Consider the following 57,107-nt stretch of genomic DNA (forward strand, 5'->3'; position numbering starts at 1 on the left):
TGGCCGATCTCGCCGCCCCAGCCGGCGCTCCCGCCGTACGGCTCGCCGTGCAGGATCGTGGCGCCCGCGATGCCCCGGCGGCGCCTGAGGCTTCCTACTCGCCGGTCTTCTCGGCGAGGGTCACGGTGACGGTGTTGGGCTGCCCGTCACGGACGTAGGCGATGGTCACCTGCTGGCCCGGCTTGAAGCCGCGGACGGCTCCGACCACGGTGGCGGCCTCGTCCACGGCCGTGTTGTTGATCTTGGTGATCAGGTCGCCCTGCTCGATGCCCGCCTTGGCCGCGGGGCTTCCCTCGGTGACCTGGCCGACCAGGGCGCCGCCCGCGTCCCCGGTGGCGTCGGTCACGCTCACGCCCAGGAAAGCGTGAGAGACCTTGCCGCTCTCGATGAGCTGCTGGGCGACCTGGTTGGCGGTGGTGATGGGGATGGCGAAGCCGACGCCGATGCTGCCCTCGCCGCCGTTGGTGGCGATGGCGGTGTTGATGCCCACCACCTGTCCGGCCGCGTTGACCAGCGCCCCTCCCGAGTTGCCGGGGTTGATCGCCGCGTCGGTCTGGATGGCGCCGCCGATGGTGGTGCTCCCGGTGCCGCCCTGCTGCTGCCTGCCCCAGCCGGGCGGGAGCTGCTGCTGTCCCTGCTCTCCGCCGACGGTCAGCGTACGGTTCAGCGCGCTGACGATCCCGGCGGTGACCGAGCCGGACAGGCCGAGCGGGCTGCCGATGGCGAGGACGGAGTCGCCCACCTTCAGCCGGTCGCTGTCTCCGAGCGAGGCCTTGGTGAGGCCGGAGACGCCCTCCGCCTTGATGACCGCGAGGTCGGTGGCCGGGTCGGTACCGATGATCTTCGCGGTGGCGGACTTCCCGTCGCTGAACTTGACGGTCACCTGGCTGCCCGGGCCCCCCTGGCCCCCGGCCTCCACCACGTGGTTGTTGGTCAGGATCAGGCCGTCGGCCGACAGCACCACCCCGGACCCCTCGCCCCCTCCGGCGGCGGTCCTGATCTCGATCGACACCACGGAGGGCTGGACGGCCTGGGCGATGTCGGCGACCGTGGTCGCGTTGCCGACCGGGCTGACCACCGGGCTGGACGACGAGACCTGGGCGGTGGCGCTGCCGTTGAAACTCGTCGCGACGAAGGCCCCCGCGACCCCGCCACCGACGGCCATGGCCGCCAGCGCGAGACCGGTGCCTATCCTCTGCCCGGCGGTGAGCCGCCCCCGCTGCGGGGGGACCGCCCCCGGTCCCCCCGCTCCCCCGGGCCCCCCGGCCCCTCCGGCTCCCCCGGGCGCCTCGGCGGCCAGGTGTTCCGGCACCGGGTGGATCAGCGTCGGCTGCGGTCCGGTGTCGGCGTCGGCGCGGTAGGCCCCGGCGCGCGGCGGCACCTTGCCGAACTGGGTCCAGCCGTCGTTCCCGGGGGTCGCCTCGGCCGGTGTGCCCTGCTGCTCATTCCTGTTCGGGTCCATGTCTTCCCCCAAGTCCTACGTCCCCCCGATCGAACGGGGCGGAAGCCGGTACTCACCGGTTGATGAAAACAATGCCCGATCCCGCATAAGACCTGGTTAAGGCCCTGATCGCGACGATCAGGATCCCCTGACAACGGCTTTATCCGGCGTGCTCAGCAGGGGTCGCGGTCGCCTGGAATCACCGGGAAAAAACTTCGCGGCCCCCTCCGCGGGGCGCCGTTCCCCGTACGGCTCAGCGGTATTCGTCGCGCAGGAGGCGCTTGTAGAGCTTTCCCGTGGGGTGCCTGGGCAGTTCCTCGCGGAAGTCGACCGACCGGGGACACTTGTAGGGCGCGAGCACCGAGCGGCAGTACTCGATCAGCTCGGCCTCCAGCCCCGGGCCCGCCAGGTCCATGGAGACCGGCTGGACGACGGCCTTGACCTGCTCGCCCATCTCCTCGTCGGGGACGCCGAAGACGGCCACGTCCGCCACCTTCGGGTGGACGGAGAGGACGTTCTCGGCCTCCTGCGGGTAGACGTTGACCCCGCCAGAAATGATCATGTACGAGCGGCGGTCGGTGAGGTAGAGGAAACCCTCCTCGTCGAGGTAGCCGATGTCCCCGAGCGTGGTCCAGCCCCGTCCCCGGGGGTCGCGTGAGGCCCGCGTCTTGTCCTCGTCGCCGTGGTAGACGAACTGGGGGCCGTCGGAGAAGTAGACCGTGCCGTGCTCGCGCGGCGGCAGCTCGTTGCCGTCCTCGTCACACACGTGGGTGACGCCGAGCAGCGGGCGGCCGACCGTCCCCCTGTGGCCGAGCCAGTCCTGGGAGCCGACGTACAGGAAGCAGTTGCCCTCGGTGCCCGCGTAGTACTCGTGGACGATCGGGCCCCACCAGTCGATCATCTGCTCCTTGACGGGGACGGGGCAGGGGGCGGCGGCGTGGATCGCGCAGGTCAGCGACGACAGGTCGTAGCGCGTACGAGTCTCGTCCGGCAGTTTGAGCATCTTGATGAACATGGTCGGCACCCACTGCGAGTGGGTGACGCGGTGTCTCTCGATGAGCGCGAGCGCCTGCTCGGGGTCGAATCTCTCCATGACGACGAGCGTGGCGCCCACGCGCTGGAAGGTCATGCAGTAGCGCAGCGGGGCGGCGTGGTAGAGCGGCGCCGGGGAGAGGTAGACGCTGTCGGCGGAGGGCGCGAACAGGAACCGGACGAGCTGCAGCAGCGGCCCCGGGGTGTCCAGCGGAGCCATGGAGAGGGCGGACTTGACGCCCTTGGGCCGTCCGGTGGTGCCCGAGGAGTAGAGCATGTCCGCGCCCTGGCACTCGTCCTCAACCGGGGTGGCGGGGTGGGCCGCGACGGCCTTCTCGTACGCGTCGAAGCCGGGGGCCACGCCGTCCAGCATGAGCCTCAGCTCGACGCCCGGGGTGCGGTCCGCGATGGAGACGGCCACGTCCGCGAGGGCGGCCGAGGAGATGAAGACCCGGGCCTCGCAGTTGTCGACGATGTAGGCGAGCTCGTCGGCCTTCAGGCGCGAGCTGATCGCGGTGTAGTACAGGCCGGAGCGGTGCGCGGCCCACGCGACCACCAGGAACAGCGGGTGGTTCTCCAGCATGAAGGCGATGTGGTCACCCGGCCGCAGCCCGGCGGCCCGGAAGAGGTGTGCGAGGCGGTTGGACTCCTCGTCCAGCTCACGGTAGGTGACGACCCGCCCGGAGTCCGCCATGATCACAGCGGGTTTGTCCGGCGAGACTGCTGCGATCGCTCCCGGGTGCATGAAACCGAACATTACTCGGTGAGAAGTTCGGTGAGAAGCGCCCACGCGGCTGGGCCACCCGGCGCTCCTCGCCGCGGGGAGGTGCCCGCACACGCGACTGGGCCGCGACCTCGGACGAGGTCGCGGCCCAGCCGGTCACACAGATCAGGCGTGGCTGTAGATGTGCTCCCAGCCGCTCTGGTAGCCGTTGGGGTGGCCGTGGTTGCCCCGGCTCACCTTGACGTAGATGTGCTCGGCGTCCTTACCGGAGAAGGAGTAGAAGCCGGGCTTCTTGGAGCAGTTCTTGAAGCTCTTGAAGGTGGTCGAGCCGTCGAAGCCCACGACCTTGAAGGTCTCCCACGCGCAGAACTGCTTGGGCTTGCTCCACCACTTGTGGTTGGTGAGCTGGCTGGCGACGGTGTAGTGGTATTCGTGCTCCCACTTCCACTCACGCTTCTTGAACCACTGCTTCACCCACTTGCACTTCTTTTCACCCTTGTACCAGGTGCACTTCTTGACGAACTTCGAGTACTTCTTCCAGTACCAGTGCTTCTGTGACTTCTTCTCGACGACGACCTTGCCTTCGGCCTCCGCCTTCTCGTCACCGGAGTAGTACGGTCCCCAGCTGTCGGCGAAGAAGGGGGCCGCGGAGGTGGTCGTGGCGACGGTCTGGACGGGGGTCACGGTCTCGGCGTTGGCCATCGCCGGGGTAGCCGTGGCAAGCAGGGCGGCGACACCGGCGCCCAGGAGGATTCGGCTGGCGAATCGCATTTCGAGGGGTTCCTCTCGGGAGTGAGGATTTTGACACCCCAAGTTGTACGATGCGCCGATTGCCCGTCACTTTCACTTCACTTAAAACCCGAGGCCAACCCAATGATCAAATCAGATTGCTTACCGGATAAATCACGAAATAAGAGTAAATGATCAGTTATGCGCGAGACGGCGGGCGATGACGTCCCCCAGGGTCTGCACGAGCTGCACGATGACGACCAGCACGACAACGGTGACGATCATGAGCGTGGTCTCGAAGCGCTGGTAGCCGTAGCGGATGGCCAGGTCCCCGAGCCCTCCCCCGCCGATCGCCCCGGCCATCGCCGAGTACGAGATCAGCGCGACCACGGTCACCGTGAGCCCCGCGACCAGGCCGGGCATCGCCTCGGGCAGCAAGACCTTGCCGACGATGGTCACGCGTCCCGCTCCCATGGCCTGGGCGGCCTGCACCTTGTCCCTGCCGACCTCGCGCAGCGCGGTCTCCACCAGCCGGGCGAAGAACGGCGCCGCGCCAAGTGTGAGCGGGACCACCGAGGCGATGGTGCCGATGGTCGTGCCGACGATCAGCCTGGTCAGCGGGAGAATCGCGATCATCAGCACGATGAAGGGCAGCGAGCGGCCGATGTTGACGACCAGCCCGAGCACCCGGTTGAGCGCGGGCGAGGGGAACAGCCCGCCCCGGTCGGTGGCGACCAGCGCCACCCCGAGCGGGAGGCCGAGGATCACCGTGAACAGGGTCGACCACAAAACCATCTGGACGGTCTGGCCGGTCGACTCCAGCAGCAGCGGGAGCATCTCTTCCCAGGTCATCGGGCCTCCTCGACGAGCAGGCCGCGTTCGGCCAGGTAGGTGAGCGCGGCGGCGCGGCCTTCACCGGTGACGAGCAGGCGCAGCCGTCCCGTCGAGACGCCCGCCACCTCCTCCAGCGCCCCGCCGAGGATGTTGACGTCCACGTCGAACGTACGGACCACCTGCGACACCACCGGCTCCCCGGCCTGCCCGGTGAAGGTGATCGTGACGTGGCCCGGTTCCGGATCCGGGAGCGGGAACAGCTCGGCGGCGAGCCGGGAGCCGGGCTTGGAGATCAGCTCGGGGATGGTCCCCGACTCCTCGACCACGCCGTCCCGCATGATGGCGACCGAGTCGCAGATCGACTTGACGACGTGCATCTCGTGGGTGATCAGCAGGATCGTCAGGCCGAGCTCGCGGTTGAGGCGCTTGAGCAGGGCCAGGATCGACTGCGTCGTACCGGGGTCGAGCGCCGAGGTGGCCTCGTCCGACAGCAGGACCGGGGGGCTTCCCGCCAGCGCGCGGGCGATGCCGACCCGCTGCTTCTGCCCTCCCGACAGCTGCGCGGGGTGCGCCCCCGCCTTGTCGGCCAGCCCGACCAGCTCCAGCAGCTCGGCCGTACGCCTGGCGCGCTCGGCCTTGGCCATCCCCATGACCTCCAGCGGGAACGCGACGTTCCCGGCGACCGTACGGGAGGAGAGCAGGGCGAAGTGCTGGTGGATCATCCCGATCCTCTGCCGGGCCCTGCGCAGGTCCCCCTCCCGCAGGCCGGTCAGTTCCTGCCCCGCCACCGAGACGGTGCCGGAGGTGGGCCGCTCCAGGAGGTTCACGCAGCGCAGCAGGGTGCTCTTCCCCGCGCCGCTCTGCCCGAGCACGCCGAATATCTCACCCTCGCGGACGTGGAGATCCACACCGTCGACGGCGACCACCTCGCGGCCCCGATCCTGATAGACCTTCCGCAGGCCCGACACATCGATCACAGCTGGTTCCCAACGCGCCCGCTATTTACCCTCATTCCCGATATGTTATGTGAAATCGATCACTCCCCAAGAACACCGATCATCGTCGGTACGGGTCCCGCAGGGGAACGACCCGCTGGGCGAAGTCCTCCTTGATCGCCCGCATCCTCTCTCCTGGCGCGTAGAAACGCCCCTTGGTCTCCCCGTACGGCGTCAGCCAGCCCTTGGCCGCCAGATCCCGCAGATCCCTCGCCGCCTGCCCCTGGCTGAGCGACTCGTCCAGCTGGTATCTGCTCCGGCGCAGCCGCCGGTTGACGAACACCTCGTAGAGCGCGGAGACGGTCCGGGCGTTGAGCCCGTCGGCGTCGACCCGCTCCTCCAGGAGCGTCCACACCTCCCCCGCCTCGGAGAGCCTGCGCCCGACCCGCTGGGCCTGGAGGTGGTGAGCACGCAGGCAGAAGCGCACCCACTGCAGCGTGTCCCCGTGCGGCTCCCAGCTCCGCCTCTGCTCCCCGGCCAGGGCGTCGTAGTAGTCGTAGGTGTTCCTGTCCTGCCCCAGCCACTCCTCGATGGAGGAGAACTCCGGGGTGGTGATCCGGTCCCTGCCGAGCACGAGCGTCTGGAGCGCCCGCGACATGCGGCCGTTGCCGTCGCGCCAGGGGTGGATGCTCACCAGGTTGAAGTGGGCCATCGCCGCCCGCACGTAGCTCGGCGTCTCCAGGTCGCCCTCGTTGAGCCAGGCGACCAGCTCGGCCATGAGCTCGGGCACCCGTTCGGCGTCGGGCCCCTCGTAGACGACCTCTCCGGTGGCGGAGTTGCGGACGTAGATGCCGCCTGGCCGTACCGTGCCCGGCGTCTTGTCGAGATGGTGGCCGATCATCATGAAGTTGAGCGCGTGGAGCAGCCCGGCGTCGAACGCGAACACCGGCGCCCGGGAGAGCAACTGGATGTAGGTCAGCGCCCGCTGGTAGCCGGAGATCTCCCTGGCGACCGCGGCGGAGGTGTCCAGGGGCTCCTCACCGGCCATGATCGACTCGATGTCCTCGACGCTGGCCCGGTAGCCCTCGATCGAGTTGGACCCCTGGATGGCCCGCGCCTGGAGCTGGCGCCGGAGCTGGCCGTCCCAGCGATGGGTCTCCGCGAGACGGTATTTCAGGTCGCGGCGCATCTCCTCGATCTCGCCGAGAACCGCTTGGTCGACGGCCTCCAAGGGAGGCGTTCCGTAGAGCATGGAGCCCATATCACCACGGCCAAATCATTCGGTCAATCAACTTGATGATTCGTCCATTTATCTCCGATAGGCCTGTTCCGTACGGAAACGACGTCGGCCCGCCCTCTTCAGAGAGGGCGGGCCGATATGGGAGGCGCGGGTCAGGCGGCGGCGTGCTCGGCCACCTTGGCCGAGGTGAGCGCGATCTCCAGGACCTCGCGCACGTCGCTCACCGTGTGCACGGTGAGCTCGTCGCGGACGGCCTGCGGGACGTCGTCCAGGTCGGGCTCGTTGCGCGCCGGGATCAGCACGGTCGTGATGCCCGCCCGGTGGGCGGCGAGCAGCTTCTGCTTGACCCCGCCGATCGGGAGCACCCGGCCGGTGAGGGAGACCTCGCCGGTCATGGCCACGTCACCGCGGACCTGGCGGCCGGAGAGCAGCGAGGCCAGGGCCGTGATCAGGGTGACGCCCGCGGACGGGCCGTCCTTGGGAACGGCTCCGGCCGGGAAGTGGACGTGCACCGAACGGTCCTTGAGGGAACCGACCGGCAACTCCAGCTCCGCGCCCCGCGAGCGCAGGTAGGAGAGCGCGATCTTGGCCGACTCCTTCATGACGTCGCCGAGCTGGCCGGTCAGGGTCAGGCCGGTGTCACCGGTCTCGGGGTCGGCCAGGGACGCCTCCACGTAGAGGACGTCGCCGCCCGCCCCGGTGACCGCCAGGCCGGTGGCCACCCCGGGCACCGCCGTACGCTGGCTGGACTCGGGAAGCGAGGACTCCGGCACGTTGCGCGGGCGGCCCAGGTAGGGGACCAGGTCCTCCACCGTCACGGGCAGCTCGCTCTCGCCGAGCGCGACGTTGGCCGTCACCTTGCGCAGGATCCTGGCGATCGAGCGCTCCAGGGACCGGACCCCGGCCTCCCTGGTGTACTCACCGGCGAGCCTGCGCAGCGCGCCCTCGCCGACGGTGACGTCCTCCGCGGTGAGACCGGCCTTGTCGAGCTGGCGCGGGAGCAGGTGGTCGCGGGCGATGGCGACCTTCTCGTCCTCGGTGTAGCCGTCGAGCGTCACGATCTCCATGCGGTCGAGCAGCGGGCCGGGGATGGCCTCCAGCACGTTGGCGGTCGCCAGGAAGAGCACGTCGCTGAGGTCGAGCTCCACCTCCAGGTAGTGGTCGCGGAAGGTGTGGTTCTGTGCCGGGTCGAGCACTTCGAGCAGCGCGGCCGTCGGGTCGCCCCGGTAGTCGGAGCCGACCTTGTCGACCTCGTCGAGCAGCACCACCGGGTTCATCGAACCGGCCTCGCGGATGGCCCGGACGATCCGGCCGGACTGGGCGCCGACGTAGGTGCGCCGGTGGCCGCGGATCTCGGCCTCGTCGCGCACGCCGCCGAGGGCGACGCGGACGAACTTGCGGCCCATGGCGCGGGCCACGGACTCGCCGAGGGAGGTCTTGCCGACCCCGGGGGGACCGGCCAGCGCCAGCACGGCGCCGCTGCGGCGCCCGCCGACCACGCCGAGGCCCTTCTCGGCCCTGCGCCCGCGGACGGCCAGGTACTCGATGATGCGGTCCTTCACGTCGTCGAGGCCGGTGTGGTCGGCGTCGAGGACGGCGCGGGCCGCGGCGATGTCGTACGAGTCCTCGGTCCGGTCGTTCCACGGGATGTCGAGGACGGTGTCGAGCCAGGTGCGGATCCAGCCGGTCTCGGGGGACTGGTCGGAGGTCCGCTCCAGCTTGTCGACCTCCTTGAGCGCGGCGACGCGCACCTTCTCGGGAAGGTCGGCGGCCTCGACGCGGGCGCGGTAGTCCTCCTCCTCGGAGGCGGAGGTGTCGCCGTTCAGCTCGGCGAGCTCCTTGCGGACCGCGGCGAGCTGCTGGCGGAGCAGGAACTCGCGCTGCTGCTTCTCCATGCCCTCCTGGACGTCCTTGCGGATCGTCTCGGCCACGTCGAGCTCGGCCAGGTGCTCGCGCGACCACTCGACCAGCTTCTCCAGACGGTCGGCGGGGTCGGCGGTCTCCAGGAGCTCGGCCTTGCGCGGGGTGCTCAGCCAGGGGGCGTAGCCGGAGTTGTCGGCGAGGACCGAGGGGTCGTCCATCTGGTTGACCGCGTCGACGACCTGCCACGCGCCCCGCTTCTGCAGGATCGTGGTGGACAGCGCCTTGTACTCCTTGGCGAGCTCGTGGGCGCGCTCGCCCGCCGCGACGACGGGAATGCGGGTGGCCTGCACCCACAGGGCCGCGCCGGGGCCGGTCGTGCCGGTGCCCACCCGGACCCGGTCGACACCGCGCACCACGGCCGCGGGCTCTCCTCCGGGGAGCCTGCCCACCTGCTCGACGATCGCCCGCACGCCCACCGAGCCGTACCTGCCGTCGATCCGGGGAACGAGAAGGACTTCCGGCTTGTTGTCAGCGAGAGCCTGCGCCGCGTCGATCGCGGCCCGGACTTCGGTCTCCGACAGGTCAAGCGGGACCACCATGCCCGGCAGCACGACCTCGTCGTCGAGCGGCAGGACCGGAAGGATCAAGCTCTCACTCATGCGAACTCCAAGGGTTGAGTTATACACACTCAATTAATGGGAGCCGGAGAATGTTCCCGGAGTTGAGCGAGTTCGCTGTGAGCGATCGTAATTGTGTAATCGTCACTCCCGGATCTCGTTCGGTCGCTCTCTGTCGGCGGGCCGGGTGGCTCCCTGGGGTGACGCCGGGCCGTCACCCCACGGTGGGACGCGGGGGTGGTCCACGCTGCCTAGGCTGTTCCGGTGACCTCCAGTCCCGTGAGGCAGTCCCTCGAACGGCGTACGCGGCGGGCACGGGAAACCGCCGTACGGCTGACCCGCCCGCTCACCGAGGCGCTGGTGACCGGGACGCCCGACCCCGCCCGGCCCCGGTCACGCCGCCTCATCCTCCGCGTGCCGCCCTCGCTGGGGCTGCTGCCGTTCCAGCGGATCGACCTGGTCCTGCTGGGCGACCTGGCGCTCACCCTGGTCCTGTTCGGCGGCGGCCTGTCCTACCTCCAGACCGAGGCGGCCGCGGTTCACTCCCCCCTCGACCAGGAAGGGCTGATGTTCGCGGCCCTGGCCTTCTCCCTGCCGCTCGCGCTGCGCGACCGGTGGCCGCTGGCCGCCTGGCGGTCGGCCTTCCTGCTCATGCCCCTGGGGATGGTCGTCTCGCAGCAGTTCCTCAGCGGCATCCCCTACACCGGGTCCGCCTCGGTCATGTACGCACTCGTCGTCTACACGGTCGCGGTCCGCTGCGAGCGGCACATCACCGTGGGCGTGTGGATCGTCTCGGTCCTCGGCGCCTGGATGATCCATCCCGACTCGATGGCCGTCGTCACCAGTGTGGTCACGGCGAGCGTCCTGTTCGGCTACAACGTGCGCGCCCGGCGGCTGGCCGCCGGGCTGCTGGCCCAGGAGGAACGGCGCAGCGAGCGGGCACTGGCGGCCCAGGCCGCTCTGGAGGAACGAGCCAGGATCGCCAGGGAGCTGCACGACGTCGTCGCCCACCACATGTCGGTGATCGCCATCCAGGCCGAGGCCGTCCCGATGCAGGCGGCCGGGGACGCGCGGCAGCTGGAGGAGGGGCTGAGGGAGATCCGCGTACTCTCCCTCTCGGCGATGACCGAGATGCGCCGCGTGCTGGGCGTCCTCAGGGAGGGCGACGGGCACACCGACACCGCGCCGCAGCCGGGCCTCGGCCGCCTGGAGGAGCTCGTCGACACCGCGCGCTCCGCCGGGCTCAACGTGACGCTCAAACTGATCGGCGACCTGATCGGGCTGCCCACGGCGGTGAGCCTGTCCGCCTACCGGATCGCCCAGGAGTCGCTCAGCAACGCCATGCGGCACGCCCCCGGCTCCAGCGTCTCGCTGAAGATCGCCAGGTACGGCGCCGAGCTGCACATCCAGGTGACGAACACCGCCGGGCACAACGCCCCGGAGGGGCCCGGGCACATGGGACACGGCCTGATCGGGATGCGGGAACGGGTGTCCATGCTCGGCGGGAGGCTCTGGGTCGGCCCGACCGGGACGGGTTTCGCGGTCACCGCCATACTGCCGATCACGGAGGAGGCGTGACCTCCTCCCCCGGGCCGAGGCCCGCGGGTTCCACTGGCTCGGCCCTCGCGCGGGGCGAGGACGGCCGGTCCCGCGCTCAAGGAGATCCGATGACAATCCGGATGCCCATAGCTCGGCCCTCGCACGGGGCGCGGACGACCGGCTCCACGCTCAAGGAGATCCGATGACAATCCGGGCGCCCATAGCTCGGCCCTCACGCGAGGTGCGGACGACCGGTCCCGCGCTCAAGGAGATTCGATGACGATCCGGGTGCTCATAGCCGACGACCAGGGCATGGTACGGACCGGTTTCACCGTGTTCCTCAGCTCGCAGCCCGACATCGAGGTCGTCGGCGAGGCCGCCAACGGCGCCGAGGCCGTGGCGCGGGTGACCGAGCTGCGGCCCGACGTGGTGCTGATGGACGTGCGGATGCCGGTGATGGACGGCCTGACCGCCACCCGCCACATCCTCGCCCCGGACTCCCCCTCTCCCCGCTCCGGCCCGCCCGAAGGGCCGGGCTCGCGTCCTGCCGTGCCGAAGGTGCTGATCCTGACCACGTTCGACCTCGACGACTACGTGTACGAGGCGCTGCGCTCGGGGGCCAGCGGCTTCCTGCTCAAGGACGCCTCCGCGCAGCAGCTGGCCGAGGCGGTCCGGATCGTCGCGGCCGGGGAGGCGCTGCTGGCGCCCTCGGTGACCCGGCGGCTGATCGCGGAGTTCGCCCGCGTCGGCCCGAGCCGCCCGCGCGGGCGGCTGGACGACATCACCGAACGGGAGACGGAGGTGCTCGCGCTCATCGCGCGCGGCAGGTCCAACCAGGAGATCGCCAGGGACCTCCTGCTGTCGGAACAGACGGTCAAGACCCACGTGGGCCGGATCCTCGCGAAGCTGAACCTGCGCGACCGCGCCCAGGCGATCGTCCACGCCTACGAGACGGGCCTGGTCCGTCCGGGCGAGTGACCGGGGGTCCGCCGCGCCCCGTCACCCCCGGCCTCTTTCCGGGACGCTTACCGCTGCGGTCGCCTGAGGCGGTACAGGACGCAGGGGCGCAGCGGGTGGTTCTTGGGCACCGCCGGGTGTTCGAAGTCGCAGGACGGGTCGCGGGTCATGCCCAGCCGCTCCATCACCGCGCGCGAGCGCGTGTTGCGTACGGCCGTCATGGAGACGATCTCGTCCACTCCGGCCACCGCGAAACCCTCGGCGACGGCCCGTCTGGCCGCCTCGACGGCGTACCCGTGTCCCCAGGCATGTCTGGCCAGCCGCCAGCCGACCTCCAGGGCGGGGGTGAACGGCGCCTCGAACCGCTGCCACATCAGCCCGGTGAAGCCGACGAACAGGCCCGTCTCTTTGACCTCCAGCGCCCAGAGGCCGTAGCCCTGCTCGTCGAAGGACCGCTCGATCCTGTCGACCATGGTGTCGCTCTGCGGCCTGGTCAGCGGGGCCGGGAAGTGCTCCATCACCTCGGGGTCGGCGTTCAGGGCCGCGAACGGCTCCCGGTCGTCATCTCGCCATCTGCGCATGATCAACCGTTCTGTCTCCATCCGGCCGACTTTATCGCCGGGCCCGTCCACGATCGGGGTTGGTCCGTCTCGCTCCCGAGGGGGACGGGGAAGGTGACCGCCTCGGGGGGACGCGGGTTACGGATCGCGATTCCTAGCGTCATGTCCGGTTCTTCAGACCGGACAGGAGGCTCCCATGTTCCGCCGTACGCTCGCCGTGGCCACCGTCGCGGCGCTCGCCTACGTGGCGGTCCCGCCGCCCGCGGGTGACCGGGTGGTACGGGTCTACGGGGACCTCGGCACGGCCGAGCACGTCGCGGTCGTCGTCCCCGGCTCCGACACCACGGCCGCCGCCTTCGACGGCGGCAGGGCCAAGCGGTACAGCACGCCGGGGGGCGGGGCGCGGGCGCTGCTGGCCGAGGCGCGGGCGCTGGATCCGGGGGCGAGGCTGGCGGTGGTCGCCTGGCTCGGCTACGACAGCCCGGCGACGCTCAGCCTCGGTGTGCTCACCGGAGGAGCCGCCGAAAGAGGGGCCTCCGACCTGCGGCGGTACATCACCGAGACGCTCGGGGGGAAACGGGTCAGCCTGCTGTGCCACAGCTACGGCTCGGTGGTGTGCGCCGGGGCCGTACCCGGTTCCGGGGTCGCGGACACGGCCGTCTTCGGCAGCCCGGGACTGGGCGTCTCGTCGGCCGCCGAACTGGGCGGCACCCGGTTGTGGGCGGGAAGCGGTACCCGCGACTGGATGCGCGAGGTGCCCAAGCTCAGGATCGGCCCGCTCGGGTTCGGTCCCGATCCCGTCGACCCGGCCTTCGGCGCCCGGCTGTTCGGGGCCGGTTCCGCGGGGCACAGCGACTACTTCGCGCCGGGCGGCGAGTCCCTGCGCAACCTGACCCTGATCGCGCTCGGCCGGGGCGGCGAGGTGTCCCGTGGCTAGCCTCGCGGCCGGGATCGAGGCGGCCACTCCCGGGAGCAGGGACCGCGGGGTGGACGCGCTGCGGGCGCTGGCGATCGTGGGCGTGGTGCTGGGGCACTGGCTGGTGACGGCGTGGGACCTGGGCGCGGCGGGGGCCGTCCACCTGTCCAGCCCGCTCAGCCACCTGCCGGAGTTCACCCCGCTGTCGTGGGTGTTCCAGACGCTGGCGGTGTTCTTCCTCGTCGGCGGCTACGCGGCGGCGCGCGGATCGGAGACGCGCGGATCGGGCTCCTCGGCTTCCACCGCGTCGGACGGTTCGCGCCGGGGGGCCGCAGGGGCCGCAGGGGGCTGGGTGCGGACCAGGATGGGGAGACTGCTGGGACCGGTGGTGCCGCTCGCCCTGGTCTGGGCGGGGATCGCGGCGGGGATGGCGCTGCGCGAGACCCCGCTGGGAACGATCAGGGCGATGGCGCTCCCGGCGATCGGGCCGCTGTGGTTCCTGGCCGTCTTCGCCGCACTGACCACGGCCACGCCCCTCCTCCTGCGCGTACACCCGTTCGTCACGGCCGCCGTGGCGTTCGCGGTCGTGCTCGGGGTGGACCTGGCCAGGTTCCGGCTCGGTGCCCCCGCCTGGACGGGGTGGGTGAACCTGGCGGCCGGGTGGCTGGTGCCGTACGCGCTGGGGGTCGCCTGGGCGGGCGGGCTGCTCGCCTCGCGGCGGGTGGCGGCGGCGCTGCTGGCCGGTGGGGTGGCCGGGGCCGCGCTGCTGGTCGGCGGGTTCGGGTATCCGGCGAGCATGGTGGGCGTGACCGGGGCGGCGACCTCCAACCTCAGCCCGCCGAGCCTGGCCGCGCTCTGCTTCGGGCTCGCCCAGGTAGGGCTGGCGCTGCTCGTACGCGCGCCGCTGGCCCGGCTGATGCGGCGTCCCCGGTTGTGGGCGGTGGTCGCGCTGGCCAACCTGTCGGCGATGACGCTCTTCCTGTGGCACCAGACCGCGGTGGCCGTGATCGCCGTCGCCGCCCTGCGCTTCGGCGACGTGCCCGGCCTGCTGGCCACGCCCGACGAGCCGGTCTGGTTGCTGTACCGGCTGGCCTGGCTGCCGGTGTTCGCGGCCGTTCTCGCACTCGCCCTGCTTCCGGGATTGGCGCGAGCTCGCCTGGCTTCCCGGGCTAACGCGAGCTCGTCTGGCTTCCGGGATTAACACGCGGGCGATTTAATGACAGGGTGTCGTCATCGGCTTGACGAGGTGGTGCGATTTTTGTGACACTGTGTCATAAAAGGTTCCCTCGTCGCGGAGTGATCATGAGCGATTCGCCCTTCTCCGAAGTCCTCAGGAACGCCACCTGGGGTGACCACGAGTCCGCCGAGGACGAGAGCTACCTCAAGGCGCTGATGGCGGGCAGCCTCAGCCCCGAGGCCTACGGCGAGATGGTCGCCCAGCACTATTTCGCCTACGTCGCCCTGGAGAGCGCCTCCCGCTCGCTGGCCACGGATCCCGTCGCGGCGCCGTTCGTCGTCCCCGAGCTCTACCGGGAGGAGGCGCTGGTCCGCGACCTGGAGACGATCTACGGGTCCGGCTGGAGAAACAGGATCGAACCCTCCAAGCCGACCCTCACCCTGGTCGCCCGCATCAACCAGGTGGCCGGATGGCCGGGTGGTTACATCGCCCACCACTACACCCGCTACATGGGCGACCTGTCGGGCGGGCAGTTCATCCGGATGGAGCTGCAGAAGATCTACGGCTACCAGCCGGGCGGCGGCGTCGACTTCTACCTCTTCGACGGGATCGGCAGCCTGCCCCGCTTCAAGAACGAGTACCGGGCCCGGCTGGACGCGCTCCCCCTGGACGAGGCGGAGAAGGGGCGGCTGATCCGCGAGACCAGGCTGGCGTACCTGCTCAACACCGAGGTGCTGGGCGAGCTCGGCCGGGTGGCCCGCTCCGAGCTTGTCGCCTGACCTGGGACGACACCTTCACCGATACCTTCCGGATATGGGGACGCTCCGGTACGGGATCCCGTACCGGAGCGTCCTCGCATTCGGAAGGCCCAGGGGGCTCCCCGGAGCCCAGTCCCTCAGAAGGCGTAAGGCCTCTCAGAAGGCGTAGGGCCCGAAGCGGCCCCAGGCCACGAAGGCGGCCAGCAGGAGGAACAGCACGTTGACCGCGATCCCCGGGTACTCCTTGCGCCGGAGGTGCACGACGATGGCGCCGATCATCGTGATCACCAGGCCGACGGCGGCGAGCGGGACCAGGACGGGCAGGATGCCGGTGACGGCGGGCAGGATGAGGCCGAGCCCGGCCAGCACCTCAAGGATCCCGATGATCCTGACCTGGCTGTCCGAGAAGCTCTCCACCCAGGGCATCTGACCGGCCAGTTCCTGGCGGGGCCTGGTGGACTTGACGAAACCGGCGAGAAGGAAGACCGCGGCGAGCAGGATCTGCGCGATCCAGAGGGCGACGTTCATGATGACTCCGAGAAAATAAGTGAAGGTGGCCCTTCGCTTCGGGTCACCGTAGCATAACCGCAGGCTTGCCTTCACTTTGTAGAATCGACTCATGGACGCGTGCAAAGGGCGGGGACTGCGCAAGGACGCCGAGATCAACCGGGGACGGATCATGGCGGCGGCGCGCGTGGCGTTCCGTGAGGGCGGGCTCGACGTCCCCCTGGAGGAGATCGCCCGCCGGGCCGAGGTGAACATCGCCACCCTCTACCGGCGCTTCCCCGACCGCGAGGCGCTCATCGAGGCGATCCTGGCCGACCGGATGGCCGAGTTCGTCGAGGTCGCCGAGGCGGCGGAGCTCGCCGACGACCCGTGGGAGGGGTTCGCCGGACTGGTCGAGCACATCTGCGGGATGCAGGCCGCCGACCAGGGGGTGAACGAAGGTCTCACCTCCTGCTTCTCCGGGGCGGCCCTGGAGGCACCGAGGGCACGGGCGCTGGCGGCGGTCGACCGGGTGATCGAGCGGGCCCGCCTCGCCGGGACGCTGCGCGCCGACTTCACCGGCCAGGACCTGATGCTGATCATGATGGCCAACGCCGGGGTGCTCGGCTCCACGCGCTGCGCCGCCCCCGAGGCGTGGCGGCGGCTGATCGGCCTGGTCCTCGACGCGTGCCGCACCGGCCGCGCCGACCGGGTCGCCCCCTCGCTCCCCCCGGCTCCCAGCGCCGAGGACATGCGCAACGCGATGCTCACGGCCCGGCTTCATCGCTGACCTCTACCGCGAGGAGATGATCTAAAGCGTACGGCGGTGTAAGGCACCCGGGGCATCGTCTGACCGGGGTGCCGGTACTGTGCGACCATGGGGCCATGCCCCGGATTTCGGCCGCGACCATCGGCGAGCACCGCGCCCAGACCCAGGATCGCATCCTGCGGGCCGTCTCGCGTCTCTCGCGAAACCAGGGCATCGACGCCATCTCCATGACCGACGTGGCGAGCGAAGCCGAGATCACCCGCACCGTCCTGTACAACTACTTCCCGGACAAGGCCGCGCTGCTGCTCGCCTTCACCGAGCAGGTGACGCACTACTTCATCGACAGCTACGAGCGGGAGCTGCCCGACCGGGCCTCGCCCGCCGAGCGGCTGCGGGTCTTCGTCAGGCTCCAGCTCGACGGGCTGCTCGCCCACCCCCACCCCGGCCCCGCCGACCTGTCGGCGGCACTGGGCCCCGACGCCTACCAGCGCCTGGCCGACCATGTCGAGCCGATGCAGCGTATCCTGACGGGCATCATCGACAGTGGCGTGTCGTCGGGTGACTTCCAGAGCCCCGACGTGGCCGCCACCGCCCGGATGATCCTCGCCGTCATCGGCGCCGAGCGGGTGCCGTTGCTCAGCGGCGAGGTGACACCCGAGGAGGCCGAGAAGATCGTCTCGGGCTTCGTGCTCCGCGGCCTCGGGTCCCGGAGCGCCCCGGACTCCCCCGGCGGGATCTGAGTCGTCACCCGGTGCGCGACCCCTCGGGTGAGCGGCGGTTGACGTCCACGTGACGCACAGGCACACCGTGGGCGACCATCAGGCCAACATCCGCCGGACCGCCGTTTCGGGCTGTTACGGTCCGCCCATGTCAGCTGTGAAGGTAGAGATCACCCCTCAGTCACTCGACCGGATCCCGGGCTGGTTCTGGGGTACCGACCAGCGGCTCTTCGAATGGATCCTGTCCGGGCAGGCCACCGGGAACTCCCCCGGCGACCTGCTGGAGATGGGCACGTACCTCGGCAAGAGCGCGGTCATGATCGGGGCTCACGCGCGTCCCGGTGAGGCGTTCACGGTCTGCGACCTGTTCGAGTCCGAGGCGCCCGAGGCGGCCAACGACGCCGAGACGAGCCGGTCCTACTCCGCGCTGACCCGGGACAGGTTCGAGGAGAACTACCTGACCTTCCACGACGCGCTCCCGCGGATCGTGCACGGCCCGACCTCGATCGTCCTCGACCACGTCGCGGCTGAATCGTGCAGGTTCGTCCATGTGGACGCCTCGCACCTGTACGTCCACGTACGGCAGGACGTCCTGTCGGCCAAAAAGGTCCTGCGCCCCGACGGGATCGTCGTCTTCGACGACTACCGGAGCGTGCACACCCCCGGGGTGGCGATGGCCGTCTGGGAGGCGGTGGCGAACCAGGGCCTGGCACCGATATGCGTCAGCACGCAGAAGCTGTACGCGACCTGGGGAGACGCGGCCCCGGTCCGGGAGCGCCTGCTGCGGTGGCTGGAGTCCAGGGAGGACCTGTGGCACACCACGGACGCGTTCGACGGCTGGGAGCTCGTCCGGGTCAACCAGATCAAGAAACCCGCGCCTCCCGCGGGCGACGCCGCCACGCTGAAAAAGCTCAGCGGCGAGCTCCAGCGCACCACGGCGGAGCTGAAGAAGGCGGTGGCGGAGTCGCGGACGGCGACCCAGGCCCTGAAGAAGGCCACGGCGGAGATCAGCCTGGCCGGTCCCGTGGTGCGCCGCGCCGTGCGGTGGACCCGCAGGGTCACCGGACGCGGACGCGCCTGACCCGGCTCGCACGGAAACGAACGCGCTGAACCCGACTCACACAGACGCGCTGAACCCGACTCACACAGACACGCTGGACCCGGCCTGCGCGGACGCGCGCCTGACTCGGCTTACGCGGCCCGGCGACAGCGCGGGGGCCGGTGGAGGCTCGGCGTCCGGCCGGGTCCGCGCCGGGCGGGCCGCCGCTCAGTTCGGTGGGAGGAGGGCGGGGATCCGTTCCAGGACTCCTCCGGCGAAGACGTCGTAGAGGCCGGTCGCCTCCAGGTGCACGTAGCCGATGTGGCAGTCGCACACCGCCGCCGGGCATGCCGTGGCCCTCGGGGTGAACGTACCGTCGTAGAGGTTGCCGAGCACGGCCGGGACGAAGTGGCAGCGCCGCACGGTGCCGTCGCCGTCGACGGAGATCACGCTGTCTCCCGTACGGCAGGGCAGGCCCGCGCTCCGGTGCGGGATCCTGCTGTGGTGGAACAGCGGGTCGATCGCCGTCCAGGTGTCCGCCTCCTCGTCGGTGTAGACGACGCCCTCCGCGGCGTTCACCCAGACGTACACCTCCCCGGGCAGGTCGGCCCGGACGCGGCGGGCCTGGCCGAGGTGCTCGGGCAGCCCGACGACGCCGACGCTGAAGCGGACCCCTCGGGCGACGAGGTCACGGCAGCGGCCGAGGAAGCGCTCGTACGGGACCTGGCCCGGGTGGTAGGTCACCCAGAGGGCGAGCGTGTCCAGGTCGGCCCCGGCCAGCCAGCCGGACCGGCAGCTGAGGTTGGTCTGGATGGCGACCCGCCGCACGTGGGGCAGGTGGCTCAGCTCGACCATCGCCCGGCGGTACCACGAGCGGACGAGGCCCTCGCCCCAGGGAGTGAACAGCACCGAGACCGGATGGTCGCGCCCGGCCACCCACGCGGTGAACCGCTCCAACGCCGCCCGGTCTTTCCGCAGCTGCCCGGTATCGTCGCGCCGCTTGGCGAACGGGCAGTAGGGGCAGTCGTAGTCGCAGCTCGCCAGCGGCCCCCGGTAAAGGATCGTCAGCCCACCCGGCCCCCGGCCGGGCATCGCCGAGCGGTCACGGTCCAGGACCGTCAGCTCACCGCGACCCCGACCGGGCATCACCGGATGATCGCGGTCCAGGCCAGAAACCGTCAGCCCACCCCGATCCCGACCGGGCACCGCCGGGCGGTCGCGATCCAGACCAAGGACCGTCAGCTCACCGCGACCCCGACCGGGCATCACCGAGCGGTCGCGATCCAGACCAGGGACCGTCGGCTCATCGCGACCCCGGCCGCTGACGTGTGTCTCCCCGGCGTCTCTCCGGCGCGGACCGCTCGACCCACTCAATCCGCTCGACCCGCCCGCCTCGCTCGACCCGCCCGCCTCGCTCGATCCGCCTGCGCTGCCGGTGCGGCCCGCCTCGCCGGTACGAGCTGTCTCGCCCGTGCCGCCCGGTGTCGTCACCGGTCCTCGTATCGGGCCATCAGCGCGCGGACCCTGCCGGAGAACAGCGCGGGGCCGATCGCGTCGGAGTGGGCCAGGCCCTCGGCGGTGAGCCGGAGCCATCCGGGCCTGCCGGGACGCGGTTCTCTCCCGCCTCCGGGTGGCGGGGCGTCGCGTTCCAGCAGGCCCCGCGCCGCCAGACGCTCCAGCTCCTCGCCGAAGTGAGCCTCGGGACCGGCCCCGAAGCGGTCGCGGTAGGCGGCGGGATCGAGGCCCTCGGCCTGGAGCAGTGACTGGATGAGATGGCGGCGGCGCCGGTCGTCGTCGTCCAGCCGGAAGCCCACGTTGGCGACCGCGAACTCCCCGGGGGCGAGACGCACGTAGTCGTCGATGATCGCGCGCACCTGCCCGGCGCCGACCGCGTACTCGTAGGAGTAGTGCAGGCCGGAGGTGTAGGAGCGGGCACCGCAGCCGAGGCCGACCATGCCGTCACTCTGGCAGGTGTACTCGGCCGGGCCGGACCGCCCCGGTAGCCGGAACATCCGCATCGAGACCTGCTCGTACCCGGCGGCGAGCAGATGGTCGCGGCCCTCGCGGTACAGGGTGAGGCGGTGGTCGTCCCAGTCGCGGGCGCGGCGTCCGAGGCCGGTGAGCGGGCGGACGTACAGGGGGTAGAGGTAGATCTCCTCGGGCCTCCAGGCGAGCGCGGCGTCCAGCGAGTAACGCCAGGACACCTCCGTCTGACCGTCGATGCCGTAGATCAGGTCGATGTTGAGCGCCTCGAACCCGGCCTCGCGGATCCGGCCGAGCGCCGTCTCGACCTCCCGCCGCCGCTGCGGCCTGACCGCCGCGCGAGCCTCGGCGTCGACGAAGCTCTGCACGCCGATCGAGACGCGGGTGGTGCCCCGCTCGGCGAGGACGGCGAGCCGGTCGGCCGTCGCGGTCGCCGGGGAGGTCTCCACCGACATCGGCACGGCCCGGAGGTCGGCGCCCGTGATCCGTTCGGTGAGGTCGAACATCCGGGTGAGCTCGGCCGCGCTCAGGTAGGTCGGCGTGCCGCCGCCGACGGCTGCCGCCGTGAAGCGGGGATCGTCCAGGGCGTCCCGTACGGCGCCCGCCTGGCGTTCCAGCGCGTCGAGATAGGCGGCGACGAGCTCCTCGGGCGCGCCGGTTCTGGTGAACAGGTTGCAGAATCCGCAGCGCATCTCGCAGAACGGGATGTGCAGGTAGAGGAAGAGCCGTTCGGTGGGCTCCCCGGCCCACACCTCCGCCAGCGGCGGACGCGGGTCCAGCGGCCGGTACGCCGTCTTGTGCGGGTACGCGTAGACGTAACCCTGGTACGGGCCCGCGTCCGCCGGGACGCCGACGGCCCGGGACGGGGACGACGCGAGAAGCACAGGCCGTCTGCCATCGACCGGGAACAAGGACGACGACGAGGCGAGAAGCACGGGCTGTCCGCCCTCGACCGGGAACAAGGACGGGGGCGGGGGTGACGCGGGAGGTGGAGAGAGCACGGGCCGTCCGTCGTCCGCCGCACCCGGCACCCGGCTGGAATCTGGGATCATCGCCACTGCCCCCGCTCCATCGTGAACTCCCCGTAGGGCACGGTCCAGACGACCTCGTGGCCGATCCTGTGCCCGATATATCCGTCTTCACCGTAAGCGGTGCCGTGATCGGAGCAGACGATCGCGAATCCCGGCCGTCGCTCACTCATCAGCGCGAACAGCCTGCCGATGTGCCGGTCGACGTATTCGAGCGCGGCGGCGTGACTCAGGCGGCTGTCGCCGTGCTCGCGGGTGGCCCCCGGCAGGTGGAACCAGTTGGGCTGGTGCAGCGCCGAGACGTTGACGAACAGGAAGACCGGCCGGTCGGCTCCCGCCACCGCCCGCTCCGCGCGGGCGATCTGCGCCTCGAACGAGGTGGGCGCGGTGACCCCGAACCCCGGCTCCCAGTGGCTCTCGGCGAACATCCCCGGCAGCGTGGACCCGAGCGGGGTCAGCTTGTTGAAGAACCCGACTCCCCCGACGCAGACCGTGTGGTAACCCGCTCCCGCCAGCCCCGTGGGCAGGTCGGGGGCGCCGAACACCCAGGTGCCCGGGGCCGTGGTCTCGCTCCCGGGGAACGCCGAGGCGAACGGGCGGGGGTGCGGTCCCGGCTCGGCGGGGGTCGGCAGGAAACCGGCGAGGATCGCGGCGTGCGCGGCGTAGGTGAAGCTCCCGGGGCTGTGCCGACGCTCCCAGCGCCCGCCGGGCAGCGCCCGCGCCAGGGTGGGCAGCCGCCCGGCCGCCATCAGCTCCTCCGCCACGTCGTACCTGAGGGTGTCGAGCGTCACCAGCAACAGGTCGTGGCTGCCCACGACCTCGTTCATGTCACGCACCGGACCTCCTCCCCCCGCCCTCGCGCCGGGACTTCCGCTCCCCCATCGAGACCGCCGGAGGCGAGGGGGCTTCCGCTCTCCCGGCCGGGGTGCGCCGGGAGAGGGAGGCTTCCGCCTCCCGCCGCGGGAGTATTCCGGGCGAAAAGCTCTTCCGCGCTCCCACCGGGAGCGTGCCGGGCGAGGATCGCGCGGACCTGGGCGCCGTACGTGTCGAGGCCCTCGGCCCCGCCACCGGGCAGGCCCTCCAGCCGGGGAAGCAGGTCCCCGAACGCGTTGACCTCGGCCACCGCGAACTCCCGCCAGTCGACCCCGATCATCAGGTCGACCCCGACGGCCAGGCTCCCGGGAAAACCGGCCGCCGTCCGCGCGCAGATCTCCAGGGCCCGCTCCCATCCCCGGGGGCCGAGACCGGCCGTGACGGCGCCCAGGTCACCCCGTACGCCACCGAGGTGGAGGTTGGTCATGGGGCCGCGGGCCGCGCGGACGACCGCGTGGGTGGGCGTGCCGTCCACGACGACCACCCTCAGGTCGATCACGCGCCCGCCGAGGCTCGCCTTGGGAAACCAGCGCTCGACGTGGAGGCCGTCCGCGGCCAGCAGGTCGACGATCTCCGCCACGTCGCGCTCGTCCTCGTAACACCTGCCCCGCAGGGAGTTGTGCAGTTCGCCGGAGACCAGCTCCGCCGAGGTCACCGCCCTGACCCGGCGGCCCGACGCGTGCAGGGCGACGACACCGGAGGCCGACGAGCCGTGGGCCGGTTTGACGAACACCCGGCCCCAGCGGGCCTCGCCCATCCGCTCGCGCAGCTCGGCGTAACCGCCGACCGGCCCGGCGAGGGCGGGCGGCACCGGCACCCCGGCCGCCGACAACCTGGCGTGGCACAGCCGCTTGTCGAACATCACCAAGACGTCCCCGACGTCGGCGAGCAGCACGGCCCCCGGCGTCGCGGCCACGGCCCGGCGGACCCGGACGGCCCCGGCGACGAACCCGGCGTACCAGCGGGCGCCGCCGCCGACCCGGGACGGCTCGCCGGGGCCGCGCAGCAGCGCGTCCGTCTCGGCGTCCTCCCCTGGCGAGTCGATCCGTACGAGCGTCTCCGGCGCGATCCGGATCTCCTCGCCGCGCAGCACGGACGTCCACGGCACGACCTCGGGCTCGTCCAGCCCCTGCCGGGCGCAGGCGTCGGCGAACATGGTCACCCGCCGGTCGCCCGGCGTGCCGACGACGGCGACCGTGGTCACTCGGCGACCGCGACGTAGCGCCACTCGCCGTCGGGCTCCTTCTGGTCGGACACGTCGAGCTGGACGCCGGAGCCCGAGAACGTCGTGGTGAGGCGCTCGACCATGGCGCCGGTCAGGTAGTGGTGGTGCAGGTCCAGGCGTTTGAGGTGGGCCAGGGACCGCCCCGACAGCAGGGCCTCGGCGCCCTCGTCGGTGAGCACGCCCATCGACTGGGCGAGCGACTCCAGCCGGGCCACGACGGGGGCGGAGGCGACGAGAGCGGCGACCTCGTCCTGGATCTCGCTGTTCTGCAGCCCCAGGTGCCTGAGCGCGGGCAGCCGTTCGCCGGACAGGATGTTCTCCAGGTCGGGCGCGGTGGTCTCGCCGCCGTACTCGCTCGTGCCGAGCCAGGCCTCCAGGTATTCGAGCGCGGGGAGATCGCTCATGCCGACCCCCCTGACCACGGAGGCGGGCAGCCCGCCCGCCTCGAAGCGCAGCACCCTGAGGTGCTCGTGCCGGACCGGCCGCAGCTCCAGCCCCGTCCCGCCCCGGACCTCCAGCCGCTCCAGCAGCGGGAAGGACTCCAGCAGCGGCGTGACGTCGCTCTGCTGGATCCAGGAGATCTCACACTCCTCCTGCGGCATCGCGGCGAAGAAGAGCGAGCGCAGGGCGGGGAAGCGCGCCGCGCTCTCCGCCAGCAGCCGGACGGGACCCGACGCGTCCTTCTCGTAGGCCTCGGCCCAGCCCCCGACGATGAGCGCCCTGACCTCGGCGGTGTCGACGGTCTCGGTGAAGCGCGCGAAGTGCTCCTCGAAGGTCTCCTTGGCGTTGTAGACGTGCACCGAGACACGCCACGCCGCCTCACCGGCCGGGGGATGGGGGGCACCGGGGGGACGCAGGCTCACGATGGGCAGGCCCGCGTAGTCTCCCCGGTAGAGACCGTCGACGTCGTCGTTGAACTCGGTGTAGTCCATCGGATGCTCCCCGTCAGGCTCGACTGTGACAGAACCGTCCTACCAGAGGCGCGCGACACTTCCGGCCCGCTCCCGGGATACGGGCACCGATCAGACCGATCGGTGCCCGCCTCCAGTCCCGGAAGCTCAGACAGCACACCCACCCGCCCCCCAGAATCGCGAACGCCGACCAAACCAACGCGAGGGACGATCAACGAGCCCGCCTCCAGTCCCGGAGGCTCAGACAGCACACCCACCCGCCTCCTGGAGTCGCGAACGCCAACCAGACCGGCCCGGGAGATGATCGACATGGCCGCAGCGCTCTCGGAGTCGTGGATACCGGTCAAACGGGCACGGAAGGTCGGCGATGATAAACAGCATGGACAATGGTCACATCCGTTTCAGCTCCGCGACGGGCCGCTGGGTTCTCCTGACCACCGTGCTCGGCTCCGGCATGGCCATGCTGGACGGCACGGTCGTCAACGTGGCCCTGCCCGCGCTCGGCGCCGACCTCGGCGCCGACATGGCGGGGCTGCAGTGGACGGTCAACGCCTACACCCTCACGCTGGCGGGCCTCATCCTGCTGGGCGGATCGCTCGGCGACCGGTACGGCAGGCGCAAGATCTTCCTGATCGGCGTCGTCTGGTTCGCCCTCGCCTCGGCCCTGTGCGGCCTGGCGCCCAACGTGGAGACGCTGATCGCGGCCCGCGCCCTTCAGGGCGTCGGCGGGGCGCTGCTCACCCCGGGATCCCTCGCCATCATCCAGGCGTCCTTCGACCGCGAGGACCGGCCCAGGGCGATCGGGGCGTGGTCGGGCCTGGGCGGGGTGGCCGCGGCCGTCGGCCCGCTGCTCGGCGGGTGGCTGGTGGAGTCGGCCGGATGGCGCTGGGTGTTCCTGATCAACCTGCCGCTGGCGGCCCTCGTCGTGGCGGTCGCCGTACGGCACGTCCCGGAGAGCAGGAACCCCGGGGCCACCGGCCGGTTCGACGTCCTCGGCGCGGTGCTGGCGGCGCTGGCGCTGGCCGGGATCACCTACGGCCTGATCGACCTGGAGATCGTCCCGATCTCGGCGGGCGTGCTGCTGGGCGCCGCCTTCGTCTGGCTGGAGATCAGGCGCTCGCCCAAGGCGCTCGTACCGGTCGAGGTCTTCGCGTCGAGGGTGTTCACCGCGGTCAACGTCGTCACCTTCATCATGTACGCCGCGATGGGCGTGGTGTTCTTCCTGCTGGTCGTCCAGCTTCAGGTGTCGGCGGGCTTCTCCCCGCTGGTGGCCGGGACCTCGATGATCCCGGTGACGATCCTGATGCTGCTGCTGTCGTCGCGCGCGGGCGAGCTGGCCAAGCGCGTCGGGCCCCGGCTGCCGATGACGGCCGGTCTCCTGGTCTGCGCCGGGGCCCTGCTGCTGATGTCGCGGATCGGCCCCGGCTCGTCGTACGTGGCGGACGTGCTGCTTCCGGCGACCCTGTTCGGGCTGGGCCTGTCGGCGGCGGTCGCGCCGCTCACCGCGACGGTGCTGGCCACCGCCGCCGAACGCCACGCGGGGGTGGCCAGCGGTGTCAACAACGCCGTCGCCAGGACCGGCGGGCTGCTCGCGGTGGCCGCGATCCCCCCGCTGGCCGGGCTGACCGGCGACGCCTACGACTCCCCCGCGACCTTCACCGCGGGGTTCCACACGACGATGCTGGTCAGCGCGGTGATGCTGGTCGTCGCGGCACTGATCACCCTGCTCACCATCCGGGAGAACGTGCTGATCCAGGAGGAGCCGAAGCTTGGCTGCCCGGTGACGGCCCCCCAGCCGGGGAAGTGACCGTCAGAAGGTGAACGCCTGGCTGCGGACGCTGTTGTCGAAGTTGGACACCAGCAGCTCCGGCTCGCCGACCGAGCGGATCTCCGGCAACCGGGTGAACAGCGCGCGGAACATCGCCCTGATCTCCTGCCTGGCGAGGTTGGCGCCCAGGCAGAAGTGCGGTCCTGGACCGCCGAAGCCCACGTGGGGCTTGGTGTCGCGGGTGATGTCGAACCGGTCGGCGTCGGGGAAGACCGTCTCGTCGCGGTTGGCCGAGCCGTAGAAGAGCACGACCTTGTCGCCCGCCTTCAGGTGCAGGCCGCGCAGGTCGTAGTCTTCGGTGACCGTACGGCGGAACTGCATGATGGGTGAGACGTAGCGGACCATCTCCTCGATCGCGCCGCCGATGTGCGCGTCAAAGTCGTCGGCCAGCAGGCGCCGCTGCTCGGGGTTGTCGGTCAGCAGCTTGATGCCGTGCGCCATGGTGTTGCGGGCCGTCTCGTTGCCCGCCACGAGCAGCAGCGTGAAGAACGACCCCAGCTCGCGGTCGGTCAGCTTCTCGCCGTCGACGTTGGCGGTGACGAGCGCCGAGACGAGGTCGTTGCGCGGTGCCTGCGCGCGCTCCTTGCCGAGGTTGATCACCAGGCGCTGCAGGGCGAGCAGCGCGAGCGTGTTCTGGGCGGCCATCCTGACGGTGTGCGCCAGGCTGGGCCGTACGCCGGAGTAGGCGGTGGAGATGTCGACGTGCTGGTGCACCCTGGCCCGGACGTCGTCGGGGACGCCCATCATGTCGCAGATGACGTGGATGGGCAGCTTGGCGGCCACCTGGCCGACGAAGTCGCCGGGCCCGGAGGCCGTCACGTCGTCGACGATCCGCGCGCACGCGGCGTCGATGTCGCCCTGCAGGTTGCCCAGCATCTTCGGGCTGAACGCGCGGGAGACGATGCGGCGGAGCCGGGCGTGCCGGGGGTCGTCCATGTTGACCATGGACTCGCCGAACACGTGCTTGACCCAGCCGGGCGGCTCGGGGCTGGTCACGCCGGGCTCGCTGGAGAACACCTTGGCGTTGCGGCTGGCCTCCACCACGTCGGCGTGCCGGACCAGCGCGTGGAAACCCTTGCCCGAGCGGAGCAGCGGGACCCGCTTCTCCGCGAAGAACACCGGCTTGTCGAGATCCCGAAGCCGCGCGAACGCCTCATGCCGCTCCTTGAGCGGCCGCCGCCAGAATCCCAGGTCGGCCAGGTCGATTTCCATGCCGCCAATCCTGGCATGTTCTTTACGCGTACCGGCCACATGAATTTCATGTCCCGGTGGGCCGCGTGTCCGAATCACCGGAAACCATCTCATGTATGAGAGCCGCGCTCCTCACCTCCGCAGTCCTCGCCTCCCTGCTGATTCCCGTCTCCCCAGCCTCGGCCTCGGTGTCGGCCGCCGCCTGCTCCGGCGTACCCTCCGACTTCGACGGCGACGGGCGGGCCGATCTCGCGGTCGCCGCGCCCTACACCCGTTCCGGCGGCCACGCCCGCGCGGGGTCGGTCACCGTGCTGTACGGCATGCGTACCGCCGGGAAACTGACCCAGGACGGGTCCGAGGCGCCCGGTGAAAGCGAGACCGGCAAGAACGAGAGCGGCAAGAACGAGAGCGAGACCGGTGACTCGTTCGGGTCGGCGCTGGCGACCGGCGACTTCGACGGCGACCGCTGCGCCGACCTGGCCGTGGGCGTCTCCGAGGAGGACCGCTCCCGGCCGGGAGAGGACGGCGACGGCGCCGTGCGGCTGTTCCACGGCTCGCCCGACGGCCTGCGGCCAGGCAAGGTGATCGACGCCGGGGACCTGGGCCGCAAGCGCGAGCCCGGCCGGTTCGGTGCCGCGCTCGCGGCGGGGGACCTGGACGGCGACGGCGACGACGAGCTGGTGATCGGCGCCCCCGGGCTGGGCGGCGGCGCGGTCGGGGTGTACGGGCTCAAGGGGCGCAAGCCGTACATGATCACGCAGGAGACCGGCTGGGTGGGGCAGCGCGAGCGGGAGACCGACCAGTTCGGCGCGGTGCTCGCCACCGGGGACTTCGACGGGAACGGCCGGGCCGAGATCGCCGTGGGCGCGCCCGCGGACACGGTGCTGAAGAACGGCCAGGGTTCGGTCACCGTCCTCGACGTCCGGAGCCGCAGGGCGACCATGCTCACCCAGGACAGCCCCGGGATCAGCGGCGTCGCCGAGGTCTGGGACTTCTTCGGCACCGCCCTGGCCACCGGTGACTTCAACGCCGACGGCCGCGACGACCTCGCGATCGGCGTGCCGGGCGAGGGGCTCAGCAGCAACCAGCGGGCGATGGACTACGGCGACGGCACCGTGCACGCCGTCTACGGCTCCAGCTCGGGGCTGCGTACGGCGGTCTCCGAGGCCTGGTCGCAGCGCTCCCTGAAGGGGGAGCCGCGCTACTTCGACCGCTTCGGCGCCGCCCTCGCCACCGGGGACCTCAACGGCGACGGCGACGACGAGCTGGCGATCGGGGTACCGGGCGAGAACGCCGTCCAGGTGCTCGCGGGGACCCGCTCCGGCGGTCTCACCAAGAACCACAACCTGCTGGTCACCGGGAAGGGCGGCGACTTCGGCGGAGCCCTGGCCACGGTCACCGGGCGGGGCCTGGTCGTCGCCGCCCCGGGCAGCGGCAAACTCACCCTGCTGCGCGGGACCGTACGGAAGGGCTCCTACCCGGGCATCCGCCCGTCGACGGCGAGGACCCTCGCCGACGCGCCCAAGGACACCCTGTTCGGCTACGCCTTCGCGAGCCCGTCCTCCCCTCGGTAGGGGTACGCGCCGGAGCCGCCCACCGCCCTCGGCGGGCGGCTCCTGGGTGAGCGGCTCCTTCGGGAGCGGCTCCTTCGGGGGAAGTTCCTTGGCGGGCGGCTCCTTCGGGGGCGGCTCGCCTTCTTAATTCGCGGCTCAAACCGGTCTGATCGATATGAGCTTCCACCACGGGTGGGAGGAGAATGTCGGCCGCTTATTTCACGTCGCTACTTAAGATGATGAGCATGTTCGACGCACAGCAGAGGACCGTCCGCGATCTACGCCGGGGCAATCGAGCGATCGTGCTGCGCGCCCTCTACTTCGAGGGACCCGCCAGCCGCCAGGAGCTCAGCGAGACCATCGGGCTCAGCCCCGCCACCGTGAGCAACGTGACGGGAGACCTGCTCACGAGCGGGATCATCGTCGAGGCCGGTCTCGCGGACTCCGACGGGGGCAGACCCCGGGTGCTGCTGCGGGTCAACACCACCCACGGCTACGCCGTCGGCGTCGACGTCGGCGAGACGCACGTGCGCGTCGAGCTCTTCGACCTGGACATGAACCGGCAGGCCAGAGCCGAGTACGCGCTACGCCCGGCCGGGCACGACGTCGACCTGGTCGTCCGCCACATCCTCTCGGGCATCGACGTGGTCCTCGCCGAGAGCGGCGTGCCCAGGGAGCGGGTGCTCGGCGTGGGGGTCGGCGTACCCGGGGTCGTCGAGACGGGGCCCGACGCCCTGATCCACGCCCCGACCTTCGGGTGGGACGCGGTGCCGCTCGGCAGGCTGCTGCGGGCGGGCACCGACCTGCCGCTCTTCGTGGACAACGGCGCCAAGTCGATGGGGCAGGCCGAGCTGTGGTTCGGCGTCGGGCGCATGGCCAGGCACGCCGTGGTGGTGCTGATCGGCTCGGGGGTCGGGGCGAGCATCATCACCGACGGGGCCACCTACCTGGGGGCCAACAGCAGCGCGGGCGAGTGGGGCCACACGAAGATCATGGTCGGCGGGCACCGGTGCCGCTGCGGCGGGCGGGGCTGCCTGGAGGCGTACGTGGGCGCCAGGGGCATCCTGGAACGCGCCGGGGTCTGGACGGAGACCGTCGACGAGCAGGCCGCGCTGGCCGCGCTGGTGGCCGCGGGCTCCCCGGTCATCGACGAGACCGTCACCTACCTGGGCGTCGGGCTGGCCAACCTGATCAACCTGTTCAACCCCGAGCGGATCATCATCGGCGGCTGGGCGGGCGTGCTGCTCGGCGAGCACCTGCTGACGAGGATCAGGAAGGTCGCCGCGGACAACTGCCTGGCGCAGCCGTACAAGACGGTCTCCATCGGCCTGGGACGCCTCGGCGTCGACTCGGTCGCGCTGGGCGCCGCCACCCTCGTGATCGAGGATCTCCTGCAGGCGAGCCCGTCCGCGAAGCCGAACGGCGTCTCTCCGCGCCCCCGGAACCGGGCCGGGATCTGACCCCGGCGCCCGGTCCCGAGGGGGCGGGACCGGGTTCAGCGGATACGCGTGCTGGCCTTGACCTTGCGGCCGATCTCCTTACGGAGCTTGCGGATGTCGGCGTCCGCGTCGGACGTGGCGATCACGCCGAACGTCGCGGTGGCGGTGCCCCGCCGCGAGCCGGCCCAGGCGCGGATCCGTACGGTCGTCGAGTCGCCCTTGTCCAGAGAGGTGATCCAGCACGACAGGCTGCGGCCCTTGACGGAGCACTTGACGCTGCGCGGCTTGGAGACGACCCGGATCTTGCGGAAGCGCGTCGAGAAGTCCCCGACGAGCGCCACGTAGTGCTGGCCCCGGGCCTTCCTGTTACGGACCTTGACGGAGTAGACGAGGGATCCACGCCGGCTGACGTGCTTGGGGAAGGTGATCACGTACCCGAAGTCGGAGGGTGCCGCGGCGGGCGCGACCGCGGGTGCGGCGGATAAGGCGGGTAAGGCGGATCCGGCGGCCGAGGCGGAGGTCGGGGAAAGGAGGGTGCCGCCCAGCGCCGCGGCGAGAGCCGCGGCGGTGAGCCTCGTGGTGAGGGGACTCATAAGCGGCATCATCCAATAAATTTCGTGGAATTCCTCTCACGTTTCAGGTCAGTGCCGCCTGTCCTGACGACACGTTCCAGGCCAGCGCCATCTATCCCGGCGTGACGGTCCAGGTCAGCGCCATCTGTCCCGGCGTGATGATCCAGGTCAGCGCCGCCTGTTCTGGCGTGATGGTCCAGATCGGTGCCACCTGTTTCACCAAAACAGTCCAGGTCGGTTTCCACCAAGGCGGTTCAGGTCAGTGCCGCCTGTCCCGAGGGGATGGTGAAGCGGGCGCCGGTCTTCGCGGGGGCGCCGCGCCTGCTGATGTAGTCGAGCGTACGGAAGTCGGCGTGCATCTCCTCCGGGGTGACCCGGCAGACGATGTAGCCGCGTCGCTGGTCGAGGTAGGAGATGTGCGGATTCTCCGCGACCGTCTCGGCGATCCGGCCCTCGTCCCGGTAGCCGTCGCCGTCGCTGGCGATCGAGGAGGTGACGAGCTCCACCGCCACGCGGGGCGAGTCGGGGTCGTCGAAGTCGAGCTTGAGATCCGCCGCGTGGTGCATGTGCGCGTCGCCGGTCAGCACGACCGGGTTGGAGGCGCCCGAGTCGCGGAAACCGGTGAGCAGGCGGGTGCGCTCGGCGGCGTAGCCGTCCCAGGAGTCCATGTTGACCTCGGTTCCCGGCCCGACCTTGGAGTCGCGCTGGGCCATCAGGATCTGCTGGCCGACCAGGTTCCAGCGGGCGCGCGAGCTCGTGAGGCCGTCCAGCAGCCAGCGCCGCTGGTCCTCGCCGAGGAGGGTACGGCCGGTCGCGAGCCGGTCGTCGCAGCCGGACCTGAGCCCGTCCTCGCACGCCTGGTCGTCGCGGAACTGCCGGGTGTCGAGCAGGTGGAAACGGGCCAGCGGCCCCCAGTCCACCCGGCGGTGGACCCGCATCGACGCCCCTCCGGGCACGCTCGTCCTGCGCAGCGGCATGTTCTCGTAGTACGCCCGGAAGGCGTTGGCCCTGCGCCGGGCGAACGCCGGGGCACCGGAGCTGGAGACGTCCCCGGCCCAGTTGTTCTCGATCTCGTGGTCGTCGAAGGCCACCAGCCACGGCGCGACCGCGTGCGCCGCCTGAAGGTCGGTGTCGCTCTTGTACTGCGCGTGGCGCATCCGGTAGTCGGCCAGCGTGGCGCACTTGCCCCAGGTGTGCTGCCGGACGCTCCCGCCCAGCGCCGTGTACCCCTGGGGGCCGTACTCGTACATGTAGTCGCCCAGGTGCACGACGAGTTCCGGCTCCTGCTGGGCCAGCCTCCGGTACGCCGTGTAGAAGCCGTGCTCGTAGTGGGCACAGGCGGCGACGGCGAAGGTCAGCGAGGACGACGCGGCGGACGGGGCCGTACGGGTGCGGCCGGTCGGCGACAGGTGGCCCTCGGTGCGGAACCGGTAGAAATACTCCCGGCCGGGCTCCAGGCCGTCGACCTCGACATGGACGCTGTGCGCCTGCTTCCAGCGCGCGGCCTCGGTGCCCTTGCGGACCACCTTGGAGAACCGCTCGTCGGTGGCGAGCTGCCATTCGACGTCCACGTCCCTGACCGGCATGCCACCCCGGCCGTTCAGGCCGAGCGGGTCGAGGGCGAGCCTGGTCCACAGCACGACCCCGTCCTTGGACGGGTCGCCGGAGGCGATGCCGAGGGTGAACGGGTCTCGGGCCAGGGTCCGGGAGGCGCCGAGGGTCTGGGAGGGGCCGAGCCCCGCCCCGGTCAGCAACAGGCCGCCCGTACCCGCGGCGGCGACGGAAAGGAACACTCTGCGTGACGGCTTCTGCTCCACACCATCAGTGCAACCGTTCCAGCTTTCCCAGCCGTGGCCTGCGAATCAAGGCGAGATGAACAGCCGTTGCACAGACAAGTGCCTTACCCACGGTGATTGAACAACGGCCGACCTTCGGGCGACATCGTGGCGAAGGCCCGGCCTCCCGCCGGTGGCCGCGCGGCACCGGGAGTGACGGCGCCCCGGCACGGTGAACGGGAGCCACGGTGGACGGGGAACCGCGATGAACGGGAGCCACGACGGACGGGCGCCCGCGACGGACAGGGGAACCGGAATCGCGGTGGACCGGAAGCCACGGTGAACGAGCACCGCAGTGAACGAGAATCACGACGGACCGGGAAACCGCGAGGGGCGGGACGCGGCGAGGTCAGCGCAGGTAGGGCTTGAGGTGGGGGTTCAGGGCGCCGCAGCCCAGGTATTTCTCCACGGTGTGGAAGTCGAGCCAGTCGAGGTTGACCAGGGACTCCTGGTCGACCCCGGTGAAGCGGGTCCTCAGCCCCGGCGGGATCGCCGCGATGTCGTCCTTGTCGGCGATGTTGACCCACCGCTTGACCTTGCGGGGCCGCTCGCCCCAGCCGTTCACCGGGGCGGGCATCAGCCGCTCGAAGATCACGTTGCGCATGCCGAGCGGGCTGCCGAGGGTGATCAGCAGCTCGACCTCCAGGTCGGGGTTGGCCCAGAGCGTCTCGTACGTCACCACGCTGCCCAGTGAGTGCGCGATCACCACCTTGGGGCGGTTGCGCCTGATCACCTCGGCCACGGCCGCCCGGGACTTCGCGCGTGCCTCGCCCCCGGCGGCCATGTAGGCGGCGACCTCGGGGCAGAAGAGCTTGGCGAAGTCGGCGGCGTTGACCTCCAGCCGGTCCAGCAGCCAGCCGGTCATCCGGTGCAGGGCGCCGGTCAGCCCCTCCCCCACCACGTCGAGCTGCTTGGCCCAGGCGACGAAGACCTCCTGGGCTCCGGCGTCCATGCTCTGCACCGCGCGTACGGAGTCGTCCTTGCTCTCGCCCAGCAGGTGGGCGTAGTAGGCGATCTCGGTGACGTAGCGCTCCTTGGCGTGCGGGCGACCGCCGGTCAGGCCCTTGTGCAGGTAGCGGTCCCATTTGTCGCGCATCGCGACCGCGGCGCCGGTGACCGAGTTACCCGCGTCGCGGTAGTAGCGGTATTTGCCGATACCGTGCACGCCGACGATCGTGGCCATGCGCCCCCGCCTCCTGTTTCGGATGCCCTGTTCTCACGAATGTTTGACAACACGTGCCCCCGGGCAGATGTTCGCCCCCGAGCAACTGTGGCGGAAGAAAGCCCCGCGCCACAAGGCCGAGGCGGCTCCTGCGGAGACAGTGGCAATCCCAAAAACATCAACAAGGATCAAAATGGGCATAAAACCATTTGATTCACGCTTATGGCTCCTCGATACCCTGGCATCACACACCTGTTGAAAAGGAAGTCATCGCCATGCCCGGTCCGCTCCAGATCAGCGGCTCGGTCTCGGTCCCCGAGGCCGAGCTCAGCTGGCGGTTCTCCCGTTCCTCAGGCCCCGGCGGCCAGGGGGTCAACACCACCGACAGCCGGGTCGAGCTCAGCTTCGACCTGGCCGCCACCGAGACGCTGGGCCCCGTCTTCAAGGCCCGCGCCCTCGAACGCCTCGGTCCCCGCCTGGTGAACGGGGTGATCACCATCGCCGCCTCGGAGTTCCGCTCCCAGCTGCGCAACCGCGAGGCCGCCGAGATGCGCCTGGCCCAGATCCTGCGCGAGGCGATCGCCCCGCCGCCCAAGAAGCGCCGCCCGACCAAGCCGAGCAGGGGCGCGGTCGAGCGGCGGATCGCCGCCAAGAAGCAGCGCTCCGACCTCAAGCGCCTGCGCGGGAACCATCACTAGGGTCTCCTTCATGCTTCCCCGTACGGCACGGTCCTCCCGCGCCGTACGGAACGGAGCCCGCCCCTCCCGAGCAGGCCGGTTTCCCGCGCCGTACCAAACGGAGCCCGCCCCTCCCGAGTAAGCCGGTCTCCCCCGCCGTACCAAACGGAGCCCCCCGAGTCGGCCGGGCGCCCGCGTCGTACCGAAACCTCGGGTCCCCGGATGCCGGTCGCGGCGCCGGGGCGGTGACACAATGGCCCCATGTCTGCCGTCCCGAGCGTCCGCGCCGTCCTCCTCGACGACGACCGTCTGGTGGTGTTCCGGCGTACGGTCCCCGGCAAGGAGCTCTACTGGTCCATCCCCGGCGGCCACGTCGAGCCCGAGGACGCCTCCCTGGAGCACACCCTGCACCGCGAGGTCATGGAGGAGCTGGGCGCCGTCGTCTCCGGCGTCACCCCGCTGACCACCCTGGAGTGCCTCCGCGACGAGGGGGTCAAGACCCAGCACGTCTACGGCTGCCGCCTCGTCTCCATGGACCCCGCGCTGCGCTGCGGCCCGGAGTTCGACGATCCCGCCCGTGGCGAGTACGAGGTGGTACGGCTCCCGCTCGACCCGGCCGAGATCTCCGCCATCAACCTCGTCCCCCCGGAGCTCGGCGCCTACCTCGCAGGCACCGTCACCCGCCTGCCAGCCCTGATCGCCTGAGCCTCCACACGCGGGGACTGGAGGGTTCCCAAGATCAGCGCCGTTTGCGGACGTAGAGACCGAACCACGAATACCCGAAGTCGTCGGTGGACTTCAGGGCGAAGTCGCGGTTGGCCATGAGGGCCAGATAGCGCTCGTCGTCCTCCACGAAGGCCCTGTTCTTGTGCTTCCTGCCTCCGGTGACCAGCCAGACGCGCTCGACGCCCTCCAGTGCTGCCGTGAGCTGCGCGCCGGTCCTCGGCGTGCGCCGGTCGGGGGCGTAGGTGAGGTCGCGCAGGTTCCGGTACGCGTCCTCGTACACAGCGGCGAACAGGCGCCTGTGTTCGTCCACGTAGAGCACGGCGTCGCCGGGGCGCTGCCTGGCCAGCAGGGTGGCCGCCATGTCACGCAGGTTGTCGGGCCGCCTGTCCGGCTCACGGATCATCAGGTGCGTCGGAACGGTCAGCGCCGCGACGAGGACCAGCCCGATCCAGCCCAGTATCCGGGGCCGCAGGGCGTTCAGGCCCGCACCGGCGAGCAGCGCCATGGCGGGGACGGCGAAGAGCACGTACCTCGGGTTGTAGACCTGGTAGACCAGGGAGATCGCCATGGACACGAACGGCAGCAGCGCCCAGGGCAGCGCGACCGCCGTCAGCCGCCCGTCGGAGAACGCCCCGAAGACCATGAGGACAACCAGGAGCAGCGCCACCCACACGTTGCCCGCGATCTGCTCCCCGAGCCAGGGGAGGTCGGTGAGCACCGGCGGCTTCAGCCACGACAGCTGGGCCTCGCGCTGACCGGCCGCCAGGAGCGCGAGCGGGGCGATCCCGGCCAGGGCCACGGCCAACGCCCCGGCGAACCGTACGACATCGGGCCGTGACGGCGACGGCGATGACGGCGACGATGGCGCGAGGCGCCACCACAGCACCGTCACCACGTGCGCGACGACCAGGAGCAGGGCGTAGACGTGGAACCAGCCGAGCAGCACCAGGCAGGCCCCGTAGGCCAGATACCACCGGCGGCTCGATCGCCTCGTCGCCTCGACCAGCACCCAGGTGGCCAGGACCGCCACCGCCGTCACGATCGCGTAGCTGCGCACCTCCTGGGCGTACCGGCTCACCATCGGCAGCACGGCGTAGAGCGATCCGGCGAGAAGGCCCGCCCCCCGCGTGGCGAGCTTCCTGCCCAGGACCGCGATACCGTACGCGGCGGCGGCCGTGGCGACGACCGAGGGCAGGCGCATGGCCAGCTCGCCGGTCGAGAGCGCGGCGACCGGCCGGAGCAGGAGGTAGTAGAGCGCGTGCACCCGGTCGATGCTGTCGAGCAGGTGCCACAGGTCGCCGATGGGCATCACGGCGGCCAGGGTGCTGACCGACTCGTCACGCCAGAACGAGGGTGTGCTGACGCCCCAGAGCCCGATCAGCAGCGCCGCCACGGCCGGGATCACCTCCGGCAGGCGGGACCGTTCACGGGACCGAACCTCATCCTTCTCCACAACACCCATCACATCGCGCTATTTCACACCATGAACGCGACCAATGCGACGCCCCTGCAAAATCAGCCCCCGGCACGAGCGGACCGGGAAGGCCGGACGATCCGGGCGGGCCGAGTGAACCAGGCGAGCCGAGCGAGCCGGACAGGCCGAGTGAACCGGTGGCCGGTGTCGTGACCGGAAACCTCTTCACCAGGTCTCCAAGACGATCACAGCACTGTGAACGCACACGATCACAGCGCCGTGAGCGTACGCGATCACAGCACGGTGAGCGCACGCGGTCACAGTGCTAGGAGCGGCGGTCCTCCATCTCCCACAGGTGGTCGACGACGTGCCAGGCGATGCGGCGGGCGGCGTAGCGGACGGGCCAGCCTCCGGGGACCGGCGGGCTGCCGTCGGAGGGCCGCGACAGCACCGCGACGAGGTCGGCGCGCATCGCCGCCAGGGCCGAGGGCTCGCGGAGGGGCTTGTGACGGACACCGATCTTGCGGGCGTACGCGCGCTCGGCCTCGACGACGTGGGAGGCCATCTTGTCGCGGTCCCTGCCGCCGCCGCGCGGGCCCTTGCGCAACTCCTCCGGCGAGGTGGCGGTGGTCTCGCCGAAGAGCTCCCAGGCCGCCCCGAGCAGCGCGACGGTCCGGCCCGCCTCGGCCTCGTCCACCGGCTCGGAGTCGAGCGAGGGAATCGCCTCGATGGCCCCGAAGTCCGTGGTGCGACCGCCCTTGGCCCGCTCCACCACCACCGGGTCCCCCGGCTCGAAGACGAGCCCCGCCCGCTCCGCGACCACCCGGTAGCGCGGCGCGTACGTCATCAGCGCCTCAAGCGCCTCCTCCTCGGAGCGGCCGATCCGGCACCACCCCGGCCACTCCACCGAGCAGGCGAAAACCCTCTTGGGGCCGATCTCCAGGTAAACACGCGTCATGGGCGACAGCATGGCACCCATACCTGACAGCCTGCGGCAGGAATAGGTCCGCCGACGAGAACCGAGAACTGGACCCCGCGATGCCCTGATATTTCCGGTGCTCTCAGCCCATCGACCGGGCGAGCGGGCCCTAGTCGATCAAATCGATCAGGTCGGCGACCGAGTCGACCACCATGGACGGGCGGAACGGGTAACGATCGACCTGGTCCCTGCTGACGACCCCGCTGAGCACCAGGATCGTGTGCAGCCCGGCCTCCATGCCGGAGACGATGTCGGTGTCCATCCGGTCGCCGATCATCGCGGTGCTCTCGCTGTGACCGTCGATGGCCCGCAGCGCGCTGCGCATCATCATCGGGTTGGGCTTGCCCACGAAATAGGGCTCCACCCCGGTCGCCTTGGTGATCATCGCGGCGACCGCGCCGCAGGCGGGCAGCGACCCCTCGTTCGAGGGACCGACCGGGTCGGGGTTGGTGGCGATGAACCGGGCACCGCCCTCGATCAGCCGGATCGCCCGGGTGATCTGGGTGAAGCTGTACGTGCGGGTCTCGCCGAGGACCACGTAGTCGGGGGCGATGTCGGTGAGGACGTAGCCGATCTCGTGCAGGGCGGTGGTCAGTCCCGCCTCCCCCACCACGTACGCCGAGCCGCCGGGACGCTGGCCGTCCAGGAATTTGGCCGTGGCCAGCGCGGAGGTCCAGATCGACTCCGGCGGGATCTCCAGACCGGCCGCGCGCAGCCGTACGGCCAGGTCGCGCGGGGTGTATATCGAGTTGTTGGTCAGCACGAGGAACCGCTTGCCCGACTCACGCAGGCGGCGGATGAACTCGTCGGCGCCGGGCACCGGGTGTCCTTCGTGGACGAGGACCCCGTCCATGTCCGACAGCCAGCACTCGATCGGCTTGCGCTCGTCCACCGCTCTCCCCTGTTCCCGCCGGGTACATACCGCAACAAGGATGACAGGACCGGGCCGGTCGCGCGTCATCGGACCCGTACGTCCGGACGTCGCGGAGATGAAAGGTGAGCCACTCGGACCTCCAGCCCTCGCGGACCGGACCGGGGCGACCTTGATCACCCCCGACACCGGCCCCCCTCCGCGCGCCGGACCGGGCGGCCAGGTCGATCCCGATCACCCTCGGCACCGGCCTCCCCGCACGCGAACCGCACCGGACCGGGGCGACCCTGATCACCCCCGACACCGGCCCTCCCCGCGCGCCGGACCGGACCGGACCGGACGGCCAGGTCAACCCTGATCCCCCCAGACACCGGCCCCCTCCGCGCGCCGGGCGGCACACGCCGTCCGGTCAGGGTGCGAGGGCCTCCAGTGCCGCCTCCGCCCTGCGTACCGACTCCTCGGGGTCGGCGTCGGGCGACCCGATCTCCGGGTCGAAGTTGAGGTCGTGGAAGACCTCGGTGACCCCCTTGGCCGCGAGCCCCTCGACGTCCCGCCTGATCTCCTCGAACGAACCGGTCAGCGGTTCGCGGTCGGGCGCTCCCGGCGGGCGGACCCGGGTGACACCCCGGGTGACGAAGCGCAGCGCCTCGGGATCGCGCCCGGCGGCACGGGCCGCCTCCTTCACGATGGAGATCCTCTCGCCGATGCGGCCGAGGTCCTCGCGGCTCGAACTGATCCAGCCGTCCGCCAGCCGTCCCGCGCGCCTCAGCGCGACCTCGGCGGAACCGCCCAGCAGGATCGGCGGCACGACGGGCGGTTTCGGAGCCTGGTGCGCCGGGGGCACCTCGTAGAACTCGCCCTTGTGCTCCACGGTCTCCTCCGTCCACAGGCGCCGCAGCAGCGGGACGTACTCCTCCGCGCGCCGCCCGCGCCGCTCCAGCGGCACCCCGGAGGCGACGAACTCCTCGGGCAGCCACCCCAGGCCGAGCCCCGCGTCCAGCCGCCCGCCGGAGATCGCCTGCAGGCTCGCCAGCTGCTTGGCCATCAGCACGGGCGAGGCGAACGGCATGTTGAGCACCGCCACCCCCAGCCGGACGCGGCTCGTCAGGCCCGCCAGGTAGGCGAGCGTGACCACCGGGTCGTGCACGCTGCGGTAGATCGGCCCCATGGGATGGTCTCGGGGGTGGAGCAGGCGCTGGAAGGTCCACAGCTCGTGGTAGCCGAGATCCTCGGCCCGCCGGGCGATCCGTGCCATGTTGTCCGGCGTCGCCCACGACCCCGCCATCGGCACCGCGAAACCAATCCTCATACCTCGCACTTTATGCCGCCGGTGGGCGCGGCCACCGACCGGTGGTTCACTTGCCGGATGGACAGCGAGGACCTGATCGACGAACTGCGCCGGATCGGCGCCCGGTACGGCGGGGTGCCCGGCACGGTCCTGCCGACCAGGCCGGACGTGATCATCGTGCGGGCCGGTCCCGTCGTGGTCAAGGCACACGCGCCGGGCGCCGAACGGGAACCGCTGGTGGAGCGGATGCGGGCCACCGCGCACCCGGCACTGCGCGGGATCATGCTCGAACCGGTGACCGAGGAGGTCATCACCGCCGGGGACCGGCTGGTCACCGTCTGGCCTGCCGGGACGCCGGTGGACCACGCGGACCCGGACGCGGCGCCCTGGGAGGCCTCCGCCCGGCTGCTGGCGCGGCTGCACGCCGTACCGGCGCGGGCGCTGCCCCCGCTGCGGGCCGCGGGAGGACCGGCGCGGGTGGCCTCGACCGTCGCCCGCCTGGGCGACCGCTCCGCCGCCGAGCTGGCGGTACGCCGGGCCTTCACCTGCCTGCCCTCCGACGCCGGTACGGACTTCCCGGGCGCGGAATCCCCTGGCACGGCTCCCGGCCTGACCCACGGCGACTGGCACATGGGCCAGATGGTCCGCGCGCCGGACGAGTGGATCCTCATCGACGTCGACGACCTGGGCGTCGGGGACCAGGCCTGGGATCTGTCCAGGCCCGCCGCCTGGTTCGCGGCCGGACTGCTGGAGCCCGAGGTGTGGCACCGCTTCCTCGACGCCTACCGCGCCGCGGGCGGGGCCGCCGTCCCGCCGGACGGCGACCCGTGGGAACGGCTGGAAATTCCGGCGCAGGCGATGACCGTGCAGCTCGCGGCGGCCTCGGTGGCGGCAGCGGGACGGGCGGGGCGTCCCCTGGACGAAGTGGAGGAGGTGCTCGTCGAGTCCTGCCTGAGGATTGTCCGGCATCGAAGCGCCTGCCATAGTGTGCCCACGCAGTAGGTTGTGGTTACTCGTTACCACGCCAGAACAAGGAGACCAGCCAGATGCAGTGCCCCAAGTGTCGGGGCGCCATGCGCACCTACGAGCGCAACGGCGTCCACATCGACCAGTGTGAGAGCTGTCGTGGAATCTTCCTGGACTACGGCGAGCTCGAGACGCTGACCCGCATGGAGAGCCAGTGGTCGCAGCAGTCCCACGCAGCTCCGCCGCCGCCCCCGCCGCCGCCCGTGCACGGCGCCCCCGGCTACGGCGCTCCCGCCTGGGGTGCGCAGCACCACGGCGGCCACTACGGCCACCACCGCCAGCGCAGCTGGGTCGGGATGCTCTTCTCGACCTGATCGGCCGGGACGACATCGAGGCCGCGACCTCGTCACGAGGTCGCGGTCTTCGCGTTCCCGCCCCCTCGCTTCGCGGCGGCCCCCGCCGCGAGCCGAGGGGGTGCCGACCCGCCGAAAGCCCGGCGCCCGCCCGAGGCAGGGGCCAGGCCCGAGCCGCCTCGGACCGAGGGACGCCGACCCGATGAAAGCCCGGCGCCCGAGACAGGGGACGCCGACCCGGTGAAGAGGGGCTCGTCAGGTGGGGAAGTCACCCGGCTTGACCTTCTTCGGCTTCACGGTGCCGCCGCTCACGGCGTGCAGGGTGATCGTCCAGTCGGTCCAGCGGATCTGGGTCGCGGTGTTGATGGTCCTGAACCGCACGGTCTTGCCGAACTGCTCGAAGGCGCACGACCGGGTGAAGGTGCGCGCCTTCGCGTCCCAGTCCTCGCCGAGGGTGTAGTAGATCTTGTAGCTACCGTCCCGTACACCCCGGATCTTGAAGTTGGACTTCTTGCGGACGTACACGGTGACGGCCTTCTTCTTGCCGCGCACCAGGACGACGACGGCGTCCTGCCTGGTGCCGTTGCGCAGTTCGAGGTAGGCGCGGCCCGGACGCCCCTCGGAGGCGATGAACCTGCCGTTGGACAGGCGACGATCGCGCTTCTTGGCCGCCTTGACCGGGATGACGCTCGCCGGATACCCGCTCAGCGTCTTGGCGACGTCTTCCACGTCGGACAGCTGGTCCGCCTGGGCCATGCCGGTCAGCACGGCCGGGCCGGTGCACACCCGCTGATCCTCGGCGTCCTGGCGGGCGGTGTCGAAAGAGGTCCGCAACCGGCCCAGGGCCTCGACGTAACTGTCGTGCTGGGCCTTCACCTCGGCGGGAGGGGCGAGGGCGGACAGCCGGGTCACCGCGCCCTCCACCGCGCCGGAGGTCTTCTGCAACTGCTTGCCGAGGGTCTTCAGGCCGCCGGTCACGGCCAGCTTCTTCACCGCGGCGCGCACCGGGCCGCGCGCCTCCTCAAGCTCGGCCCGGTATTCGTCGGGCGTCAGCGTCACGGCGGCGGGCGGGCCGGTGGTCGAGGAGACCGGACCGTCGGATCCCCGTCCCGTTCCGACCGTGCCCCCCGCGGTCGCCGGGCCGACCACAGGGGCACCCGGGGGCGAGGTGCAGGCTGTCAGGGCCACCAGGGTGACCACGGCACAGGCGAGCAAACGGGGGGAAGTCACCTGCACAACTATCGCCGGATCGATCACTGGGCGTCAAACAGTGCCGGGGAATCGGCAATCTCTGACAGCGCCCCTTTCCCCGGTCCGCGCACAGCCACCGGATGACGCCGATCGCCCCCGGAAACGACAGCCCGTAACCGACGCCAAGCACGCCCGCTTCCCCCTACGCATGCCCGCTTTTCTCCACGCACACCCGCCGCCCTCTACGTACGCCCCACGCTCTCCACGTGCGCCCGCTTCTCTTCACGTACGCTCCGCTTTCCGGGCCGGTGTGTGGCTGGGACGTCGTCCGGAGGTCAGCCCGCCGGTCGGATCACCAGGAGCGATCGCGGGCGCTTGGTGAACTCCACCTCGCCCGTGACCGTGAACGTCTCGCCGTCGCGCGCCAGCGGGAGCCGTCCTGAGGCCGAGGACGCGGAGACGCGCAGCGTGTCGGCCTGCCACTGCTGGTAGTGGCGTGACAGCTTCACCCGTCCCGCCAGGAGGCTGAGGAACACCCGCAGCCGGGGCAGCCGGTCGGCGGCGGCGAGCACCCGGATGTCCAGCAGGCCGTCCTCCAGGCGCTGCCGCCTGGCGGGGGCTCCGCCACGCGCCTCGTAGCGGCAGTTGCCCACGAACACCATCCATACGCGCCGGGGTACTCCGTCCACGACGAGGTCGACGGGTTGCGCGCCTCCTGGGCCGAGTACCTCGGCCATGGCCCAGAACAGCGCGGGCCACTTGCCGATCCGGCCCTGCCGCCGCTCCCTGCGCTCCACCAGCGCCGGGTAGACGCCCACGCTGGCGGTGTTGACGAACGTCCGGCCCGCGACCTCGCCGACGTCGACGGCCACGAGGTCACCGCTGCGGTAGGCCGTCACGGCCTCCTCGGGGGTCTCCATCCCGAGCGCGCGGGCGAACTGACCATGCACGCTCGCGGGAACGACCAGCAGCGGGGTCGCCCCGCCCGCCGTCTCCTGGGCCGCCAGGTTGACCACGGTGTCTCCCCCGGCCACCGCGAGCACCTTCGCCCGCGAGGCGGCGTCCCGCACGGCTGCCCCGAGGTCGTCGCCCGGCGACACCTCGACGACCTCGGCCCGGGGGAAGGCCACGCGCAGCGCCTCGGCCGTTCCCGCCACGGCGTCGGCGGAGCCGTCGACCACGGCGATCGCCCCCTCGCCCTCCGGGTCGAGCCGCGCGGACGGCGCCGTGAGCGCGGCGCGCGCCTGCCCCGCCTCACCGGCGTCGGGCCAGATGCGACGGGTGAGCAGCCCCGCCGCCACGCCGATCCCGGCTCCGGCGAGCACGTCGCCGGGATAGTGCACGCCGGTGTAGACGCGGGAGAAGCAGACGGCCGCCGCGAGGAGCGCGACGGGGACCGCGACCGCGCGGGGTGCCTCCAGGGCCACGGCCGCGGCGAAGGCGCCCGCCGAGGCGGAGTGGCCGGAGGGGAACGACGCCGAGGCGGGCATCTTGATCAGCCGGGCGAGTGGGAGTCCCTCGGCCGACGGCCTGTTCCTGCGGAAGGCCTGCTTGCCGACCAGGTTGACCAGCGGGCTGGCGAGGCTGACCGCGAGCAGCCCCCTGGTCGCGGCCCGGCGCAGCGGCCGCCGTCCGCTGACCGCCAGCGCCCCGGCCACCCCGGCCCACAGGAGCGAGTTGTCGGCCGCGCGCGACAGCGCGGGGACGACGCGTTCGAGACCGGGCAACCTCGCGCCCGCCACCATGGCGAACACCCGCCGGTCCAGCCTGCTCAGCCGCGAGCCCAACCGCATGCGCCGCACCCTCCTGCGATGACGAAAAACCATGACGAACCGCAACGACCAGCTGCCCCGGCGAACCGCTCACAACGAATCGTTCATGACAAACCAGTCACGACGAACGGCGATGACGAACGAACGGACAGCCATTCGATTCTGCCGCCTGCCCCCGCGCCCGGGGCGCTTCCGCCGCTCCCATACTTCTCACCGGAACGGCGCCGACGCCACCACCCAAACACGGCCGACACCGACGGCGGGATCCCGCTACTCGTCCGCGGCGCCGCCCGCCGCGGAGGAGATCACCGGCTCGTGGCCCCTGGCGGCGAGTTCGGCCTCGATCGCGGCGCAGACGGTCTCCACGACCGTGACGCGGGCCAGGCGCTTGTCGTCGCCGGGGACCACGTACCACGGCGCCTTCGAGTGGTCGGTGCGCGCGAGCATCTCCTCCACCGCGACCTCGTACTGCGGGCGCTTCTCGCGGTTGCGCCAGTCCTCGTCGGTGAGCTTCCACGCCCGCAGCGGGTCGTCGGCCCGATCCTGAAAGCGCCTGAGCTGCTCCTCCTCGGAGACGTGCATCCAGAACTTGACCATGATCATGCCTTCGGCGGCGAGGGTCCGCTCGAACTCCACGATCTCCCCGTACGCGCGGGACCACTGCTCCTCGGTGGCGAAGCCCTCGACCCGCTCCACCAGCACCCGGCCGTACCAGGAGCGGTCGAGCACGGTCATCCCGCCCCAGCCGGGCAGGACCGGCCAGAACCGCCACAGGAAGTGGTGCCGCTTCTCGTCGTACGTCGGCGCGGCGAACTGGGCGACGCGAACGTGGCGCGGGTCCAGCGGGCGCACCAGCCGCTTGATCGCGCCGCCCTTGCCCGAGGCGTCCCACCCCTCGAAGACCACGCACAGCGGCGGGCCGATGCGCTGCTCGCCGACCTGGCCGCCGAGCGTGAGCCGCAGGCGGAGCAGGTGGTCCAGAGCGGCGTCGAGGCGCTCGGAGGCGTCCTTCTTGGAGAGCTTCTGCGATAGGTCGACCTCAGACAGGCGGTTCATGCCGACAAGCCTCGCATGTCCCCGCTCGCGCGCGGTCCAGGGAGTGTCCCGGATCCCGCCGCCGGGCCGGGTGCCGCGCGGCGCCGGACCGAGCAAACCGGACCGGGCAGGACAGGACCGAGCAGGGCAGGGCCGGGGGTGGCCGCCGTCAGGCCAGGCGGGACCGGTAGATCTCCCTGGCCCGGCCGATCAGGACGAGGTGGTCGTTGAGCTGCCCGGCGGTCTCGAAGGTGCCCTCCTTCCGCAGCAGCGCCTCCAGGGTGTCCAGCCATTCCAGGCACCAGCCGACGTCCTCGGCCCTGGCCACGTGACGGCCGCCCACGTCGAGGTAGACCGGGCTGGTGTGGGCGTACACCCCGTCGGTGAAGCACCGCTCGTGCGGGCCGCCGGTGGCGACGGCGACGACGTAGGTGGGATCACCGGCGACCAGTTCGGCGGTCAGCTCGCCGGGCGGCCCCTCGGCCAGCACGCCGTCGGCAGTACGGATCTCCAGCCGCTCCACCTCCGGTCCCGTCGACCGGACGGTGATCGTGATCCGCTCGCCCGGTGACAGGTCCAGGGTGGCACCGGGGCCGTGGCCCGCGACCGACAGCTCCAGCCAGGGTCCCGTGGTGCCGAAGGTACGGCCCCGCCTGACCGCCTCGGCGAACGACGCGGCGGTGAGCGGCCCGTCCACCCGGGCGTAGACGCGCGCCCAGCCGGGCGGGTTGGACTGGTTTCCCCGCCGGGCGAAGGAGACCATCGCGTCGGTGCCCGCGGTGACCGCGATGCGGTTGCCCGCCCCGATCAGGCGCCGGTAGACGGCGGCGGTCGCGATGATCGAGGTCTGGCTGAGCACGTCCAGGGTGTCGACGAGGCCGAGCGCCGCGTCGGCGACGATCTCCCGTGAGGAGCAGTTGCGCCCCCACTGCAAGGCCTTGTCCGGGGCGTCGGTGTCGGCGAACGGCGTGTGGAAGGGGTGGCTGTAGCCGGTGACGGCCCCCAGCCCGCGCAGTTCCTCGCAGGCGACGCTGTTGGGCGGCCAGTCGGCGGTGCCGAGGAAACCGGTGTGGAAGCGCGCGGGCGGGGCCGAGACGCCGAAGGCGTAGAGGTGGCCGAGCAGGTCGTTGCGGTACTCAACGCCGATCCTGGCCAGGTGGGAGTCGTCGGACCAGGGCAGGTCCCGCCCGGCCCAGTGCTCGAGCGCCTCGGAGTCGTAGACCCGCTCGGAGGAGACGTTCCCGGCGACCAGGTTGAGGACGTGCAGGTCCTCGCCGTGCTGCATGACCCCCGCGAGCTCGGGCGTGCCGACCATGTCGCCCGCCCAGTTGAGGTGGACGTGCATGTCCCCGCCGTACCAGCCGAGGGCGGCCGCGTCGTAGAGCCGCTCGGGGGTCAGCTCGACGAGGGTCTCCCCGCCCGCCTCCGGGGTGACCGTGACCTGGGCGGAGCCGTACTCCATACCCCGGGACACCCGCACGGTCAGCGTCTCGGCCGGGACGTCCAGGACCAGGTCGTCACCGTGGAAGTAGGGCCGCACGTGGTAGTCGTGCCGCTCGGGGGCGCCTTCCGGGTACCAGCCCTGGCCGTGCTCGCCGTACACGCTCCACTTGCACGGGAGGCCCGCGCGCACCCGCAGGCGGGCCGCGGGGGCGGGGCGGGTCAGGGGCGACAGGTCGACCGGTACGCCGTCGGCGACCACCTCGCTCCGGCTCGTGATCTTGATGAGCCGGGCGCCACCGGGGCCGACCACGTGCGCCCGCCCGTCCACCAGCACGGTGACCGGCTCGGGCCTGGTGGAGTCGACCAGCAGCGTCGTACGCAGGGGCCTGCCGTCCAGCACGGCCTGCGCCCGTGCCCGCACCTCGGTCCCCTCGCCGGTGAGGCGGAGCGCGGCGAGGTTGTCGAGCACCCTGCCCGCGAGGACACCGCGGACGACCTCGTCCATGTCCAGCTCGTCGAGACGGTCCCTGAGCTCCTCGAACGGCGCACCGGGGTGGCGGGCGCCGAGCATGCCGTAGCAGACCTCCCAGAAGCTCGTCGTGCCCATCAGGTAGGCGTCGGTGGCCATGGCCCTGACGTAGAAGATGGGATCCTCGCCCCAGGTGACGCCATACTCGTCCAGCAGCGCCCGGTACTCCCCGAGCGCGCGGGCGACGCTGAGAGGCATGTTCGGATCGTCACACATAGGTTTCCCCGCACGGTAGGACGCCAGGTGATCGCGGCTATCGTGACACGCGGGGCACGACGTGTTGCGGGTCGCAGTCAGGTGGTGAGGGATTCGTCCCTACCGGAGGGACAAAACGCCCCCGGGACGGGGATGATCCGCCCCGGGAATCAAAAAACCACAGAATCAGGAAACCCGGGACCGGGAAGCCAGAAAACCAGGAAAGCCCGATAAATCGGGTAAATCCGGGGAAAACGGAGAAACCGGAAAGCCGGGGGAAAACAACGCGCGGGCGGTTCACTTCGGAGGTCGGCGCGTCCGCGCGCCGCGCTCCGGGAGAAAGGCCGTCGCGTCGACGGACCACGTCCCGCCGGTTGAGACCGTAACGGTCGGTAAGGACCGGCGGGGCGCGGTCCGCTCCGCGAGAGACCGTCGTGTCAGCGGTCGTGGCCTGGCCCGTGGGGGGTCCCGGCGCGGGCCGCTCCGCGACAGACCCGTGCCAGCGGACCACAAGCCTGGCCCGTGAGAGGCGCGGTCCGCTCCGCGACAGATCGTCGTGTCAGCGGGCCGCGGCCTGACCCGTGGGAGGTTCGGCACCCTCGGGCGGGGACGTCGTGCCCAGCCGCATCCGCATCGCGTGCTCGACGAGGGTGATGAGCACCTTCTTGCCCGACTCCCGCTGCCTGGCGTCGCACAGCACGATCGGGATGTCCTGGTGGAGGGTGAGCCCGAGCCTGACCTCGTCGAGCTCGTAGCGACGGGCCCCGTCGAAGCAGTTGACCGCGACGATGAAGGGCGTCTCGCGCCGCTCGAAGTAGTCGAGCGAGGGGAAGCAGTCGGCCAGCCTGCGGGTGTCGGCGAGGACCACCGCGCCCAGCGCGCCCAGCGCGAGCTCGTCCCACAGGAACCAGAAGCGCTCCTGGCCGGGCGTGCCGAACAGGTAGAGGCGGTAGTCGTCGCCGATGGTGATGCGGCCGAAGTCCATGGCGACCGTGGTGGTCTGCTTGGTCTCCACGCCCGACAGGTCGTCGACGCCGATACCCCGGTCGCTCAGGGTCTCCTCGGTGCGCAGCGGCTCTATCTCGGACACCGCGCCGACCAGCGTGGTCTTGCCCGCGCCGAACCCGCCGGCGACCAGGATCTTGATCGCCTTGGGCAGCTTCACGCGCCCGGCGTCGCGACTAGAGCGCACGGAGTCCATCGAGCACCGCCCTGTACAGCCTCTCGTCGTGCATATCCGTCTCCGAATGCGGTTCTTGCATGGCGATGAATCCCTGATCGAGCAGGTCGCTGAGCAGGACACGGACCGTGCCTGCCGGAAGGTTCGTATGGGCCGCGATCTCCGCGACCGACTGGGCCTGCTGGCAGAGCCTGACGATGGCCAGGCACTCCGGGTCCAGGCCCGGCTCCCTCGACGAGACCTGCCGGATGGTCACCACCAGGGTGATGAGGTCGAACCTGCCGCGGCTCGGTTCGGTCCTGCCCCGCGTCAGGACGTACGGCCTGACGATCGGCCCCGCCTCGTCGCCGACCCACTGGGATTCTGGCTGCTCGTCGAAGATGCTCATCGTATGCCGTCGCCCCTGAAGGAGGAGTCGGCCGTCCTGGTGGGCGAGGTGAGGTACTGGCCCACGCGGGTGACGAGCATGGCCATCTCGTAGGCCACCAGGCCGACGTCGGCCTCGGCGCTGCAGAACACCGCCAGGCAGGCTCCCTGGCCCGCGGCGGTGACGATCAGGTACGCCGTCCGCATCTCGATGATGGTCTGGCGCATCGGCCCGCCGCCGACCCGCTCGCTGACTCCCTTGCCCAGGCTCTGGATCGCCGATCCGACGGCGGCCAGATGCTCGGCGTCGGCCGGGGAGAACCCCGCCGACGCGGCCAGCAGCAGGCCGTCGGTGGAGAACACGATTCCGTGCTGAGCTTCCTCCACCCGCGAGACCAGGTCGTCCAGCAACCAGGCCAGGTCCGTGAAAGATCCTGTTCCCTGCACCACGCGTTGTCCTTTCCTTTTGCCTGCCGACGTTCCGTCGCCGGTTCCTGGCGGCTCATCGGCGCCTTCCCGGCACCCGCGACTTGAGATCATCCACTGGGGTCACACCGTGGGCCCGCCCTCGCCCGCCGGGTCGCCGTCACCGTCGAGCAGCTGGGCGGCGTCGTCACGGCCCCGTCGCGTACCCGCCTGGAAAGACGACATCGCCGCGCGGATCATCTCCGGCGAGCGCTCGTCGTCGGCGTCACCGACCGGAGGCTGCGGGACCGCGGGCTCGTCCTCCTGAAGGGGGGCGGCCAGGTGGGTCTGCGGGACGCGCCTCGGGAGGCCACCCGGCGTGTGACTGCTGTCGGGCGGGGGCAGCACGGGCGGCAGCGACGCCCCTGAGCCGCCGGTACGGGAGTCGTCGAGACCCCCGCCGGGAACACCCTGCGAGACGGGGGATCCGGGGTTCGTGAAATCGGGCAGGCGGCCGGGCGTACCGGTCTCGGGCATCTGCCTGAGCGCCGAGGGATCGGCGAAGCGGCCGGGGAACGTCGGGTCGACGAAGTCCTCGCCGGGCGCGGGACCCGCGGAGTGCCGTCCGGAGGGCGCCTGCTCCGCGCGGCCCGGGTCGGCGGAGCGACCGGCGGGCGGGGTGAAGAAACGGCTGGGGTCGGCGGCGCCACCGGAGGCCGCCGGGTCGGCGAGCAGGCCGGAGGGAGGGCCCGCGGAATGCGGGCGGCCGTTGGCGGGCTGCTCGGGCTCCCAGGTCTCGGGCCTGGCTCCGGGAACGTGCTCGCTGATGATCTCTCCCTCCGCCTCGGCGACCCGCGCGGGGCCACCGGTGATACCCAGCGGGTCCCCCACCCTGCCGCGGACCGCGGCGACGGCGGAGGTGGTGCCGTTCATCTCGGTGCTGCTCACCGGGCGTGCCTGCTGCGGCACGCCGACGCCGACGGAGGGAGCCCCCTGCTCCTCCTCGTTGACCAGTTCCTGCGGTATGAGGACGACGACGGTCGTGCCGCCGTACGGGGAGGACTTGAAGGTCACCCGGATGTCGTGCCGTTCGGCCAGGCGGCTGACGACGTACAGGCCGAGGCGGGCGTTGCCGGAGAGCTTGAGCTCGGGGGGGTTGGCGATCCGCTCGTTGGCCTCCGCGATGTCCGCGGCGCTCATGCCCAGGCCCCGGTCCTCGATCTCCAGCGCGTAGCCGTGGGCCACGAGGTATCCGCCGACCTGCACCGTCGTGTAGGGCGGGGAGAAGGAGGCGGCGTTCTCGACGAGCTCGGCGATCAGGTGGATGACGTCGCTCACGGCCCTGCCGTCCAGCGAGACCTCGCCCAGGGGCATCACGTCCACCCGGGTGTAGTCCTCGATCTCGGCGAGGGAGCCGCGGACCACGTCGATCATCGGGACCGCGTCGCGCCAGGCGCGGCCGGGCGCCGCGCCGGAGAGCACGAGGAGGTTCTCCGCGTAGCGGCGCATGCGGGTCGCCAGGTGGTCGAGCCGGAACAGGTCGCGCAGCTCCTGCGGGTCGTTCTCGCGCCGCTCCATGACGTCGAGCACGCTCAGCTGGCGGTGTACCAGCGACTGGGTACGGCGGGCGAGGTTGCGCAGGATGTCGGCGATGTCGCGGCGCAGCTGGGCCTGCTCCGCGGCGACCTTGATCGCGGTCCGCTGCACGGCGTTGAACGCCTGGCCGACCTGCCCGATCTGGTCGTCTCCGAACTTGAGGGGAGGCGCCTCCGCCGCGACGTCCACCACCTGGCCGTGACCGATCCGCTCGACCACGGCGGGCAGCCGCTCGTTGGCGAGCTCCCAGGCGGCGGCCCGCAGCTTCTCCAGCTGCTGGACCAGGTCGCGGGCCGTGGTGATGGCCAGGACGACCGAGGCGATGACGGCCACCAGGCCCAGGCCACCGGCCAGCGCGAGCCGCCCGATGACGCCGACGGCGACCGGGCCCGACCACTCGACCACTCCGCTGCCGGCCGTGAGCACGGCCTGCGTGAACCTGGTCTGCGCGACCTGGGCGTCGGAACTCCACCTCATGACGTCGACCACCCCGGCCGGCACCACGTTCGAGTCCTCGATCAGCTGGTTCTCCATGACGCGCAGCCGGGTGAACTGCTCACCGGCGACCATCCGCCGGTGGGCCTCCTGGTCGGCGGGGGGCAGCTCGGCCACCGCCTGCTCGGTGAGGAAGCGCCGCGTGCCGACCATCTGCGTGAACCTGACCTGCTCGCCGTCGGCGAACCGGCCCGCCGTCAGGGCGCCCATCACCAGGGCGTCCTCCTGGGACAGCAGGTCCCTGGCCCGGTTCATCGCGATGAGCGTACGGGTGTCCTTGGCGAGTTCCTCGTCGTCCAGCGTCGCCAGCGAGTCGTAGACGCGGAAGATCGAGTCGACGATGTCGGTGAACTCGGTGGCCGTCCAGCTCCGGTTGACCCGGCCCGCGTCGATCGCCTTGCGCGCGGCGGGCAGGCCGTCCATCAACCGGCGGGTCTCGCCGAGGCGGCGCTCCAGGGCGGGGGTTCCCAGGATTTCCACGCTGCTTCCGCCGGTGAGGCTCCTGAAGTGCGCGTCGGCGGCGTCGGTGCGCTTCCGCTGGGAGGCCAGCGCCTCGCGCCGCTGGCGTTCCCCGCTGACCGAGCCCAGGGTGACCGCGGTCAGCCGCCGCTCGGCCTGCAGCTCGACGATGAGCCGCTCACTCGGGTCGGCCACCTCGGTGTTGAGGGTCGCCACGCCCAGCATGTTCAGACCATCACGGACCGTTACCCATGCCGTGAACGCCCAGAGCGCGGCGAGCGACACCAGAAGTGCCGTGACCTTGGTCCGCAAGCTCGCGTTACGCAAGCGCATGGTATCCACCCCGGGAAGCAGAAAGAAAATAGACGGCATTTTTCGTGGCGGTTGACACACACTGGCCAAACAGGTCAAACGGTCGCCACATCGCTGGGATCAGCGGGACACCCCACATCACACCCGCCGAACCATAGCAATGTCACTAAAAACCCTCAAGGCAGACAGAGTGGATGCGCCCTTGTGTCCTGTTTTGAATTCACGGTCAATTTTCAATACGAGTCGCCCTCGGGAATGGTGAGCGCGTGTCGCGCCAGGTGAAGCGCGCCGAGAACGGCGGCCCTGACGATCGCCACCGGCAGGTACAGGTCCTTGTCGACCCAGAGCGCGGGCGCCTGGCGGTCACGGGCGGCCAGCAGATGGCGGTATCCGCGCTCCACGGCCTCCCGCCACCGCCCGTCCCGCACCGCGCCTGCCAGCAACAACGTCTGCAGCGCGTACGCGGTCTCCTCCGCGGTGCCCTCCCAGCGGCCCCACGACCCGTCCCCGCGCTGGGTGCCGAGCACCCAGTCCACGGCACCGCTCACCGCGCCCGCCGACGCCCCGCCGCCGAACTCGCGCAGCGCGATCGCGCAGCAGGCCGTGGCGTAGTACGGCGAGACGTGCCAGCGGTCTGTCCAACTGCCGTCCATCTTCTGCCGGTCACGCAGCCACGCCGCCAGCTTCGCGACGACGGCCGCGTGGCGGGGCTCTCCCCCTCGGCGGCGCAGGTACTCGCCGAAGGCGTCGAGCACGTGCGCGTTGGTCGTCGGGGACATCCCCTCCTCACCGCGCCAGGTGCAGAAGTGGGTCTCCAGCTCGAACGGCCACAACCCCTCCGGCTCGCGCGGCTCGCCGAGCAGCGCCAGCGCGTACAGGGCGACGGAGGTGGTGTCGGCGTCGGCGGGCAGGCCGGGACCCGTGGCGATCCCGTCGGGGCCGAGGCCGTCCCGCAGGCTCGCGACCAGCTCCGGCGGCACGTCCACCGGGATTCCCGCACGCCGCAGCCAGCTCAGCGTCCAGCCGCGCTCGAACACGGAGATGGGGAGGGTACACGGCACCGGGCCGCCGGAGGAGGCTACGACGGCCTCCAGATACCGCCGTACGGCCGCCTCGTCCCCGGCCCCGCTTTTGGGTCCAGCTCCGGTTTCGGGTCCGGTTCCGATTTTGGGGCCGGGTCCGGTTTTGAGGCCGGGTCCGGTTTTGAGGCCGGGTCCGGTTTCGGTTTCGGTTTCGGTGCCGGGTCCGGTGCCGGGCTTGGGTAGTGCGGCCAGCCAGGCGGCGCTCGCCCCGGGCGAGGCTCCGACGGCCGCCATCCCGCCGGGCATCGGGGTGGGCAGGATTCCGGAGGCGGCCGTCGCCTCCGGGCCCGCGACCTCAAGGGCGTGGACCAGTTTCTGCGGGATCGGCGCGCCCGACGCCAGCCACGCCCGCACGGCCGCCAGCTTGGCACCGCCCATGCCCGGGGGCGCCTCCGGTCCCCCGCCGCCGAGGTGGTCGTCGATCAGGGCGAGCAGGGACGCCACGATGAGCTCGATCGCGGGCGTGTCCGGCGGCCAGGTGGCCTGGAAGGACCAGTTCCTGATCGCCTCCAGCCCTCGGTCGGCGGCCTTGGCGAGGAGGGCGTGGCCGGAGGAGGTGTCGCGCCCGAGTTCGGCCAGGAGCGCCTCGACCGCGCTCAGGGTGGGGACGAACGCGTGGTCGCCCGACGGCGACCAGCCGCCGTCGGGCCGCTGGGCGGCGAGCAGGAACTCGACCCGCTCGGCGTGCCCGGTCAGCCACGGCGCCAGGCTCACCACCCGGCCGGTCTCGTACGGGGAGGCGGACACCTGGCCCCAGGGCTCGGCCAGCAGCCCGGCGACCAGTTCGCGCGCCTCGGCGACCGCGTCGACCCCGGCGCCGATTCCCATGTCGAACGCCGCGCGGTCCTCCGTACGGACGCCGACGCCGGTCTCCGTGCCGAGTTCCGTGAAGGCGAGCAGGCGGTCGACGCTCACAACGTCCCCCAGTAGTCGCCGACCTGGTAGAAACCGGCGCAGAAGTCCATCTGCCGTTCCATGTAGCCCGCCAGCTCCGGGTGGGCGGCCCGCAGCGGGGCGATCAGCTCCCGGCTCCGGGCCGCGAGCCCGGCGATCCGCCGCTCCACCTCGGCGCGGTCGACACCGAGCAGCAGGACGTTGAGATCGCCCCAGGCGACGTCCCGCTCGTAGGTGCCCAGGTCGTTGAGGAGGCGGATGACCCGCTGCACGGCCCGGCCCGCCTCGCGCAGCGCGTCGGCGTCCGCGACCGCGCCGGGGCCCGTGACGTGGATCCAGTGGGCGGCGAACACGTAGGAGAAGCCGAGGTTGTCGGCGTTGCCGAGATACTCCTCGTAGGTCGGCGTGACCTTGTCGGTCTTCCAGCGCCACTCCGTGAGCATCCCGTCCAGCATGCGCTCCAGCTCGTCGCGCCAGACCGGCCCGAGCCGGGGGAACGCGGGCGAGGCCGCGAGCTCGTCGCGGATGTCGCCGAGCATGCGGGTCAGGTCGTCACCGGGGACCGGCGGGGCCCCTCCGGCCACGTCCAGGCACCGCCGGGCGATGTCCTCCACCTCGGGCCGCGAGGTGGCGACGTAGTCGACGAGCCAGTCCAGGCCGAACGCCCAGAGGGAGACCTTGTTCGCCATCCGCAGCTGCTCGACGCCGAACCAGGGGCCGCCGAACGCCATCGCCAGCGAGAGCGTGCTGTAAAGGGCCGCGTCGAACGGCTTGGCGGAGAACAGGCCGGGATAGGTCTCCGCCCACTCGCGCATGTCCCGCTGGGACCGCCCGGCGCGGGCGCAGATCGCCCCGGCCTCCCTGGCGTCCGGCCGGACACCGGAACCGGGACGAACCCCGGAACCATGCCGGGCATCCGGACCGGGAGGGACATCGGAATCAGACTGGGCGTCCGGATCGGGGGGGACCGTCATCGCAGGGCCTCGCTCCGGGCTCGCCTGCTGTAGGACACGCCCAGCGCGATCTTCTTCCGGGGGCGCAGCGAGGCGGCCCAGCCCGTGTCGAACGGTCCCGGGGTGCGTACCGACATCCGGAACCGGCTGAGGATGCTCGCGACCACGAGCGGCGCCTCGACGTAGAACAGGGGCTCGCCCAGGCACCGGTGCGGGCCTCCGCCGAAGGGGAAGTAGGAGTATCTGTGCCTGCGCTCCTCGCTCTCGGACCTCCCGGGCGCGAAACGCTCGGGGTCGAACTCGTCCGGGCGCTCCCAGAACTCCTCAAGCCGCTGCGTGGCGTACGGGGTGACCACTACCGACGATCCGGCCCTGATCCGGACGCCGCCGATCTCCGTGTCCTCCATGACCCTGCGGGGGAGGAACCAGCCCGCCGGGTACAGGCGGAGGGTCTCCTGAAGGACCATGCGCGTGTAGACGAGATGGGGGATGTCCTCGGGGACGGCAGGCCCCTCGCCGACCACCTCGTCGATCTCCGCCTGGAGCCTGGCCGCCACGTCCGGGTGCTGCTCAAGCAGCAGCCACAGCCAGGTGAGGACCATCGCGGTGGTCTCCGAGGAGGCGCCGTACACGCTGACCAGCGCGTCGCGGATCTGCTTCTCGGTGAGCCGGTCGCCGTTCTCGTCGACGGACCGGCAGAGCACGGAGATGATGTCGACGTTGTCGTCGGGTTCGGCCATCGCCTTTCGCACCACGGGGAACACCACGTCGTCGATCGACTGGACGGCCTTCAGAAAGGCCCGGTCGCCGGGAATCCTCATGAAATACGGCATGAACGGCATGAGAATCCGATAGACCAGCGAATAGGACGCCTGTTCGAAAGCGGGGATAATGCGTTCCCCGTCCTCCCGGTTCAGTTTGTCCCCGAACAGCACCCGGTTGACGATGTAGCTGAGGATTCTGGACATCTCCGTGGCCGCGTCGAAGTCCTTGCCCGACCGGACGTACTCGTCCCACTCCTCGACGCGCCCGGCGACGCGTCTGGACACCTCGTCGGCGATCGTGGCGATGTACCGCGTGGTGAACAGGGGCTGCAGGACCTTCCTGCTGTTCTGCCAGTGCTCGCCGTCGCTCATGATGCTGTGCCCGAAGAGCCGCTCCAGGGGGCGCCAGAACATCCCCATACGCTGGTGCTTCGTCCATTCGAGACGCATTACCTGCTGGACGTGGTCGGGATGGGTGATCAGATAGGGACGGAAAGGTCCCAGTTTCAGCTGGATGATCTCCCCCCGCGCCTCCCGCGCGAACTCGGCGAGCGCGCCCGCCGGTTCGCGGAGGAGCTTCGGCAGAGCCTGGCGCATCGGCACGGATCTCGCCCGGCGACCAGGACGGGCGTGCACGTCCGTAGACATAGGCAAACGTCTCCCACCTCGTGTGACGTGAATTGGCGCAGCACGAGACAACCGCCCGCGCGGGTGAGCGCGGCGGTGTTCGAAAACGGGACATCCCACATGTCCCGCTCCCACCCGGGGCGTGGATCAGGACTGGTCAACCAACAGATCAGGACCGATCGGCCGACAATCCCGCTGGGACGCTCCGGGCCTCCTCGCCTGTCTCATTCTGTGTTTTACACGCTAAAGCGCACCACATCACAACATTAGTTAATCTTCGCAGGAAGTATCACATGACCCGATAGAAGTGATCAAGCGCGTATAGAATATAAATCTTGCCACTTTCGGGCACGGGTCTCGTTAACATGTGCTTAACACGAGCGCTTAAATGGCGACTCAGCCGCTAATCGTGCGATGACCTGGCGTAACCCAGAGTGATGGCTCGCCCCCGGGCCGCCCCCGGCGCCGACGTCCGGAGCCGTCAGCCGCCCCTGGCGAAGGCCGCGAGGATGCGGTCGGCGGCCATCGACGGGGTGAGGGTGCCCTCCTGGACCTCGCGCTCCACCTCGCCGACGATCGCCGCGACCTCGGGGTGCTCGC

At 71.1% G+C, this 57,107-nt stretch carries 49 protein-coding genes (1 of these 49 running past the window's edge); 15 read left to right on the forward strand and 34 right to left on the reverse strand.

The features are described from left to right. Window positions 1–94: 94 nt before the first annotated feature. From ACW9TB_RS13005 to lon, 7 genes are all read right to left on the reverse strand, one after another. Window positions 95–1,462 (reverse strand): S1C family serine protease, encoded by a 1,368-nt coding sequence (locus ACW9TB_RS13005; RefSeq protein WP_472748243.1) that lies wholly within the window; start codon window positions 1,460–1,462, stop codon window positions 95–97. Between the two features lie 232 nt (window positions 1,463–1,694). Beyond that, the gene (locus ACW9TB_RS13010) at window positions 1,695–3,230 is read right to left on the reverse strand and encodes an AMP-binding protein (RefSeq protein WP_472748244.1); all 1,536 of its coding nucleotides are present in this window, start codon (window positions 3,228–3,230) and stop codon (window positions 1,695–1,697) included. A 132-nt stretch (window positions 3,231–3,362) separates the two neighbouring features. Next, a complete protein-coding gene (locus ACW9TB_RS13015; RefSeq protein ID WP_472748245.1) occupies window positions 3,363–3,968 on the reverse strand; it encodes a hypothetical protein in 606 nt (201 codons plus the stop codon). A gap of 153 nt (window positions 3,969–4,121) precedes the next feature. Then, window positions 4,122–4,778, reverse strand: coding sequence for a methionine ABC transporter permease (locus ACW9TB_RS13020; RefSeq protein WP_472748246.1), 657 nt, complete (start codon window positions 4,776–4,778; stop codon window positions 4,122–4,124). Then, window positions 4,775–5,737: a methionine ABC transporter ATP-binding protein gene (locus tag ACW9TB_RS13025; protein WP_472748247.1), complete on the reverse strand. Its 963-nt coding sequence runs from the start codon at window positions 5,735–5,737 to the stop codon at window positions 4,775–4,777. Before ACW9TB_RS13025 ends, ACW9TB_RS13020 begins: the two co-directional genes overlap by 4 nt. A gap of 79 nt (window positions 5,738–5,816) precedes the next feature. Further along, window positions 5,817–6,947 (reverse strand): Fic family protein, encoded by a 1,131-nt coding sequence (locus ACW9TB_RS13030; protein ID WP_472748248.1) that lies wholly within the window; start codon window positions 6,945–6,947, stop codon window positions 5,817–5,819. Window positions 6,948–7,087: 140 nt separating this feature from the next. Then, a complete protein-coding gene (lon, locus tag ACW9TB_RS13035) occupies window positions 7,088–9,457 on the reverse strand; it encodes an endopeptidase La (protein ID WP_472748249.1) in 2,370 nt (789 codons plus the stop codon). Between the two features lie 222 nt (window positions 9,458–9,679). On the opposite strand from lon, the gene ACW9TB_RS13040 reads away from it, so the two are divergent. After that, window positions 9,680–10,993: a sensor histidine kinase gene (locus ACW9TB_RS13040; RefSeq protein ID WP_472748250.1), complete on the forward strand. Its 1,314-nt coding sequence runs from the start codon at window positions 9,680–9,682 to the stop codon at window positions 10,991–10,993. Window positions 10,994–11,230: 237 nt separating this feature from the next. Beyond that, window positions 11,231–11,932: a response regulator gene (locus ACW9TB_RS13045; protein ID WP_472748251.1), complete on the forward strand. Its 702-nt coding sequence runs from the start codon at window positions 11,231–11,233 to the stop codon at window positions 11,930–11,932. Between the two features lie 47 nt (window positions 11,933–11,979). Here ACW9TB_RS13045 and ACW9TB_RS13050 read toward each other — a convergent pair whose 3' ends face one another. Further along, on the reverse strand, window positions 11,980–12,513 hold the full coding sequence (locus ACW9TB_RS13050; protein ID WP_472748252.1) for a GNAT family N-acetyltransferase: 534 nt from the start codon (window positions 12,511–12,513) through the stop codon (window positions 11,980–11,982). Window positions 12,514–12,667: 154 nt separating this feature from the next. Here ACW9TB_RS13050 and ACW9TB_RS13055 point away from each other — a divergent pair, with 154 nt between their 5' ends. From ACW9TB_RS13055 to ACW9TB_RS13065, 3 genes are all read left to right on the forward strand, one after another. Continuing rightward, a complete protein-coding gene (locus tag ACW9TB_RS13055; RefSeq protein WP_472748253.1) occupies window positions 12,668–13,408 on the forward strand; it encodes an alpha/beta hydrolase in 741 nt (246 codons plus the stop codon). Next, on the forward strand, window positions 13,401–14,588 hold the full coding sequence (locus tag ACW9TB_RS13060) for an acyltransferase family protein (protein ID WP_472748254.1): 1,188 nt from the start codon (window positions 13,401–13,403) through the stop codon (window positions 14,586–14,588). The genes ACW9TB_RS13055 and ACW9TB_RS13060 overlap by 8 nt, the downstream gene beginning before the upstream one ends. 101 nt (window positions 14,589–14,689) lie before the next feature. Further along, window positions 14,690–15,343 (forward strand): biliverdin-producing heme oxygenase, encoded by a 654-nt coding sequence (locus tag ACW9TB_RS13065; RefSeq protein WP_472748255.1) that lies wholly within the window; start codon window positions 14,690–14,692, stop codon window positions 15,341–15,343. Between the two features lie 135 nt (window positions 15,344–15,478). Here ACW9TB_RS13065 and ACW9TB_RS13070 read toward each other — a convergent pair whose 3' ends face one another. After that, on the reverse strand, window positions 15,479–15,850 hold the full coding sequence (locus ACW9TB_RS13070; protein ID WP_472748256.1) for a DoxX family protein: 372 nt from the start codon (window positions 15,848–15,850) through the stop codon (window positions 15,479–15,481). 91 nt (window positions 15,851–15,941) lie between these two features. On the opposite strand from ACW9TB_RS13070, the gene ACW9TB_RS13075 reads away from it, so the two are divergent. The 3 genes from ACW9TB_RS13075 to ACW9TB_RS13085 all read left to right on the forward strand — a co-directional run bounded on the left by ACW9TB_RS13075 (window position 15,942) and on the right by ACW9TB_RS13085 (window position 18,377). Next, entirely contained in the window at window positions 15,942–16,598 is a 657-nt protein-coding gene (locus tag ACW9TB_RS13075) for a TetR/AcrR family transcriptional regulator (RefSeq protein ID WP_472748257.1), read from the forward strand. A gap of 95 nt (window positions 16,599–16,693) precedes the next feature. After that, the gene (locus ACW9TB_RS13080; protein ID WP_472748258.1) at window positions 16,694–17,317 is read left to right on the forward strand and encodes a TetR/AcrR family transcriptional regulator; all 624 of its coding nucleotides are present in this window, start codon (window positions 16,694–16,696) and stop codon (window positions 17,315–17,317) included. A gap of 127 nt (window positions 17,318–17,444) precedes the next feature. Then, on the forward strand, window positions 17,445–18,377 hold the full coding sequence (locus tag ACW9TB_RS13085; protein ID WP_472748259.1) for a class I SAM-dependent methyltransferase: 933 nt from the start codon (window positions 17,445–17,447) through the stop codon (window positions 18,375–18,377). Between the two features lie 186 nt (window positions 18,378–18,563). Here the strand turns inward: ACW9TB_RS13085 and ACW9TB_RS13090 are convergent, their stop codons facing one another. The 5 genes from ACW9TB_RS13090 to ACW9TB_RS13110 all read right to left on the reverse strand — a co-directional run bounded on the left by ACW9TB_RS13090 (window position 18,564) and on the right by ACW9TB_RS13110 (window position 24,376). After that, window positions 18,564–19,427: an STM4011 family radical SAM protein gene (locus ACW9TB_RS13090; protein ID WP_472748505.1), complete on the reverse strand. Its 864-nt coding sequence runs from the start codon at window positions 19,425–19,427 to the stop codon at window positions 18,564–18,566. Between the two features lie 395 nt (window positions 19,428–19,822). Beyond that, window positions 19,823–21,202, reverse strand: a complete 1,380-nt coding sequence (locus tag ACW9TB_RS13095) for an STM4012 family radical SAM protein (RefSeq protein WP_472748260.1) — start codon at window positions 21,200–21,202, stop codon at window positions 19,823–19,825. Window positions 21,203–21,366: 164 nt separating this feature from the next. Next, on the reverse strand, window positions 21,367–22,173 hold the full coding sequence (locus tag ACW9TB_RS13100) for an STM4013/SEN3800 family hydrolase (RefSeq protein WP_472748506.1): 807 nt from the start codon (window positions 22,171–22,173) through the stop codon (window positions 21,367–21,369). Next, window positions 22,170–23,423 (reverse strand): STM4014 family protein, encoded by a 1,254-nt coding sequence (locus ACW9TB_RS13105; RefSeq protein ID WP_472748261.1) that lies wholly within the window; start codon window positions 23,421–23,423, stop codon window positions 22,170–22,172. The genes ACW9TB_RS13100 and ACW9TB_RS13105 overlap by 4 nt, the downstream gene beginning before the upstream one ends. Next, window positions 23,420–24,376: an STM4015 family protein gene (locus tag ACW9TB_RS13110; protein ID WP_472748262.1), complete on the reverse strand. Its 957-nt coding sequence runs from the start codon at window positions 24,374–24,376 to the stop codon at window positions 23,420–23,422. The genes ACW9TB_RS13105 and ACW9TB_RS13110 overlap by 4 nt, the downstream gene beginning before the upstream one ends. A gap of 358 nt (window positions 24,377–24,734) precedes the next feature. Here ACW9TB_RS13110 and ACW9TB_RS13115 point away from each other — a divergent pair, with 358 nt between their 5' ends. Continuing rightward, complete coding sequence (locus tag ACW9TB_RS13115) at window positions 24,735–26,162, forward strand: MFS transporter (RefSeq protein ID WP_472748263.1); 1,428 nt, start codon at window positions 24,735–24,737, stop codon at window positions 26,160–26,162. Between the two features lie 3 nt (window positions 26,163–26,165). Here the strand turns inward: ACW9TB_RS13115 and ACW9TB_RS13120 are convergent, their stop codons facing one another. After that, window positions 26,166–27,395, reverse strand: a complete 1,230-nt coding sequence (locus ACW9TB_RS13120) for a cytochrome P450 (RefSeq protein ID WP_472748264.1) — start codon at window positions 27,393–27,395, stop codon at window positions 26,166–26,168. Window positions 27,396–27,490: 95 nt separating this feature from the next. Between ACW9TB_RS13120 and ACW9TB_RS13125 the strand changes: the two genes are divergently transcribed. Next, on the forward strand, window positions 27,491–28,948 hold the full coding sequence (locus ACW9TB_RS13125; protein ID WP_472748265.1) for an FG-GAP repeat protein: 1,458 nt from the start codon (window positions 27,491–27,493) through the stop codon (window positions 28,946–28,948). A 224-nt stretch (window positions 28,949–29,172) separates the two neighbouring features. After that, complete coding sequence (locus ACW9TB_RS13130; RefSeq protein WP_472748266.1) at window positions 29,173–30,387, forward strand: ROK family protein; 1,215 nt, start codon at window positions 29,173–29,175, stop codon at window positions 30,385–30,387. A gap of 35 nt (window positions 30,388–30,422) precedes the next feature. Here the strand turns inward: ACW9TB_RS13130 and ACW9TB_RS13135 are convergent, their stop codons facing one another. From ACW9TB_RS13135 to ACW9TB_RS13145, 3 genes are all read right to left on the reverse strand, one after another. Further along, window positions 30,423–30,959: a hypothetical protein gene (locus tag ACW9TB_RS13135; RefSeq protein ID WP_472748267.1), complete on the reverse strand. Its 537-nt coding sequence runs from the start codon at window positions 30,957–30,959 to the stop codon at window positions 30,423–30,425. Window positions 30,960–31,192: 233 nt separating this feature from the next. Beyond that, entirely contained in the window at window positions 31,193–32,731 is a 1,539-nt protein-coding gene (locus ACW9TB_RS13140; RefSeq protein ID WP_472748268.1) for an alkaline phosphatase D family protein, read from the reverse strand. A gap of 391 nt (window positions 32,732–33,122) precedes the next feature. Then, window positions 33,123–33,956, reverse strand: a complete 834-nt coding sequence (locus tag ACW9TB_RS13145) for a hypothetical protein (protein WP_472748269.1) — start codon at window positions 33,954–33,956, stop codon at window positions 33,123–33,125. A gap of 254 nt (window positions 33,957–34,210) precedes the next feature. Here ACW9TB_RS13145 and arfB point away from each other — a divergent pair, with 254 nt between their 5' ends. Both arfB and ACW9TB_RS13155 read left to right on the forward strand, forming a co-directional pair. Continuing rightward, window positions 34,211–34,633, forward strand: coding sequence for an alternative ribosome rescue aminoacyl-tRNA hydrolase ArfB (gene arfB, locus ACW9TB_RS13150; RefSeq protein ID WP_472748270.1), 423 nt, complete (start codon window positions 34,211–34,213; stop codon window positions 34,631–34,633). 240 nt (window positions 34,634–34,873) lie between these two features. After that, the gene (locus tag ACW9TB_RS13155; RefSeq protein ID WP_472748271.1) at window positions 34,874–35,317 is read left to right on the forward strand and encodes an NUDIX hydrolase; all 444 of its coding nucleotides are present in this window, start codon (window positions 34,874–34,876) and stop codon (window positions 35,315–35,317) included. A gap of 34 nt (window positions 35,318–35,351) precedes the next feature. Here ACW9TB_RS13155 and ACW9TB_RS13160 read toward each other — a convergent pair whose 3' ends face one another. From ACW9TB_RS13160 to ACW9TB_RS13175, 4 genes are all read right to left on the reverse strand, one after another. Next, the gene (locus tag ACW9TB_RS13160) at window positions 35,352–36,731 is read right to left on the reverse strand and encodes a glycosyltransferase family 39 protein (protein ID WP_472748272.1); all 1,380 of its coding nucleotides are present in this window, start codon (window positions 36,729–36,731) and stop codon (window positions 35,352–35,354) included. 346 nt (window positions 36,732–37,077) lie between these two features. After that, window positions 37,078–37,710 (reverse strand): hypothetical protein, encoded by a 633-nt coding sequence (locus ACW9TB_RS13165; protein WP_472748273.1) that lies wholly within the window; start codon window positions 37,708–37,710, stop codon window positions 37,078–37,080. A gap of 130 nt (window positions 37,711–37,840) precedes the next feature. Then, window positions 37,841–38,623, reverse strand: coding sequence for an HAD-IIA family hydrolase (locus ACW9TB_RS13170; protein ID WP_472748274.1), 783 nt, complete (start codon window positions 38,621–38,623; stop codon window positions 37,841–37,843). A gap of 388 nt (window positions 38,624–39,011) precedes the next feature. Then, window positions 39,012–39,911: a TIGR03619 family F420-dependent LLM class oxidoreductase gene (locus ACW9TB_RS13175; RefSeq protein WP_472748275.1), complete on the reverse strand. Its 900-nt coding sequence runs from the start codon at window positions 39,909–39,911 to the stop codon at window positions 39,012–39,014. 57 nt (window positions 39,912–39,968) lie between these two features. Between ACW9TB_RS13175 and ACW9TB_RS13180 the strand changes: the two genes are divergently transcribed. Together ACW9TB_RS13180 and ACW9TB_RS13185 are read left to right on the forward strand one after the other, a co-directional pair. After that, on the forward strand, window positions 39,969–40,892 hold the full coding sequence (locus ACW9TB_RS13180; protein ID WP_472748276.1) for a phosphotransferase family protein: 924 nt from the start codon (window positions 39,969–39,971) through the stop codon (window positions 40,890–40,892). A 44-nt stretch (window positions 40,893–40,936) separates the two neighbouring features. Continuing rightward, window positions 40,937–41,230: a TFIIB-type zinc ribbon-containing protein gene (locus tag ACW9TB_RS13185; protein WP_362683315.1), complete on the forward strand. Its 294-nt coding sequence runs from the start codon at window positions 40,937–40,939 to the stop codon at window positions 41,228–41,230. Between the two features lie 234 nt (window positions 41,231–41,464). Here the strand turns inward: ACW9TB_RS13185 and ACW9TB_RS13190 are convergent, their stop codons facing one another. The 12 genes from ACW9TB_RS13190 to meaB all read right to left on the reverse strand — a co-directional run. Next, on the reverse strand, window positions 41,465–42,439 hold the full coding sequence (locus ACW9TB_RS13190; RefSeq protein WP_472748277.1) for a hypothetical protein: 975 nt from the start codon (window positions 42,437–42,439) through the stop codon (window positions 41,465–41,467). Window positions 42,440–42,735: 296 nt separating this feature from the next. After that, window positions 42,736–44,193 carry a phosphatase PAP2 family protein gene (locus ACW9TB_RS13195; protein WP_472748278.1) on the reverse strand — a complete coding sequence of 486 codons (1,458 nt, stop codon included), beginning with the start codon at window positions 44,191–44,193 and terminating at the stop codon, window positions 42,736–42,738. 249 nt (window positions 44,194–44,442) lie between these two features. Continuing rightward, on the reverse strand, window positions 44,443–45,228 hold the full coding sequence (locus ACW9TB_RS13200; RefSeq protein WP_472748279.1) for a polyphosphate kinase 2 family protein: 786 nt from the start codon (window positions 45,226–45,228) through the stop codon (window positions 44,443–44,445). A 148-nt stretch (window positions 45,229–45,376) separates the two neighbouring features. Then, a complete protein-coding gene (locus tag ACW9TB_RS13205) occupies window positions 45,377–47,377 on the reverse strand; it encodes a CehA/McbA family metallohydrolase (protein WP_472748280.1) in 2,001 nt (666 codons plus the stop codon). A gap of 556 nt (window positions 47,378–47,933) precedes the next feature. Further along, entirely contained in the window at window positions 47,934–48,575 is a 642-nt protein-coding gene (locus ACW9TB_RS13210; protein ID WP_472748281.1) for a GTP-binding protein, read from the reverse strand. After that, window positions 48,556–48,942 (reverse strand): DUF742 domain-containing protein, encoded by a 387-nt coding sequence (locus tag ACW9TB_RS13215; protein ID WP_472748282.1) that lies wholly within the window; start codon window positions 48,940–48,942, stop codon window positions 48,556–48,558. Before ACW9TB_RS13215 ends, ACW9TB_RS13210 begins: the two co-directional genes overlap by 20 nt. After that, window positions 48,939–49,370, reverse strand: coding sequence for a roadblock/LC7 domain-containing protein (locus ACW9TB_RS13220; RefSeq protein ID WP_472748283.1), 432 nt, complete (start codon window positions 49,368–49,370; stop codon window positions 48,939–48,941). Before ACW9TB_RS13220 ends, ACW9TB_RS13215 begins: the two co-directional genes overlap by 4 nt. Window positions 49,371–49,469: 99 nt before the next feature. Further along, entirely contained in the window at window positions 49,470–52,208 is a 2,739-nt protein-coding gene (locus ACW9TB_RS13225; RefSeq protein WP_472748284.1) for a sensor histidine kinase, read from the reverse strand. A 212-nt stretch (window positions 52,209–52,420) separates the two neighbouring features. Further along, entirely contained in the window at window positions 52,421–54,184 is a 1,764-nt protein-coding gene (locus ACW9TB_RS13230; RefSeq protein ID WP_472748285.1) for a prenyltransferase/squalene oxidase repeat-containing protein, read from the reverse strand. Continuing rightward, window positions 54,181–54,978 (reverse strand): terpene synthase family protein, encoded by a 798-nt coding sequence (locus ACW9TB_RS13235; protein ID WP_472748286.1) that lies wholly within the window; start codon window positions 54,976–54,978, stop codon window positions 54,181–54,183. Before ACW9TB_RS13235 ends, ACW9TB_RS13230 begins: the two co-directional genes overlap by 4 nt. Window positions 54,979–55,133: 155 nt before the next feature. Beyond that, window positions 55,134–56,477, reverse strand: a complete 1,344-nt coding sequence (locus tag ACW9TB_RS13240) for a cytochrome P450 (protein WP_472748287.1) — start codon at window positions 56,475–56,477, stop codon at window positions 55,134–55,136. 511 nt (window positions 56,478–56,988) lie between these two features. Further along, window positions 56,989–57,107 carry the final stretch of a methylmalonyl Co-A mutase-associated GTPase MeaB gene (meaB, locus tag ACW9TB_RS13245; protein WP_472748288.1) on the reverse strand. The gene runs 868 nt beyond the window's last position, so only the last 119 of its 987 coding nucleotides appear in the window; its start codon lies beyond the right edge, outside the window; the stop codon is at window positions 56,989–56,991.

It is taken from the genome of Streptosporangium sp. H13245 (assembly GCF_055690525.1).

Bases quoted from the DNA above. Each gene is read 5' to 3' on its own strand.
- ACW9TB_RS13155 (WP_472748271.1), top strand. From the start codon at position 34,874: ATGTCTGCCGTCCCGAGCGTCCGCGCCGTCCTCCTCGACGACGACCGT.
- ACW9TB_RS13085 (WP_472748259.1), top strand. From the start codon at position 17,445: ATGTCAGCTGTGAAGGTAGAGATCACCCCTCAGTCACTCGACCGGATC.
- ACW9TB_RS13135 (WP_472748267.1), bottom strand. From the start codon at position 30,959: ATGAGTCCCCTCACCACGAGGCTCACCGCCGCGGCTCTCGCCGCGGCG.
- ACW9TB_RS13145 (WP_472748269.1), bottom strand. From the start codon at position 33,956: ATGGCCACGATCGTCGGCGTGCACGGTATCGGCAAATACCGCTACTAC.
- ACW9TB_RS13175 (WP_472748275.1), bottom strand. From the start codon at position 39,911: ATGAGGATTGGTTTCGCGGTGCCGATGGCGGGGTCGTGGGCGACGCCG.
- lon (WP_472748249.1), bottom strand. From the start codon at position 9,457: ATGAGTGAGAGCTTGATCCTTCCGGTCCTGCCGCTCGACGACGAGGTC.
- ACW9TB_RS13090 (WP_472748505.1), bottom strand. From the start codon at position 19,427: ATGCCCGGCCGGGGGCCGGGTGGGCTGACGATCCTTTACCGGGGGCCG.
- ACW9TB_RS13065 (WP_472748255.1), top strand. From the start codon at position 14,690: ATGAGCGATTCGCCCTTCTCCGAAGTCCTCAGGAACGCCACCTGGGGT.
- ACW9TB_RS13055 (WP_472748253.1), top strand. From the start codon at position 12,668: ATGTTCCGCCGTACGCTCGCCGTGGCCACCGTCGCGGCGCTCGCCTAC.
- ACW9TB_RS13015 (WP_472748245.1), bottom strand. From the start codon at position 3,968: ATGCGATTCGCCAGCCGAATCCTCCTGGGCGCCGGTGTCGCCGCCCTG.
- ACW9TB_RS13240 (WP_472748287.1), bottom strand. From the start codon at position 56,477: ATGCGCCAGGCTCTGCCGAAGCTCCTCCGCGAACCGGCGGGCGCGCTC.
- ACW9TB_RS13110 (WP_472748262.1), bottom strand. From the start codon at position 24,376: ATGGACTACACCGAGTTCAACGACGACGTCGACGGTCTCTACCGGGGA.
- ACW9TB_RS13200 (WP_472748279.1), bottom strand. From the start codon at position 45,228: ATGAACCGCCTGTCTGAGGTCGACCTATCGCAGAAGCTCTCCAAGAAG.
- ACW9TB_RS13215 (WP_472748282.1), bottom strand. From the start codon at position 48,942: ATGAGCATCTTCGACGAGCAGCCAGAATCCCAGTGGGTCGGCGACGAG.
- ACW9TB_RS13180 (WP_472748276.1), top strand. From the start codon at position 39,969: ATGGACAGCGAGGACCTGATCGACGAACTGCGCCGGATCGGCGCCCGG.
- ACW9TB_RS13120 (WP_472748264.1), bottom strand. From the start codon at position 27,395: ATGGAAATCGACCTGGCCGACCTGGGATTCTGGCGGCGGCCGCTCAAG.
- ACW9TB_RS13045 (WP_472748251.1), top strand. From the start codon at position 11,231: ATGACGATCCGGGTGCTCATAGCCGACGACCAGGGCATGGTACGGACC.
- ACW9TB_RS13020 (WP_472748246.1), bottom strand. From the start codon at position 4,778: ATGACCTGGGAAGAGATGCTCCCGCTGCTGCTGGAGTCGACCGGCCAG.
- ACW9TB_RS13050 (WP_472748252.1), bottom strand. From the start codon at position 12,513: ATGGAGACAGAACGGTTGATCATGCGCAGATGGCGAGATGACGACCGG.
- ACW9TB_RS13195 (WP_472748278.1), bottom strand. From the start codon at position 44,193: ATGCGGTTGGGCTCGCGGCTGAGCAGGCTGGACCGGCGGGTGTTCGCC.
- ACW9TB_RS13205 (WP_472748280.1), bottom strand. From the start codon at position 47,377: ATGCCTCTCAGCGTCGCCCGCGCGCTCGGGGAGTACCGGGCGCTGCTG.
- ACW9TB_RS13165 (WP_472748273.1), bottom strand. From the start codon at position 37,710: ATGACGCGTGTTTACCTGGAGATCGGCCCCAAGAGGGTTTTCGCCTGC.
- ACW9TB_RS13130 (WP_472748266.1), top strand. From the start codon at position 29,173: ATGTTCGACGCACAGCAGAGGACCGTCCGCGATCTACGCCGGGGCAAT.
- ACW9TB_RS13125 (WP_472748265.1), top strand. From the start codon at position 27,491: ATGAGAGCCGCGCTCCTCACCTCCGCAGTCCTCGCCTCCCTGCTGATT.
- ACW9TB_RS13005 (WP_472748243.1), bottom strand. From the start codon at position 1,462: ATGGACCCGAACAGGAATGAGCAGCAGGGCACACCGGCCGAGGCGACC.
- ACW9TB_RS13100 (WP_472748506.1), bottom strand. From the start codon at position 22,173: ATGAACGAGGTCGTGGGCAGCCACGACCTGTTGCTGGTGACGCTCGAC.
- ACW9TB_RS13030 (WP_472748248.1), bottom strand. From the start codon at position 6,947: ATGCTCTACGGAACGCCTCCCTTGGAGGCCGTCGACCAAGCGGTTCTC.
- ACW9TB_RS13225 (WP_472748284.1), bottom strand. From the start codon at position 52,208: ATGCGCTTGCGTAACGCGAGCTTGCGGACCAAGGTCACGGCACTTCTG.
- arfB (WP_472748270.1), top strand. From the start codon at position 34,211: ATGCCCGGTCCGCTCCAGATCAGCGGCTCGGTCTCGGTCCCCGAGGCC.
- ACW9TB_RS13070 (WP_472748256.1), bottom strand. From the start codon at position 15,850: ATGAACGTCGCCCTCTGGATCGCGCAGATCCTGCTCGCCGCGGTCTTC.
- ACW9TB_RS13080 (WP_472748258.1), top strand. From the start codon at position 16,694: ATGCCCCGGATTTCGGCCGCGACCATCGGCGAGCACCGCGCCCAGACC.
- ACW9TB_RS13210 (WP_472748281.1), bottom strand. From the start codon at position 48,575: ATGGACTCCGTGCGCTCTAGTCGCGACGCCGGGCGCGTGAAGCTGCCC.
- ACW9TB_RS13115 (WP_472748263.1), top strand. From the start codon at position 24,735: ATGGACAATGGTCACATCCGTTTCAGCTCCGCGACGGGCCGCTGGGTT.
- ACW9TB_RS13185 (WP_362683315.1), top strand. From the start codon at position 40,937: ATGCAGTGCCCCAAGTGTCGGGGCGCCATGCGCACCTACGAGCGCAAC.
- ACW9TB_RS13010 (WP_472748244.1), bottom strand. From the start codon at position 3,230: ATGTTCGGTTTCATGCACCCGGGAGCGATCGCAGCAGTCTCGCCGGAC.
- ACW9TB_RS13075 (WP_472748257.1), top strand. From the start codon at position 15,942: ATGGACGCGTGCAAAGGGCGGGGACTGCGCAAGGACGCCGAGATCAAC.
- ACW9TB_RS13235 (WP_472748286.1), bottom strand. From the start codon at position 54,978: ATGCGCGAGTGGGCGGAGACCTATCCCGGCCTGTTCTCCGCCAAGCCG.